The 57,671-nt window shown below is 71.8% G+C and carries 39 protein-coding genes and 1 riboswitch (1 of these 40 running past the window's edge); of the genes, 20 read left to right on the plus strand and 19 right to left on the minus strand.

The genetic code is table 11. The features are described 5' to 3' along the window. The 7 genes from ACGFXC_RS34010 to ACGFXC_RS34040 form a co-directional block, all read right to left on the minus strand. Positions 1-278, minus strand: a 278-nt coding sequence (locus ACGFXC_RS34010) for a phosphoadenosine phosphosulfate reductase family protein (protein WP_393718763.1), incomplete at its 3' end; no start/stop codon positions are given. Continuing rightward, a complete protein-coding gene (locus tag ACGFXC_RS34015) occupies positions 275-454 on the minus strand; it encodes a hypothetical protein (protein WP_007267254.1) in 180 nt (59 codons plus the stop codon). The genes ACGFXC_RS34015 and ACGFXC_RS34010, both read right to left, overlap by 4 nt. Continuing rightward, the gene (locus ACGFXC_RS34020) at positions 451-2,157 is read right to left on the minus strand and encodes a nitrite/sulfite reductase (RefSeq protein WP_393718764.1); all 1,707 of its coding nucleotides are present in this window, start codon (positions 2,155-2,157) and stop codon (positions 451-453) included. The genes ACGFXC_RS34015 and ACGFXC_RS34020 overlap by 4 nt, the downstream gene beginning before the upstream one ends. Before the next feature lie 218 nt (positions 2,158-2,375). Further along, positions 2,376-2,459: a putative leader peptide gene (locus ACGFXC_RS34025; protein ID WP_312847410.1), complete on the minus strand. Its 84-nt coding sequence runs from the start codon at positions 2,457-2,459 to the stop codon at positions 2,376-2,378. 184 nt (positions 2,460-2,643) lie between these two features. Further along, positions 2,644-3,207 carry a GNAT family N-acetyltransferase gene (locus ACGFXC_RS34030; protein WP_393718765.1) on the minus strand — a complete coding sequence of 188 codons (564 nt, stop codon included), beginning with the start codon at positions 3,205-3,207 and terminating at the stop codon, positions 2,644-2,646. 13 nt (positions 3,208-3,220) lie between these two features. Then, the gene (locus ACGFXC_RS34035; RefSeq protein WP_393718822.1) at positions 3,221-4,486 is read right to left on the minus strand and encodes a GAF domain-containing protein; all 1,266 of its coding nucleotides are present in this window, start codon (positions 4,484-4,486) and stop codon (positions 3,221-3,223) included. 381 nt (positions 4,487-4,867) lie between these two features. Then, entirely contained in the window at positions 4,868-6,535 is a 1,668-nt protein-coding gene (locus tag ACGFXC_RS34040; protein WP_393718766.1) for an acyl-CoA dehydrogenase family protein, read from the minus strand. A 17-nt stretch (positions 6,536-6,552) separates the two neighbouring features. Between ACGFXC_RS34040 and ACGFXC_RS34045 the strand changes: the two genes are divergently transcribed. Both ACGFXC_RS34045 and ACGFXC_RS34050 read left to right on the plus strand, forming a co-directional pair. Beyond that, a complete protein-coding gene (locus ACGFXC_RS34045) occupies positions 6,553-7,668 on the plus strand; it encodes a YihY/virulence factor BrkB family protein (RefSeq protein WP_393718767.1) in 1,116 nt (371 codons plus the stop codon). Between the two features lie 31 nt (positions 7,669-7,699). Next, complete coding sequence (locus ACGFXC_RS34050; RefSeq protein WP_393718768.1) at positions 7,700-8,437, plus strand: helix-turn-helix domain-containing protein; 738 nt, start codon at positions 7,700-7,702, stop codon at positions 8,435-8,437. Here ACGFXC_RS34050 and ACGFXC_RS34055 read toward each other — a convergent pair. Beyond that, a complete protein-coding gene (locus ACGFXC_RS34055; protein ID WP_393718769.1) occupies positions 8,368-8,769 on the minus strand; it encodes a VOC family protein in 402 nt (133 codons plus the stop codon). The two genes, ACGFXC_RS34050 and ACGFXC_RS34055, sit on opposite strands and share 70 nt — an antisense overlap. A gap of 291 nt (positions 8,770-9,060) precedes the next feature. Between ACGFXC_RS34055 and rsgA the strand changes: the two genes are divergently transcribed. After that, a complete protein-coding gene (rsgA, locus tag ACGFXC_RS34060; protein ID WP_393718770.1) occupies positions 9,061-10,164 on the plus strand; it encodes a ribosome small subunit-dependent GTPase A in 1,104 nt (367 codons plus the stop codon). A gap of 401 nt (positions 10,165-10,565) precedes the next feature. Here rsgA and ACGFXC_RS34065 read toward each other — a convergent pair whose 3' ends face one another. Together ACGFXC_RS34065 and ACGFXC_RS34070 are read right to left on the minus strand one after the other, a co-directional pair. Then, positions 10,566-11,051 carry a DUF456 domain-containing protein gene (locus tag ACGFXC_RS34065; RefSeq protein WP_393718771.1) on the minus strand — a complete coding sequence of 162 codons (486 nt, stop codon included), beginning with the start codon at positions 11,049-11,051 and terminating at the stop codon, positions 10,566-10,568. A 24-nt stretch (positions 11,052-11,075) separates the two neighbouring features. After that, positions 11,076-12,053: a helix-turn-helix domain-containing protein gene (locus ACGFXC_RS34070; RefSeq protein ID WP_393718772.1), complete on the minus strand. Its 978-nt coding sequence runs from the start codon at positions 12,051-12,053 to the stop codon at positions 11,076-11,078. 199 nt (positions 12,054-12,252) lie between these two features. Here ACGFXC_RS34070 and ACGFXC_RS34075 point away from each other — a divergent pair, with 199 nt between their 5' ends. The 4 genes from ACGFXC_RS34075 (at position 12,253) to ACGFXC_RS34090 (ending at position 20,345) form a co-directional block, all read left to right on the plus strand. Next, positions 12,253-16,011 carry a S8 family serine peptidase gene (locus ACGFXC_RS34075; RefSeq protein WP_393718773.1) on the plus strand — a complete coding sequence of 1,253 codons (3,759 nt, stop codon included), beginning with the start codon at positions 12,253-12,255 and terminating at the stop codon, positions 16,009-16,011. A 1,047-nt stretch (positions 16,012-17,058) separates the two neighbouring features. After that, positions 17,059-17,970, plus strand: coding sequence for a protein phosphatase 2C domain-containing protein (locus tag ACGFXC_RS34080; RefSeq protein ID WP_393718774.1), 912 nt, complete (start codon positions 17,059-17,061; stop codon positions 17,968-17,970). A 63-nt stretch (positions 17,971-18,033) separates the two neighbouring features. After that, on the plus strand, positions 18,034-19,776 hold the full coding sequence (locus ACGFXC_RS34085) for a pyruvate dehydrogenase (RefSeq protein ID WP_393718775.1): 1,743 nt from the start codon (positions 18,034-18,036) through the stop codon (positions 19,774-19,776). A 131-nt stretch (positions 19,777-19,907) separates the two neighbouring features. Beyond that, positions 19,908-20,345, plus strand: coding sequence for an ATP-binding protein (locus ACGFXC_RS34090; protein WP_393718776.1), 438 nt, complete (start codon positions 19,908-19,910; stop codon positions 20,343-20,345). 73 nt (positions 20,346-20,418) lie between these two features. Here ACGFXC_RS34090 and ACGFXC_RS34095 read toward each other — a convergent pair whose 3' ends face one another. Beyond that, positions 20,419-21,483: a DUF2637 domain-containing protein gene (locus tag ACGFXC_RS34095; protein WP_393718777.1), complete on the minus strand. Its 1,065-nt coding sequence runs from the start codon at positions 21,481-21,483 to the stop codon at positions 20,419-20,421. 191 nt (positions 21,484-21,674) lie between these two features. Then, positions 21,675-22,556: a (2Fe-2S)-binding protein gene (locus tag ACGFXC_RS34100; protein WP_393718778.1), complete on the minus strand. Its 882-nt coding sequence runs from the start codon at positions 22,554-22,556 to the stop codon at positions 21,675-21,677. Positions 22,557-22,713: 157 nt separating this feature from the next. Between ACGFXC_RS34100 and ACGFXC_RS34105 the strand changes: the two genes are divergently transcribed. After that, positions 22,714-23,412, plus strand: coding sequence for a GntR family transcriptional regulator (locus tag ACGFXC_RS34105; protein ID WP_393718779.1), 699 nt, complete (start codon positions 22,714-22,716; stop codon positions 23,410-23,412). Positions 23,413-23,418: 6 nt separating this feature from the next. Here ACGFXC_RS34105 and ACGFXC_RS34110 read toward each other — a convergent pair whose 3' ends face one another. Then, the gene (locus ACGFXC_RS34110; protein ID WP_393718780.1) at positions 23,419-24,189 is read right to left on the minus strand and encodes a hypothetical protein; all 771 of its coding nucleotides are present in this window, start codon (positions 24,187-24,189) and stop codon (positions 23,419-23,421) included. Between the two features lie 176 nt (positions 24,190-24,365). Continuing rightward, positions 24,366-26,042, minus strand: coding sequence for a PucR family transcriptional regulator (locus ACGFXC_RS34115; RefSeq protein ID WP_393718781.1), 1,677 nt, complete (start codon positions 26,040-26,042; stop codon positions 24,366-24,368). A 254-nt stretch (positions 26,043-26,296) separates the two neighbouring features. Between ACGFXC_RS34115 and ACGFXC_RS34120 the strand changes: the two genes are divergently transcribed. The 5 genes from ACGFXC_RS34120 to ACGFXC_RS34140 all read left to right on the plus strand — a co-directional run bounded on the left by ACGFXC_RS34120 (position 26,297) and on the right by ACGFXC_RS34140 (position 33,232). Next, positions 26,297-27,193: an FAD binding domain-containing protein gene (locus tag ACGFXC_RS34120; protein ID WP_393718782.1), complete on the plus strand. Its 897-nt coding sequence runs from the start codon at positions 26,297-26,299 to the stop codon at positions 27,191-27,193. A 2-nt stretch (positions 27,194-27,195) separates the two neighbouring features. Next, positions 27,196-27,801 (plus strand): (2Fe-2S)-binding protein, encoded by a 606-nt coding sequence (locus ACGFXC_RS34125; protein WP_393718783.1) that lies wholly within the window; start codon positions 27,196-27,198, stop codon positions 27,799-27,801. Between the two features lie 2 nt (positions 27,802-27,803). Continuing rightward, positions 27,804-30,206, plus strand: a complete 2,403-nt coding sequence (locus ACGFXC_RS34130) for a xanthine dehydrogenase family protein molybdopterin-binding subunit (RefSeq protein ID WP_393718784.1) — start codon at positions 27,804-27,806, stop codon at positions 30,204-30,206. 324 nt (positions 30,207-30,530) lie between these two features. After that, positions 30,531-31,994, plus strand: coding sequence for an NCS2 family permease (locus tag ACGFXC_RS34135; RefSeq protein ID WP_393718785.1), 1,464 nt, complete (start codon positions 30,531-30,533; stop codon positions 31,992-31,994). Positions 31,995-32,068: 74 nt separating this feature from the next. After that, positions 32,069-33,232 (plus strand): XdhC family protein, encoded by a 1,164-nt coding sequence (locus ACGFXC_RS34140; RefSeq protein WP_393718786.1) that lies wholly within the window; start codon positions 32,069-32,071, stop codon positions 33,230-33,232. A gap of 73 nt (positions 33,233-33,305) precedes the next feature. Here the strand turns inward: ACGFXC_RS34140 and ACGFXC_RS34145 are convergent, their stop codons facing one another. The 3 genes from ACGFXC_RS34145 to ACGFXC_RS34155 form a co-directional block, all read right to left on the minus strand. Then, the gene (locus tag ACGFXC_RS34145; protein WP_393718787.1) at positions 33,306-35,522 is read right to left on the minus strand and encodes a germacradienol/geosmin synthase; all 2,217 of its coding nucleotides are present in this window, start codon (positions 35,520-35,522) and stop codon (positions 33,306-33,308) included. Between the two features lie 195 nt (positions 35,523-35,717). After that, positions 35,718-36,422: a hypothetical protein gene (locus ACGFXC_RS34150; RefSeq protein WP_393718788.1), complete on the minus strand. Its 705-nt coding sequence runs from the start codon at positions 36,420-36,422 to the stop codon at positions 35,718-35,720. An 81-nt stretch (positions 36,423-36,503) separates the two neighbouring features. Beyond that, positions 36,504-39,599 (minus strand): DNRLRE domain-containing protein, encoded by a 3,096-nt coding sequence (locus ACGFXC_RS34155; RefSeq protein WP_393718789.1) that lies wholly within the window; start codon positions 39,597-39,599, stop codon positions 36,504-36,506. A 587-nt stretch (positions 39,600-40,186) separates the two neighbouring features. Between ACGFXC_RS34155 and ACGFXC_RS34160 the strand changes: the two genes are divergently transcribed. The 4 genes from ACGFXC_RS34160 to ACGFXC_RS34175 all read left to right on the plus strand — a co-directional run bounded on the left by ACGFXC_RS34160 (position 40,187) and on the right by ACGFXC_RS34175 (position 49,414). Next, positions 40,187-47,656 (plus strand): ricin-type beta-trefoil lectin domain protein, encoded by a 7,470-nt coding sequence (locus ACGFXC_RS34160; RefSeq protein WP_393718790.1) that lies wholly within the window; start codon positions 40,187-40,189, stop codon positions 47,654-47,656. A gap of 17 nt (positions 47,657-47,673) precedes the next feature. Continuing rightward, on the plus strand, positions 47,674-48,207 hold the full coding sequence (locus ACGFXC_RS34165) for a hypothetical protein (protein WP_393718791.1): 534 nt from the start codon (positions 47,674-47,676) through the stop codon (positions 48,205-48,207). A gap of 619 nt (positions 48,208-48,826) precedes the next feature. Next, entirely contained in the window at positions 48,827-49,066 is a 240-nt protein-coding gene (locus ACGFXC_RS34170) for a hypothetical protein (RefSeq protein ID WP_393718792.1), read from the plus strand. Between the two features lie 195 nt (positions 49,067-49,261). Then, positions 49,262-49,414: a hypothetical protein gene (locus tag ACGFXC_RS34175; RefSeq protein ID WP_393718793.1), complete on the plus strand. Its 153-nt coding sequence runs from the start codon at positions 49,262-49,264 to the stop codon at positions 49,412-49,414. Positions 49,415-50,107: 693 nt separating this feature from the next. On the opposite strand, the gene ACGFXC_RS34180 is transcribed toward ACGFXC_RS34175, so the two are convergent. Both ACGFXC_RS34180 and cobN read right to left on the minus strand, forming a co-directional pair. Next, positions 50,108-50,581: a hemerythrin domain-containing protein gene (locus tag ACGFXC_RS34180; protein ID WP_393718794.1), complete on the minus strand. Its 474-nt coding sequence runs from the start codon at positions 50,579-50,581 to the stop codon at positions 50,108-50,110. Positions 50,582-50,600: 19 nt separating this feature from the next. Next, on the minus strand, positions 50,601-54,215 hold the full coding sequence (gene cobN, locus ACGFXC_RS34185) for a cobaltochelatase subunit CobN (protein ID WP_393718795.1): 3,615 nt from the start codon (positions 54,213-54,215) through the stop codon (positions 50,601-50,603). A gap of 32 nt (positions 54,216-54,247) precedes the next feature. Continuing rightward, positions 54,248-54,405, minus strand: a riboswitch (cobalamin riboswitch). 265 nt (positions 54,406-54,670) lie between these two features. Here cobN and cobG point away from each other — a divergent pair. The 3 genes in view from cobG to ACGFXC_RS34200 are tightly spaced (at most 4 nt apart) and all read left to right on the plus strand, a layout consistent with a single transcriptional unit that may run on beyond the window. Beyond that, the gene (gene cobG / locus ACGFXC_RS34190; RefSeq protein WP_393718796.1) at positions 54,671-55,951 is read left to right on the plus strand and encodes a precorrin-3B synthase; all 1,281 of its coding nucleotides are present in this window, start codon (positions 54,671-54,673) and stop codon (positions 55,949-55,951) included. Positions 55,952-55,955: 4 nt separating this feature from the next. Then, positions 55,956-56,603 (plus strand): precorrin-8X methylmutase, encoded by a 648-nt coding sequence (locus ACGFXC_RS34195; RefSeq protein WP_393718797.1) that lies wholly within the window; start codon positions 55,956-55,958, stop codon positions 56,601-56,603. Beyond that, positions 56,600-57,671, plus strand: partial view of a precorrin-2 C(20)-methyltransferase gene (locus ACGFXC_RS34200; RefSeq protein ID WP_393718798.1) — the 5' portion only. Its footprint extends 410 nt past the window's final position; 1,072 of the gene's 1,482 nt are visible here — the first part of the coding sequence; its start codon is at positions 56,600-56,602; the stop codon falls past the right edge of the window. The genes ACGFXC_RS34195 and ACGFXC_RS34200 overlap by 4 nt, the downstream gene beginning before the upstream one ends.

Genomic DNA, 57,671 nt, shown 5'->3' on the forward strand with positions numbered 1-57,671 from the left:
GTGATGAGACGGACGTCCATCACCGCCCCGACCGCGTCGCGGGTGCCGATGGTCTCCTCGAAGTGGTAGCCGGTGTCGAGGAAGACGACGTCCACGCCGGGCCGGGCGCGGGAGGCGAGGTGGGCGACGACCGCGTCCTCCATGGAGGAGGTGACGCAGAACTTCGGGCCGAAGGTGTCGGCCGCCCAGCGCAGGATCTCCAGCGCCGGTGCGTCCTCCAGGTCGCGGCCGGCCTGCTCCGCGACGTCCTTGAGGCGTGTGTCCTGAGTGGTGGTCATATCTCGTCCCCTCCCGCTGTGTCGGACTGAACGCCCCGGGCCAGCAGCCCGAGGTACTTCAGCTGGAAGGCCCGGTTGCAGGCACGGCATTCCCAGGCGCCGTGACCGGTTTCGTTGGGGAACAGGTCCTCGTCGCCGCAGTAGGGGCAGTAGAAGGGTGCGGCGCGCTCGCTCATGACAGGTCCTCGTCCTTCGCCCGGGTGACCCAGGCGGCGAACCGCTCGCCGTCCTCGCGCTGCTCCTCGAAGCGCGTGACGACCCGCTCGACGTAGTCCGGCAGCCCGGCCGAGGTGACCTTGAGGCCGCGGACCTTGCGGCCGAAGCCGGCCTCCAGGCCGAGGGCGCCGCCCAGGTGGACCTGGTAGCCCTCCACCTGGTTGCCGTCGTCGTCGAGGACCAGCTGGCCCTTGAGACCGATGTCCGCGACCTGGATGCGGGCGCAGGCGTTCGGGCAGCCGTTGATGTTGATGGTGAGCGGCTCGGCGAAGTCGGGCAGGCGGCGCTCCAGCTCGTCGATCAGCGCGGCGCCGCGCGCCTTGGTCTCGACGATGGCCAGCTTGCAGAACTCGATGCCGGTGCAGGCCATCGTGCCGCGGCGGAAGGGGGACGGCTGGACGCGCAGGTCCAGCGCCTCCAGGGCCGCGACGACCGAGTCGACCTGGTCGGCCTCGATGTCGAGGACGACCATCTTCTGCTCGGCGGTGGTGCGCAGGCGGCCGGAGCCGTGCTGCTCGGCGACGTCGGCGATCTTGGTCAGGGTGGCGCCGTCGACGCGGCCGACGCGGGGCGCGAAGCCGACGTAGAACTTGCCGTCCCGCTGCCGGTGCACGCCGACGTGGTCGCGCCACTGGCCCGTGGGCTGCGCGGGCGCGGGGCCGTCGGTGAGTCCCCGCTTCAGGTACTCGTCCTCCAGGACCTGGCGGAACTTGGCCGGGCCCCAGTCGGCGACGAGGAACTTCAGGCGGGCACGGTTGCGCAGCCGCCGGTAGCCGTAGTCGCGGAAGATCGAGATGACGCCCTCGTAGACGTCCGGGACCTCGTCCAGGGAGACCCAGGTGCCCAGGCGGACGCCGAGCTTGGGGTTGGTGGAGAGGCCGCCGCCGACCCAGACGTCGAAGCCGGGGCCGTGCTCGGGGTGCTCGACGCCGACGAAGGCGATGTCGTTGATCTCGTGCGCCACGTCGAGCAGCGGCGAGCCGGAGACCGCGGACTTGAACTTGCGGGGCAGGTTCGAGAAGTCCTTGTTGCCGACGATGCGGCGGTAGATCTCCTCGATGGCGGGCGTGCCGTCGATGATCTCGTCCTCGGCGATGCCGGCGACGGGCGAGCCGAGGATGACGCGCGGGCAGTCGCCGCAGGCCTCGGTGGTGGAGAGGCCGACGGCCTCCAGCCGGCGCCAGATCTCGGGGACGTCCTCGATGCGGATCCAGTGGTACTGCACGTTCTGGCGGTCCGTGAGGTCGGCGGTGCCGCGCGCGAACTCCTGGGAGACCTCGCCGATGACGCGGAGCTGCTCGGTGGTCAGCCGGCCGCCGTCGATGCGGACGCGCAGCATGAAGTACTTGTCGTCCAGCTCCTCCGGCTCCAGGATCGCGGTCTTGCCGCCGTCGATCCCGGGCTTGCGCTGGGTGTAGAGGCCCCACCAGCGCATCCGGCCGCGCAGGTCGTTGGGGTCGATCGAGTCGAAGCCCGCCTTGGAGTAGATCGTCTCGATGCGTGTCCGCACGTTGAGACCGTCGTCGTCCTTCTTGAACTGCTCGTTGCCGTTGAGGGGCGTGTGGTGTCCGACGGCCCACTGGCCTTCACCGCGGTGACGGCCGGTCTTGCGGCGCGCGGCGGCTGCGGGTGCGGCTGCGGGCGTTTCGGGGGTGGCGGCCATGACGGGTACGTCCTTCTTCAGCGGCTCAAGGCAAGGGCAGGGGGAGCGGCGGCGTGACCCCTGGCATGCTGGCGACTCTGAGCAGGTGTGGCTGATTGCCGCCCTTTGACCGGGTTTGCCGGTGCCTGGGGGCGGTTTCGGCCTTCAGGGGACTGCGGGGTGACCGCCTCGTCCGCGGCTGCGGGGACGACGGCGGTGTGCGGCGGTGGCTGGTTCCGTCAGCGCGCCGGACAGATGGCGCTGGACATGCGGCCGAGGTCGACGTGCCGCCGACTCACCAAGGCAATTCCAGCTCCATTCATGGCGGAAGCGTGTCATGTGCCGATTGGAGGAGTCCACTACTGTCCACGATGCGGACGAAGTCGTCCCGAATCGTGGGATCACGTGACGCGGGTCACCCGGAACGCCTCGTTCGCGCAGGTGGGAGCCCGCTCCGGAGGCCCGGCCGAAAGCCCTCGGAGGGGCGGATTCCGGCCGGGCGGGCGGTCATGCGCCGGGCCAGGGGCCGGGGGTGGGGGCGTCCTGCTTCTCCTCCGTCTCCGTCCGGAAGACCTCGAAGCCGCGGCGCCGGTAGTTGTCCATGGCCGTCGGCCCGTCCTGGCTGCACGTGTGGACCCAGACCCGGCGGGTCGGCTCGCGGTCGGGCCAGCGGTCCGCGAGGTCCCAGGCGCGCCCGGTGCCCAGCGTCAGCAGGTGCCCGCCGATCCGGCGGCCCCGGAAGTCCGGCAGCAGGCCGAAGTACATGATCTCCACCACCCCGTCCGGCTGCGGGTCGAGCTCGATGTACCCGGCCGGAGTGCCCCGGTCGTACGCCACCCAGGTCTCCACGCCGGGCCGACCCAGCTGCTCCACCCACTGGGCGCGGGTCAGCGACAGCCGGTCCGTCCAGTGGATGTCCCCGCCCACCGACGCGTACAGGAACCGGCTGAACTCCGGTGAGGGGACCTCGGCGCGCTCGACGCGGATCTCCGGGCCGGGCACGGCCGCCGGGACGAGATCCTCCGGGGAGGTCATTTGGAGGGACCAGGTGGTCAGCGTGATGGTGCTCATGCGGTTCAGGGAATCACACGCCCCCCTCGCCCCCGCCGCCCAGGCGGGCCCGGACCACCGCCGGAGCGGTCGAGTGCGGCAGCAGCCGCGCCGGGTCCTCGGGGCGGATCAGCTCCACCTCCACGTCCTCCGCGAACCGGTACGGGCGGTGCGTCAGCACCCCGCCGAGGTGCCGGCGGACCCGGGACAGCTCGGCGCGGACCGTCACGGTGCGGGTCGCGTCCCCGAAGAGGTCCGCGGCCAGCTCGGCGGCGGTGCGCCCGTGCCGGGTCCGCGCCAGCAGGAACAGCAGCTCCGCGTGGCGCGGGCTGAGCTCCTGGGACCAGCTGCCCGCGGCCCCGTAGACGCTCGCCGACCAGGACCGGGGCCGGCTCAGGTCCAGCACGACCCGGCTCACCGCCGGCGGGGCGGAGGCGCGGGCGTCCACCAGCCGCAGCAGCCAGCCGCCGGGCAGCGGCTCCGCCACGCAGTCCCCGAGCTGCGGGACCCACAGCCGCCCGGGACCGAGCCCCTTCGGCAGCGGCATCCGGTCGGCGGGGGCCAGCCCGGTGACGGCCGCCGTCCAGCCGTGCGGGTCCACCGCCACGGCCCGCCCGGGCAGCCGGGCCAGCAGCGGGGCCGCGACCGCCCGCAACCGCTCCAGGGACTCCAGGTGGCGCACCCGCAGCTCGCGCTCGGCGAGGCGGGCCACCGAGCTGACCCAGGTCAGGGTCGCCGGGTGCATCGTGGCCAGCGGCCCGCTCACGTCGACCACCCCCAGCAGCTGGCCGTCCCGCGGATCGCGCACGGGCGCCCCCGCGCAGGTCCAGTCGTGGTGGCTGGAGACGAAGTGCTCGGCCGAGAACACCTGCACCGGCCGCCGGGTCACCAGAGCCGTGCCCACCCCGTTGGTGCCGACCACCGCCTCGTCCCAGTCGGCCCCCACCGCGAAGCCCAGCCGGTCCGCCTTGCGCAGGATCGAGCTGTGCCCCTCCCGCCACAGCAGCCGCCCGTCCGCGTCGGCGACGACCATGATGTGCAGGGCCTCGTCCAGGGCGGGCAGCAGCCCCTCGCGCAGGACGGGCAGCACCTCCCGCAGCGGCGAGACCTGCCGGCGCTCCTCGGTCTCGGCCGCGGACAGCAGCCGGGAGCGGGCGTCCCGGTCGGGGTGCACCCCGCCGGCCAGCATGCGCCGCCAGGACTCGGCGATCTCCGGACGCGGGGCGGCCGGGGGCCGGTCTCCGGCCAGCGCCGCCGCCCGCACCCCCTTGAGCAGACGCGCCGCCTCCCGCGGGTCCATGGCCGAGATGCGCGCCACGTCGACCGCGCTGCCTGCGGTGTTGGCCACCGGAACCTCCCCGTGCTGAACAGGACGTACTGCCCAGGCCCCCCGCTGCGGCGCCCGTGCACCTTCCCCGGGCACGTGCGGCGGGTACCTGCCCCACCGAAGGGTCGCAGGGTTGCAACGGTATGCAACCCTCGCCAACCCCCGGTCGGCCGACCGAAACTATCGGCACGCCGCCGAGCGGCGTGACGCTCCTTCCTCGGGGCTTCTCGGATCGCGGGGTGGTGCCGAGTCGGCGCGGCGCCACCCCCCGGTCCCACTTCACGGGCCCGGATCCCGGCGCCGGGCGGTTCGGGCCGCAGTGGTTTGGGGACCACGGCGGCCCAGGGGGACCGCCTAGCCCGCGATCCGCGCCCGTGCCACCACCGACGCCAGGTCCAGCCCGTGCGGCAGCGTGCCGAAGGCCGCGCCCCAGTCCCCGCCGAGCCGCGACGCGCAGAACGCGTCGGCCACCTCCGGCGGCGCCCACCGCACGAGCAGCGAGCCCTGGAGCACCAGCGCCATCCGCTCCACGACCCGCCGGGCCCGGCCCTGGATCCCGTCGAGGTCGGCCAGGTCGGTCAGCAGGTCCTTGATCGCCGCGTCCAGCCGGTGGTCGGCGCCCCGGGCCAGCCCGACCTCCCGGAGGAACGCGTTCAGGGCCTGCGGCTCCCGCTGGAGGGCGCGCAGCACGTCCAGGGCCTGTACGTTGCCCGACCCCTCCCAGATCGAGTTGACCGGGGACTCGCGCAGCAGGCGGGGCAGCCCGGACTCCTCGACGTAGCCGTTGCCTCCCAGGCACTCCAGGGCCTCGGCGACCATCGGCGTACAGCGCTTGGTCACCCAGTACTTCGCGGTGGGCACCGCGAGGCGCAGGAAGGCCCGCTCGCGTTCCGCGGCGGGCCCGTCGGCGCCGGCGGCGGCGTCCTGGGCGGCCGCGAGGCGCAGGGTCAGGACGGTCGCCGCCTCCGACTCCAGGGCGAGGTCGGCGAGCACGTTGCGCATCAGCGGCTGCTCGATGAGCGGCGCTCCGAAAGCAGAGCGGTGCTCCGCGTGGTGGACGGCCTGCGTGAGCGCCTGGCGCATCAGCGACGCAGAACCGATCACGCAGTCCATCCGCGTCGCCGCGACCATCTCGATGATGGTCCGCACCCCGCGGCCCTCCTCGCCCACCCGCCGGGCCCACGTCCTCCCGTCGAACTCGATCTCGCCCGACGCGTTCGACTTGTTGCCCAGCTTGTCCTTCAGCCGCTGGATCGCGAACGCGTTGCGCGCCCCGTCCTCCAGCACCCGGGGCACCAGGAAGCAGGTCAGCCCGCCGGGCGCCTGCGCCAGCACGAGGAAGGCGTCCGACATGGGCGCCGAGCAGAACCACTTGTGCCCCGTCAGCACGTACTCGCCGTCGGCGGCCAGCGGCGCCGCCACCGTGGTGTTCGCCCGGACGTCGCTGCCGCCCTGCTTCTCCGTCATCCCCATCCCGAAGAGCACCCCGCCCTTGCGGCCCGGCGGCCGCAGCCCCTCCTCGTACACGTGCGAGGTCAGCAGGGGCTCCCAGCGCGCGGCCAGCTCCGGATCGGTCCGCAGTGCCGGTACGGCGGCGTGCGTCATCGAGACCGGGCAGCCGTGCCCCGACTCGGCCTGCGACCACAGGAAGAAACCGGCCGCCCGCCGCAGGTGCCCCGCCGGGCGCCCCCAGGCGTCGGTGAGCCCGGACGTCACCGCGTGCCCGAGCAGACGGTGCCACGCCGGGTGGAACTCGACCTCGTCGATCCGGTTCCCGTAGCGGTCGTGCGTGCGCAGGACCGGCGGGTTCTCGTTCGCCTGCCGGCCCCACTCCTGGGCCTGGGCGGAGCCCGCGGCCCGGCCCAGCGCGGTGAGCTCCTCCCCGATCTCGTCGCGGAGTCCGGGGGACGCGTCGGCGAGGTGACGCCCGACGCCCTCCGCGAGGACCCGGTCGCCGAGGTAGAGCTCGTGACCCACGAGCGGCGGGGCCTGGTTGCTGACTGTGTGGGTGGTGGCTGCCATGCGGATACCGTAAGGACGTGCAGCCAGCAAAAGAAACACCCGAGCGGATCCCAGGACGGCTCCACCGGGCCCGCGCCCTCTACCGCAACGTCTCCAAGCGCAAGATGGCCTGGCTGCTGCTCAAAGACACCGTCAACTCCTGCATCGAGTACCGCATCCTGGGGCTCGCGGCCGAGGCGGCCTTCTTCACCCTGCTCTCCCTGCCGCCGCTCTTCCTCGGCCTGCTCGGCCTCCTCGGCTACGTGGACGGCTGGACGGACACCCAGTCCGTGCAGAGCATCGAGGAGAACATCCTGCGCGCGGTCGGCACGGTCCTGTCCGACCGGGGCGTCAACGACATCGCCAAACCCATGCTCGACGACGTCACCAGCCGGGGCCGCCCCGACCTGATCTCCCTCGGCTTCGCCTTCGCCCTGTGGTCGGGCTCGCGCGCCGTCAACGTCTTCATCGACACCATCACCGTGATGTACGGGCTCGACGGGCAGCGCGGCATCGTCAAGACCCGGCTGCTCGCCTTCCTCCTGTACGTGGTCGCCCTGCTGATCGGCGCGATCGTGCTGCCGCTGATGGTCGTCGGCCCCGACGCGGTGGTCCGGCTCGTGCCCTGGAGCACCGAGGTGATCGCGGTCCTGTACTGGCCCACGGTCACCCTCCTCTCCATCGCCTTCCTGACCACCCTCTACCACGTGTCCGTCCCCGTCCGCTCGCCGTGGATCGAGGACGTGCCGGGCGCGCTGGTGGCCCTCGCGATGTGGGTCCTCGGCTCGTTCCTGCTGCGGATCTACCTCACCAACACCGTGGAGGGGCCGACGATCTACGGATCCCTCGCCGCGCCCGTCGCCATCCTGCTGTGGATCGGCATCTCGGCCTTCGCCGTGCTCGTCGGCGCGGCCGTCAACGCCGCCATCGACCGGGTCTGGCCGTCGGTGGCCACGGCCGCGGCGCGCGAGGCGAACGAACGGGTCCGCGAGGCCGAGGCCGCCCAGCTCGTGGCCCGCGCCGCCGCCTGGCGGGCGCTGGCCGAGGGCGAGTCCGAGGACGACGAGGACGCCGGGATGCCGTCGGAGTTCCCGGAACGCTGGTCGAAGTTCCTGCCCCCGGAGGACTACACGTCCCGGCTTCGCAAGCACTGACGGGCCGCCCCGGACGGCATAGCCTGGGCCCGTGTACGAGGAAGAGCCGTCGGCGGTCGTGCCCGGAGCGGTGCTCTGGCGGGCGCGCGGCCCGCACGGCGTCGTCCTGCCCGACGGGTGCATGGACCTCATGTGGACCGGCGGCCGGCTGCTGGTGGCCGGCCCCGACACCGGACCGCACCCCGCCGGGGAGGTGCCCGGCCGGTCCTTCGCCGGACTGCGCCTGGCCCCCGGCGCCGCGCCCGCGCTGCTCGGCGTACCGGCCTGCGAACTGCGCGACCGGCGGGTCGGGCTGGCCGACCTGTGGCCGGGCCCCGAGGTGCGCCGGCTCGCCGAGCGGATCGCCGCGTACGAGGACCCGTGCGCGGGCCTCGAAGAGCTGGCCCGGACCCGGGCCGAGGCCGTCGGCCCGCCCGACCCGCTGCCCGCCGAGGTGAGCGCCCGCCTCCGCGCCGGGCAGTCCGTGGCAGCCGTCGCCGCCGGAGTCGGCCTGGGCGAACGCCAGCTGCGCCGCCGCTGCCTGGAGGCCTTCGGGTACGGCCCCCGCACCCTGGGCCGGATCCTGCGCCTGCGGCGCGCCCTGGCCCTGGCCCGGAGCGGCCTGCCCCGGGCCGAGGTGGCCCACACCGCCGGGTACGCCGACCAGGCCCACCTCGCGCGCGAGGTCCGGGCGCTGACCGGCGCCACCCTGGCCGCCTGCTACGCGGCGCCGCCGGACGGGGCGAACAGCGAGACCCCGCAGCCGTCGGGGTCGAGGACCACCGCGTAGCGCTGGCCCCAGAAGGCGTCCCAGGGCTTCAGGTGGCCCGGGTGGCCCGCCCGCGTCAGCTCGGCGTACACGGCGTCCACCTCCGCGGGGGACTCGCACAGGAATGCCAGTTCCCGCCGGACGCCCCCGGTGGGCGGCGTCCAGGAGGGGTCGATGGAACGCATGACGTCCTCCGTGTCCCAGGCGATGCGCAGGCCGCCGGGCAGGACGGCCTCCACGTGCGGCCGGGCGTCGGCGTCGGCGGGCACGTCCAGGCCGAGCCGGCGGTAGAAGGCGAGCGAGGCGGCCATGTCGGAGACGACCAGGCCGATCATGTCGAATCGTGGAGTCATGCCGGCAGGCTAGGCACGCACGGCCCGCGCGGTCTTGAACGAAACGGACATCCCGCGGCCGGGCCGCCCGCTCGCGAAGTGGCCGGAAAAAACCGCTGGCGGGGGAGCGGTGCGGCCCGTTACGGTTCCCGAGTCGAGAGCGCAGAGGAATCAGGAGGTGAGGACATTGATGACTGTCACGGAGACGGGCACGGCCCGCATTCAGGAGTTCATCATCGTTGCCACCCCCGTGGCCTCCGGCTGACCACTCGCTACCGCGCACCGCCGGGGCCGCCCTTCGAAGGGTCCCCCTTGTCTCTCTCTTTCCCCTCCGCCTCCACTCCCTGCGCCCTGGCCGCCTACGGCTGGGACGAGGCATGGGCCGCGGAGTTCGCCCCGTACGCCGACCGGGGACTCCTCCCGGGCCGGGTCGTCCGGGTGGACCGCGGACAGTGCGACGTCATGACCGCGGACGGCCTCGTCCGCGCCGACACCGCGTTCGTCACCCCGCACGACCCGCTGCGCGTCATCTGCACCGGCGACTGGGCCGCCGTCGACGCCTCGGGAAACCCCCGCTACGCCAGGACGTACCTGCCGCGCCGGACCGCCTTCGTACGGTCCACCTCCTCCCAGCGTTCGGAGGGGCAGATCCTGGCCGCCAACGTCGACCACGCGATCATCGCGGTCTCGCTCGCCGTCGAGCTCGACCTCGGCCGCATCGAGCGGTTCCTCGCCCTGGCCTGGGAGTCGGGGGCGCAGCCCCTGGTCGTCCTGACCAAGGCCGACCTGGTCCCGGACCCGGCGACGCTGGCCCACCTGGTCCAGGACGTGGAGACCACCGCGCCCGGCGTCCAGGTGCTCACCGTCTCCTCCCACACGGGAGAGGGCACCGACGTGCTCGCCGCGGTCGTCGGCGGCGGGACGAGCGTGCTGCTCGGAATCTCCGGCGCCGGAAAGTCGACGCTGGCGAACGCGCTGCTCGGGTCGGACGTCATGGACGTCCAGGAGACCCGCGACGTCGACGGCAAGGGCCGTCACACCACCACCACCCGCAACCTGCTGGCCCTGCCCGGCGGGGGAGTACTGATCGACACCCCCGGACTGCGCGGAGTCGGCCTCTTCGACGCGGAGGCAGGGGTCGGACAGGTCTTCTCGGAGATCGAGGAGTACGCGGCCCGCTGCCGCTTCCACGACTGCGCGCACGAGGCGGAGCCGGGTTGCGCGGTGCTGGCGGCGGTGGACGCGGGCGCGCTACCGGACCGCCGCCTGGAGAGCTACCGCAAGCTGCTGCGCGAGAACCAGCGGATCGTGGCCAAGACGGACGCCCGGCTGCGCGCGGAGATCCGCCGCGACTGGCGCGTCAAGTCGGCGGAGGGCCGCGCGAACTACGCGGCCAAACGAGGCCCCCGCGGCTGACCTGGCCGGTCGGCACGAAGCAGCCCCCGCCCCGAACCTCGGCCGGCCCCTGCACCCAACCCCGGCCCGAACCCCGAATCCGCACCAGGCCCGGGCCCTGGACCGGGACCTGGACCCGGACCGGGACCCGAATCCGGACCGGGATCCGGACCCGAACCTGGACCCGGACCCGAATCGGGTTCCGAATCCGGATCCGGATCTGGTTCCGGATCTGGCGGGGTGCGGGGTGCGGTGGGGTCGGGGGCGGGGTGGGGTGTCGTCCGGGATGTCAAACGTGATTTGTTGGCGCGCGGTGCCGACCGCCAGGAGCGGCCCGGACAGGGCGCCATAAATCATGCCTATCCCGGACGGCACCCCACCCCGTCACCGGCCCCACCCCCTCACCGACCCCGCCCCGCCCCCTAAGACCCCGACAGGACCACCCCCAGCCACGCCGCCGTCACGGTCAGGCAGGCCAGCAGCTCGACCAGGATGCTCGTGCCCGCCGCCCGCATCACCGTGCGGACCGAGGACCACGCCTCACCGTGCGTACCCAGCCGGCGGCGTTCGCACAGGTAGATGCCGCCCACGAACCCCGCCACCGCCCCGAGCACCGGCACCACCACGAACCCCAGGACCGCACCCCCGCCCGCGTACACCGCCATCCGCCGGCTCGCCCCGATGCCGCGCAGCCGCCGCGGCGGCAACAGCCACTTCACCACCTGCACCACCAGCAGCAGCCCCGTCGCCGAGACCAACAGCACCCACGCCGGCCCCGACCGCTGGTGCAGCGCCCACCACAGCACCCCCGCCCACACCAGCCACGTCCCCGGCACGCCCGGAACCAGCACCCCGAGCACCCCGAGCAGCAGCACCAGCCCCACCAGGAGCAGCTGAGGCAGATCCATCTGCCCAGCGTGACCGACCGGGGACTATCGGGCCACCCAGCCCCGCTCGTAGGCGTGCCAGCCGAGCTGGAGCCGGGTCGTCACCCCGGACAGCTCCATCAGCCCCTTCACCCGCCGCTGCACCGTCCGCAGCCCCAGCTCCAGGTGCTTGGCCACGCTCGCGTCCGTCATCCCCGCCAGCAGCAGGGAGAGGATCTCCAGATCGATGGTGTCCGGGCCGCCGTCCCCCTCCTCCGCGTACCCCGTCGCGCCCAGCCGCAGCGGCACGGACTCCCGCCACACCGCCTCGAACAGGCCGCGCAGCGACTCCAGCAGGCCCGACGCGTGCACGACGAGCGCCGCCGGTTCCGCCCCGCGGGCCGTGAGGGGGACCATCGCGAGGGCGCGGTCGGCGATCACCAGCTTGGTGGGGACCTCGGGCGTCACCCGGACGCCTTCCCCCCGGGCCAGCGCCGTCGAGGCCTCCCGGATCCCGCTCGGCCGGGTGAGGACCTCCCGCTCGATCACCACCCGGTAGGCGACCCCGCGCACCGCCGCCCGTTCCTCGGCCTCGTTCTCCATCCCCGTGACCACCTGCGGCCGGCCGGTGACCAGTGCGCAGACCTCCTCCGTGGCGCCGAGCTGGAGCTGGTGGAAGCGGTGCGCGACCGCGCTCGCCCCCGTCACGACCTCCACCAGGTCGTGGACGGCCGGCTCGGCGGCCTCCGCCCGGTACTCCTGCGCCAGCAGCGCCGCCGCCAGTTCCGCCTGCTCCAGTTCGTGCCGCTGCTGGGTCAGCAGGGCCCCCAGCGCGACCCCGGGCGGGGCGGCGACCCAGCGCCCGGGCCGGGCCGAGGACTGCGCCGCGAGCCCGTGCCGTTCCAGGTGCCGCAGGGCCCGTTCCGTCTGCGGCACCGGCAGCGTGAGCCGGTGCGCGAGGTCCGGTACTTCCGCCGCCCCCAGCGCCACCAGCGCGCGGTACGCCGATTCCTGACCCTCGTCCAGGCCTATCGCACCCAGCAACCCGTCCACCCCACTCTCGGCGCCGTTCCTGGCGGGAAGCGGCCACGGCGCAAACCCGCCTCGGACATCATCTCCGCACCTCCCGCCTCTCTGCCAAGGTGACGCCACCGCAGCACCAACATCCGCCGGTCATCGACCAGTTGCGGGGCCGTCATGCCCTGTAAATGAGCCATTGGCCGGAATTCACCTGGGGAGAGCGATGCGCCCGATATCGCGCACGGCACTCGGGGCGGCCACGGCGGCCGCCCTCGCCGTCACGGCCGTCGGCCCGTCCGCGGCACAGCCGGCCGACGGAGCACCGGGCAAGAGACCACTCGTCGGCAGCGCGGAGGCCGGCCGGCAGCCGGCCGCGCCCGTCACCGTCACCCTCGTCACCGGCGACCGGATCCTGGTGTCCACCGACGCCTCCGGCCGCACCGCCGCGACCGCGATGCCCCGTGACAACGGCGCGCAGCCCGTCGTGCAGACCCGCCAGAGCGGCCAGGACCTCTACGTCTACCCCGAGGGCGCGGCCGGGGCGCTCGCCGCCGGCACCGTGGACCCGCAGCTCTTCAACGTCACCGGCCTCATCCGCCAGGGCTACGACGACGCCCACACCGACCGGCTCCCCCTCATCGCGGTCTACGACGCCGCGGTGGACGTCGCCCGCAGCGCCCCGCCCGCCCCGCGCGGCGCCGAGCGCTCCCTCGTCCTCGGCTCCATCGGCGCCGTCGCCCTGGCCGCCGACAAGGGGAAGGCCGCCGACTTCTGGGCGGACGTCTCCGCGGGCAGCCGCTCGCGCGCCGCGGGCGGCCTGAAGAAGCTGTGGCTCGACGGCAAGGTCCGGGCGAACCTGGAACGCTCCACCAAACAGGTCAACGCCCCCGCCGCCTGGGCCGCCGGCTTCGACGGCGCCGGCACCAGGGTCGCCGTCCTCGACACCGGCACCGACCTCGACCACCCCGACCTGGCGGGCCGCGTCGACGCCTCGAAGAACTTCACCGACTCCGACACCGACGCCGACCGCCAGGGCCACGGCACCCACACCATTTCCACCGTCGGCGGCTCGGGCGCCGCGAGCGGCGGCGCCAAGAAGGGCGTCGCCCCCGGCGCCCGGCTGCTCAGCGGCAAGGTCCTCAACGACCAGGGCTACGGCCTCGATTCGTGGATCATCGCCGGTATGGAATGGGCCGTCGAGGCCAAGGCCGACGTGGTGTCCATGAGCCTCGGGGACCCCTCCCAGACCGCCTGTGACGACCCGTTGGCCGCCGCCGCCGAACGCCTCTCCCAGCAGGGACCGCTGTTCGTCATCGCCGCCGGGAACAGCGGGCCCGGCAACAACACCGTCTCCTCGCCCGGCTGCGCGCCCAGCGTGCTGACCGTCGGCGCCGTCGACCGCGACGACACCACCGCCGGCTTCTCCAGCCGCGGCCCCGCCGGACTCCGGCACACCCTCAAGCCCGAGATCGCCGCCCCCGGCGTCGGGATCTCCGCCGCAGCCATGGGCGGCCGCGGGGTGTACGCGTACCAGTCCATGTCCGGCACCTCGATGGCCACCCCGCACGTCGCCGGGGCCGCCGCCGTCGTCAAGCAGCGCCACCCCGACTGGACCGGACAGCAGGTCAAGGCCGCCCTCGTCGGCTCGGCGAACAGCGCCGTCCCCGGGGACGTACGGGAGACCGGTGCGGGCCGCCTCGACGTCAAGGCCGCCGTCGACGCCACCGTCACCGGCGCCCCCGCCGTCCAGGGCGGCTCCTACCACTGGCCGCAGGACCGCAGCGACCGCACCCGCGTCGAGGTCCCGTACACCAACACCGGGACCGGGCCCGTCACGCTGAAGCTGTCCCTCGGCAAGGTCACCGGCAACGACGGCTCCGCCGTGCGCGGCCCGGTCGCCCGCCTGGAGCGGGACACGGTCACCGTCCCCGCCGGGGCCACCGTCAAGGTGCCCCTCGCCCTCGATCCGGCCGCGAAGCTGGAGCGGGCGCAGTACGGGGACGTCACCGGCCGGATCCTCGCCACGGCCGGCGGCGTGCACGTCTCCACGCCGTTCTCGCTGTACGTCGAGCCCGAGACCGTCACCCTGCGCGTCAAGCTGATCGACCGCGCGGGCCAGCCCGCCGCCGGGCCCTCCTCCCTCGACGTCATCGGCACCGACGACGCCTCCGGGGAACGCCGCTTCAACGACGGCTCCGCCGACCAGGTCTACCGGCTCCGCCCCGGCGCGTACTTCCTCTCCGCCTTCGTCGCCACCCCGGACGCCGGTGCGGGCGCGACCATGACGGACTCCCTGACCTACCTCGGCCGCCCGCAGACCGAGGTGAAGAAGGACACCACCGTCACCCTCGACGCCCGCGGCGCCGGACGCCTGACCATCGCCGCCGACCGGCCGGTCGAGGCCCGCAGCACCACCCTCGCCTTCGCCCGCAGCTGGGGCGGCGTCTGGCTGCACGCCGGCACGGCCATGGGCGGCCGCACCATCCGCGGCTACTACGCCGACGTACAGGGCCGGGCCGAGGACGGCTCGTTCGAGTTCGGCAGCTACTGGCGGGCGGGCGCGCCCGTGCTCTCCGGGCTGAAGACGAAGGGCGGCCCCGCACTGCACCCCGTCACCGCCTCCACCGGCAGCGACAACCTCGACGGCCACGGCAGTGCCCCGCTCGTCGACGCGGGCACCGGCACTCCGCAGGAACTGGCCGCGGCCGGGGCCAAGGGGGCGGTCGTCCTGGTCAGGACCGAAGACGGCGCCCTGAACGCCGTCGCCGAGGACGCCAGGGCGGCCGGCGCCACCGCCGTGCTCGGCTACCGCGAGGCCCCCGGCCGCTGGGTGCCCTCCACCGGCTTCGCGGGCGGCGCGCTGCCCGTCCTCGGCGTGGAGTCCGCCGAGGGCAAGGCCCTGCTGGGCCGCCTCGCCGCCGGGAAGGTCACCTTGGAGTGGCAGGGCACCGCGAAGAGCCCGTACGCGTACTCCCTCGCCTTCCCCGAACAGGGGCAGGTCCGGGGCGGCCACGCCTACCGGGTGCGCGACCGCGACCTCGGGCAGGTCGAGGCCTCGTACCACTCCATGGGCGTGGCCGCGGACTTCGTCGACCTGGCCGGTGCCTACCGGCCGATCGGCAGCGCCGTGCAGTTCGGGTCGATCGAGACGGTCGCCGTGCCGGGCAAGCGGACCGAGTACTACACGGCCGGGGACACCGCCTGGGACCAGACGCTCTCCAGCAGCTTCCCCTGGGGCGAGTTCATGACGGGCGCGCAGCGCACCTACCCGAAGGGCTCCCGGACCACGGCTGCCTGGTACGACGGGGTGACCGCCCCGGTGGCCCCGCGCGACGCCGCGGGCAAGGAGACGCTGGCCGCCGAACGCCAGGGCAGCCTGATGGGCTTCGCCCCCGCGATGTGGGGGGACGGCGTGCACTCCGCGCAGCCGGGGTCCTTCGGTGACATCGGCGGGCTCCAGCTCAAGCGGAACGGCGAGGTCATCGGCGAGAGCGGGTACCCGTCCGGGGTGTTCGAGGTCCCGGCGGGGGAGGGCCGCTACGAGCTGGTCCAGAGCATCGCGAAGATCGGGGCCCCGGCGCGCACCTGGCAGCGGTCCACGGCGGTGCGGACGCAGTGGGGCTTCACCTCGAAGCTGGACGCCTCGGCGTACTCGCAGGGCCTGCCCCTCCTCTTCCCCCGGTACGAGGCCCCGCTGGACGGTCTGAAGACGGTGGCGGCGGCGGACGGCCTGCGGATCGGGCTGAGCGCCACCGGGCACGCGGGGTACGCGCCGGGCGCGCTCACGGCCGCGAAGCTGTCGTACTCCTACGACGGGGAGCATTGGACGCAGGCCGCGGTGAGCCGCGCCGGCGGCCGGTGGACCGCCGTCGTCAACCACGCCGGAGCCTCCGGCAAGCCGGTTTCGCTGCGGGTCGAACTGACCGACGCGAACGGCGCCACGGTCACCCAGACGGTCGAGCGGGCGTACCAAGTCCGCTAGTCCGTACGGGTTGTGCGGGAGGGGTCCACCGGGCGGCGGCCCGGTGGGCCCTTTTCGCGCGTTCCGGGTTTTCCGGAGCCCGGTGGGGCCGACAATGTGGGCATGAGTCAGCAGGGCGCGGAGGACTGGTGGCAGAAGCTCTACGAGGACCCGGACGCGGTCCCCGACCCCGAACCGGGAGACACCCTGGACCAACGCTTCCGCTCCGCCTCCCTGCTGACCACCGGTCCCGCCCTCGCTCCGCCGCCCGTTGCCTCCGGCTCGGCGGCGGTCGAGGACCGGTACCCGGAGCCGCCGGCCGATCCGCGGTCGGGGGTCCGGTCTTCCGTCCCCGGGCCGCTCGGCGCGGAGGAGGCCGGGGCGGCGGCCGACGGCGGGCCGCTTGCGGGGGCGTCCGGACTCGTCCCGCCCGCCCGCCGCGCGCCGGACGGACCCCCGCCCGCGCCGGACGCCACGGTCCGGCCCCCCGCCCCCGCGGCACCCCCGCGCCACCCCCCAGCCCCGAGCGCCGCTCCGCTCCCTGCGGCCCCTGCGGCTCCTGGCGCCGCTCCGCTCCCTGCCGCTCCTGCGGCCCCGGGCGTCCTTCCGGCCCCGGGCGCCCCGCCGACCCCGGCCGTTCCTGCGGCCCCGGGTGCCCTTCCGACCCCGGGCGTCCCGCCGGCCCCGGGCGTCCCGCCGACCCCGGGCGTTCCTCCGGCCCCGGGCGTCCCGCCGGCCCCGGGCGTTCCTCCGGCTGTGCCGGCCCCGGGCGTCCCGCCGGTCCCGCCGGGGGCGCAGAGCTCTGCCACCCTCGGCACCTTTGCGGCCCCTCCGGCCGCCCCGGGCGCTTATCCGGTTGCGCCGGTCCCGGGTGGTGGGGGACGGCCCTCGGCCCCTCCGGCCCCGGGCATCCCGTCGGTTCCTCCCTCCCCGCCCGCTCAGGCGGCCCCGGCGGCCCCGGCGGCGGGTTCCGGCCCGGGCGGGGCGGTGCCCCCGGTTCCGCCCGTTGCTCCGGCCGGGGCCGGGGATCCGCGGCTGGCCGGGGCGACCGCGTACGCGCGGGGTGACGTGGCCGTGCCGCCGGTCGAGGACGCCGGGTGGGGGACCCCGCCGCCGGACGGCCCCCCGCGGGACCCGCGGCCGGCGGTCCGGCACCTCGGGGACCGGGCCCCCACCTACGCCGCCGAGCCCACCGCCCTGCCCGCCGCCGATCCGGCCGCGCTGGACTTCCTGACCCCCGACACCGTCCTGGAGGGCGCCCGCTACGGCGGCTACACCCTGCGCGCCGCCTCGCTGCGCGGGGACTCCGCCCGGTTCCGGGGCGAGGCCCGCCGGGACTTCCTGCTCACCGCCCGCTTCGGCGGCGCCGACGACGGCCTGCTCCTCGTGGTGCTGGCCGGCGGCGACCGGTCCGCCCCCGGCGCCCGGGAGGCCGCCGCCGAACTGGGCCACTGCGTTGCGGCGGCCGTCGGCCGCAGCCGGGAGCGGCTGGCCGACGACATCCGGGCGGGCCGCCGCGAGGCCCTGCTCTCCGGGCTCCAGCGCCTCACCGACCGGGGCTACGGCCGGCTGCGGGCCCGCGCCACCGAGCTCGGGCTCGCCGAGGAGGCGTACACCGCCGGGCTGCGCGGGCTGCTGCTGCCCCTGGACCCCGCCTGCGCCAACCGGGTGTGCTTCGGGGCGGGCGCGGGCGGCCTCTTCCGGCTGCGCGCGGGCCGCTGGCAGGACCTGGAGCCCGGCGAGGCCGGCATCGGCGGGTTCCGCTTCCGCGCCTCCGTGGCCCGGCCGGGGGACACCCTGCTGCTCTGCTCCGGCGGCCTCGCCGACCCGATGCGCGAGGAGGACCTGCTCCCCGACGAGCTGGCCGCCCGCTGGTCGCAGGGCGGCCCGCCGGGGCTCGCGGCCTTCCTCGCGGACACCCAGCTCCGCCTCAAGGGCTACGCCGACGACCGAACTGCGGCCGCGGTCTGGGAGGCGTAACCGCGCGGGACGTGCGTGGATGGTGTCCGGGGGCGGAGCACCGAGCAGCGGAAGGGCGCCCCCATGGCCAAGCAGAACGTCGCGGAGCAGTTCGTCGACATCCTCGTGCGCGCCGGAGTGCGGCGCATGTACGGGGTCGTCGGCGACAGCCTGAATCCGGTCGTCGACGCGATCCGCCGGACCGACGGGATCGACTGGATCCAGGTCCGCCACGAGGAGACGGCCGCCTTCGCGGCGGGCGCGGAGGCGCAGATCACAGGGCGCCTCGCCGCCTGCGCGGGTTCCTGCGGCCCCGGCAACCTGCACCTGATCAACGGCCTGTACGACGCCCAGCGCTCGATGGCCCCCGTCCTCGCGCTGGCCTCCCACATCCCCTCCAGCGAGATCGGCCTCGCCTACTTCCAGGAGACGCACCCCGACCGGCTGTTCCGCGACTGCAGCCACTACAGCGAGCTCATCTCCAACCCGAAGCAGATGCCCCGGCTGCTGCAGACCGCCGTCCAGCACGCCATCGGCCGCAGCGGGGTCAGCGTCGTGGCCCTGCCGGGGGACGTCGCCTCGCTGCCCGCCCCCGAGAAGGCGGTGGAGCACGCCCTGGTCACGGCGCGGCCCTCCGTACGGCCCGGCGACGCGGAGATCGACAAGCTGGTGCGGCTCGTCGACGAGGCCGAGCGGGTCACCCTGTTCTGCGGCAGCGGCACCGCCGGTGCGCACGCCGAGGTGATGGAGTTCGCGGGCCGCGTCAAGGCGCCCGTCGGGCACGCCCTGCGCGGCAAGGAATGGATTCAGTACGACAATCCGTACGACGTCGGGATGAGCGGGCTGCTCGGCTACGGAGCGGCCTACGAGGCCACCCACGAGTGCGACCTGCTGATCCTGCTCGGCACCGACTTCCCCTACAACGCCTTCCTGCCCGACGACGTGAAGATCGTCCAGGTGGACATCCGTCCCGAACACCTCGGCCGCCGCTCCCAGTTGGACCTCGGGGTCTGGGGCGACGTGCGCGAGACCCTGCGCGCCCTGAACGCGCGGGTGCGGGCGAAGACGGATCGCCGCTTCCTGGACCGGATGCTGAAGAAGCACGCCGACTCCCTGGAGGGGGTGGTGAAGGCGTACACGCGCAAGGTGGAGAAGCACACGCCGGTCCACCCCGAATACGTGGCCTCCGTGCTGGACGAACTCGCGGACGACGACGCAATCTTCACTGTCGATACAGGCATGTGCAACGTCTGGGCCGCGCGCTATCTTTCCCCGAACGGCAAGCGGCGCATCATCGGATCCTTCAGCCACGGTTCGATGGCCAACGCCCTCCCGCAGGCCATCGGGGCGCAGTTCACCGACCGGAGCCGTCAAGTGGTGTCGATGTCGGGCGACGGGGGCTTCTCCATGCTGATGGGAGATTTCCTCACCCTGGTGCAGTACGACCTGCCCGTCAAAGTGGTCCTCTTCAACAACTCATCGCTGGGAATGGTCGAGTTGGAAATGCTGGTTTCCGGCCTCCCGTCGTACGGAACGACGAACCGGAACCCGGACTTCGCCGCCATCGCCCGCGCGGCGGGCGCCTACGGGGTCCGGGTCGAGAAGCCCAAGCAGCTCACAGGGGCTCTGAAGGACGCGTTCCGGCACAAGGGGCCCGCTCTGGTGGACGTGGTGACCGACCCCAACGCCCTGTCCATTCCGCCGAAGATCAGTGCCGACATGGTGACCGGTTTCGCACTATCCGCCAGCAAGATCGTGCTCGACGGCGGGGTGGGCCGGATGATCCAGATGGCTCGATCCAACCTCCGCAACGTGCCCCGCCCCTGAGCGCGCAGGAGTGCGGACTTTCCCGGGGGGCATGCATCCCGTAGGCCTGTTCGAGCACGAGGGAACGCGGGAGGGGCATCGCCGTGCGGGTGGGGGCGAATACCGGGAAGCCGTGGAGAAGAGGGAGTCCGGTGCAGCGCGAGCCGTCCGCCGGGGACGGGACCGCGAGGGCGGGTACGACGGAGATCAGGCGGAGCGTGCGCCGGGCCGACCTGAAGGCGGTGGGCGAGGTCCGCCGGGCGCTGCGCGAGCTGATGCGCCACCGCTGCCGGGCCGACAGCGCCGACGTGGCCGAGCTGCTGGTCACCGAACTGGTCACCAACGCCCTGGTCCATACCGAACAAGGCGCGGAAGTGTCCGTGCGCCTGGCCGCCACCCGCTTACGGGTGGAAGTCCGCGACTACAACGCCCGCCGCCCCACCCCGTACGTAACGTCCGCCGACGACGGTACGCACGGCCGGGGACTGGTCCTGGTGCAGGCTCTGGCCGACGCCTGGGGCGTGGATCCGCTGGCGCTGGGCCGGGGCAAGGTGGTCTGGTTCGAACTGGAGGCGGCGGGACCGGCCTGAACCCGCCTGGTCCCGGACGCGCGGCAGCGGGGCGCCCGGCGCCCCGCTGCGGCAGGTGTGCGGTCCGGCGGAATCAGCCGAACTGCTGTTCCAGGTCCTTCAGTTTGCGCTCCAGTGAGTCGAGGCGGGGGATGGTCTGGGTGTCGTCCTCGGCGGTGAGGTCCACCGTCCGGGCACCGATCGGATCAGGTGATTCGCTTCCGTTCGCGTTCACGGCTTGCAGGGAGGGCCTTCGGCGCAAGGGCAGCTGTTCCGCTTCCGGTATGGCCGGCTCCGCGCCGACCGGCGCGGAGCCCGACCCGGGAGCGAGCCCCGGTACGTCGACCTGGCGCGCCCGGGACCGCCCGAACGCCCTGTTCTGCCGGCCCAGCGCCTTGATGTGGGCGCGGTCCAGGCGGTGTTGCTCCCGCCTGCGGTGCCGGTCGTTCTCCTTCTCCTTCTTGTCCTCGCGCACCTCGTCCACGGCCTCGTCGAGCGTGCGCACGCCCTCCAGCAGCATCAGCGACCAGGCGCCGAAGGTCTCCCGGGGGGCCCGCAGCCAGCGGACCATCCGGATCTGCGGCAACGGCCGAGGGATCAGGCCCTGTTCGCGCAGCGCCGCCCGGCGGGTCTGCTTGAGGGCGCGGTCGAACAGCACGGCCGCCGAGAGCGACATCCCGGAGAAGAACTGCGGGGCCCCGTCGTGCCCGATGCCACGGGGTGCGTGCACCCAGTTGAACCAGGCCGCCGCGCCCGCGAACAGCCAGACGAGCATGCGCGAGCCGAGCGCCGCGTCGCCGTGACTGGCCTCGCGGACGGCGAGGACCGAGCAGAACATGGCCGCGCCGTCGAGGCCGAAGGGGACCAGGTACTCCCAGCCTCCGGAGAGGTTCAGGTTCTGCCGGCCGAAGCCGACCAGCCCGTGGAAGGAGAGCGCGGCGGCCACCGCCGCGCAGCAGAAGAGCAGGACGTACGAAGCGGTTCCGTAGACGGCTTCCTTGCGCCGCCTGCGTTCCTCGCTGCGTTCCCAGCTGTCGTCGGCCGCGGCCTTCTCGCTCTCCCGCTTGCCACGGGCCAGCACCGCCACTGCCGCAAGTACGCCCAGGATCAGCAGGCTGCCGGGCAGCAGCCAGTCCAGCGATATGTCGGTCAGTCTCATGCGGTGTCCCTTGCCTCGCGTATGCGGCTTTCCGGGCGCCATAGTGGCGCAGCCGGTCAGGGGTGCACGCGGGTTTCGGGGCAAGTGGACGCCATCGGGGGGCGCGGCCCGTCGGATAGGGTGTTGTCGCTCGAACTGGAGCCCGTATCAAAGGGGTTGAGTTCGAATCGACTTCATTCCTCCGAGTGGGTTCAGGCTGCGACGGCCGCCGCCGTGAGCCGGGCGACCCGGTCCGTGTCGCAGGTGCGTGGGCAGGTCGTGCAGGTGTCCTCCGGGCGGATCGTGTAGAAGAGGCAGCAGCCGACCCGGTCGCGGGTCAGCTCCCCGCCGGCGGAGCCGTCGAGGGCCCGGAAGCCCGCGCCGCCCGTGTACGGGGCGTTCGAGCCCGGCAGCAGCAGGTCCAGCTCGCGCACGGCCCGCCGCTCCTCGCCGAGCAGGTTCCCGAGGTACCACAGGCCCTCGACGACGTCGTCGGTGGCCAGCGCCCACCGGGCCCTCGGGCCGCGCCGCAGCCGCGGACCGAAACCGTCCAGCAGCGGTCCGAGGTGCTGGGCCACCGCAGCCCGCACCTCCTCGCGCAGCGCCTCCTCGCCGGGGACGACCCGCGCCCCGGGGAGGGTGGCCGCCGGGTCGTCCGGCAGGCAGGCGAACTCCGTGACGCGCACCGCCATCCGGCCCGAGGTCCGGTGGAAGGACACCGCGTCCACCGGCAGCAGGGGGACCCGGCGCGCCAGGAACCAGGGGACGGTGATCAGCAGGCAGGCGGGCCAGGCGTACCGGCGCAGGCCGAAGCCGGCCACCACGTCGGGCCGCCCCGCGCGGCCGTAGTCGCGCAGCACCTGGGCCTCGTCCCAGGCGAGGTGGGCGTCCAGGGCCGCGCCGCCCGCCGCGAGCTCGTCCGCGCCGACCCAGCCCACACCGCGAGGGCGGGGGTCGTGCGCGCCGAGCTCTTCGATCCGCAGTCCGGAGTAGACGGCCGACACGCGCCCGTACGCCTCCGCCACCGGAGAGCCGGTCGGGGCGGGTGCGTGCAGGGGCAGGACGCCGGGGGCGTCGAGAGCCGGGCCTGGCATGGCGGACCACCGCATCAGTAGATCAATGAAAGGCAAGGCTTACCTTACCTCGATCATCGTCGTTCCGTAACCCTCACCCCCTCACCTCCTCGTCTCCACGGAGCCGTGCGGAGCGTCACCTATCCTCGGTAGCGGTCGAGACCTGGAGGAGGACCGAGTGCACGAAGCGGCCCACACCCCGGTGTCCGAGCAGCCGAGGGCCGAAACGACCCGGGCGGAGCCGCTGATACCGGCACAGAAGGTGCTGCGCCATTCGGTGCGCGGACAGGTGCTGGACGCGCTGCGCGCCGCCCTCGTCGACGGGGAGCTGGTCCCCGGGGAGATCTACTCCGGCCCGGCCCTGGGCGAACGGTTCGGGGTCTCCGCGACCCCGGTGCGCGAGGCCATGCAGCAGCTGGCGATGGAGGGCGCGGTGGAGTGCCTGCCCAACCGGGGCTTCAGGGTGCTCTCCCGCACCCCCCGGGCGCTGGCCGAGCTGGCCGAGGTACGGGCGCTGATCGAGGTGCCGGTGGTGCTCCGGCTCGCCCGTACCGTCCCCACCGCCACCTGGGAGACCCTGCGGCCGGCGGCCCGGGCCACCGCCGAAGCGGCCGCCGCGGGCGACCTGCCCCGCTACGCGGACGCCGACCGGGCCTTCCACCGCGCGGTGCTCCGCCTCGCGGACAACGGCCAGCTCGTACGGACCGCGGAGGAGCTCCACCGGCGTGCCCAGTGGCCCCTGCCGGGCGCCCCGCGCGTGCGCCGCGCCGGCCTCGTCGCCGACGCGGCCGAGCACGCGGCCCTTCTGGAAGCCCTGATCGCCCGGGACCTCCCGGTGGTGGAAACCCTCGTACGCGCACACTTCGCGGGCGCCTGACCCCGGTTACGCCGCCGGGGCGAGCTGGTCGGCCAGCCAGGTCGGGATGCCGCCCAGCAGGTGGAACAGCCGCCGGGCCTCCGCCCGCAGCCGGGCGGCCTCCGGTTCGGGCTCGGCCTCGGCCAGGGCCGCCAGGGCGGGCGCCGTGCCCACCAGGAAGCCCAGGTCCTCCCGGATGCGCAGCGACTCCGCGAAGCCCTTGCGGGCCTCCGCCACCTCGCCGTCGCGCAGTGCCAGGGCGGCGAGGTGCCGCCAGGTGAACGACATCAGCAGGACGTCTCCGTGCGCCTCCGCCCCGGCGTGGGCCCGGTGGTACGCCGGGCGGGCCGCCTGCGGGGCGTCCGCCAGGTGCTCGGCGACCAGGCCCCGGCGGAAGTCCAGCAGCGGCCGGGCCCGCGATCCGGGCGCCAGCAGGGCCGCGGCCCGGCCGAGCGCCGAGCGGGCCTCGTCGGCCCGGTCCCGCACGCCGAGCACGGTGGAGGCGTAGGCCAGCTGGCCCCGCTCGCAGGCCGCGGCGCCCCGTTCGTCGTCGTCGCGGGCCACGGCTTCGGCCACCCGCAGGGCGTCCTCCGCCTCGGCCCAGCCCTGGCCGGTGAACAGGCACCGTTCGACCAGCAGCGCGGTGCGCTGCACCGCCGCGGCGGCGGTGTGCGCGTGGGGTGTCAGCAGGGCCGCCGCGTCGGTCCAACAGCCGCGCGAGCGCAGCCGCCATATCGCCCGCTGGAGGGGGTCGTCGCCCCCTGTTGATCCCGCACCGGACATGGCGGTATCCGCCACATTGCCCTCCCCGAAGCAACCAAGCAGCACGTCGTTGAGCCCTGGGGCGAAATGAGAGCACGGATCGGGCGCATCGGCCAAGGGGTCGGGTGAACTCTTTCACAAAGTCCGGACGGCTCGTCAGCCCTCCCCGGCAGGCCCCTCGCGGGAGCCGTGCCTGATGGGAGGGCCGGGGGTCAGCTCATGCGCAGGGCCAGGAAGAAGTCGAGCTTGTCCTCCAGCCGGGAAAGGTCGCGCGCCGTCAACTGCTCGATTCGCCCGACCCGGTAACGCAGGGTGTTGACGTGGAGGTGGAGCCGGGTCGCGCAGCGGGTCCAGGAGCCGTCGCAGTCGAGGAACGCCTCCAGGGTCGGGATGAGCTCCGCGCGGTGGCGGCGGTCGTAGTCCCGCAGCGGGTCCAGCAGCCGGGCCGTGAAGGCGCGGCGCACGTCGTCCGGCACGAACGGCAGCAGCAGCACGTGCGAGGCGAGCTCGTGGTGACCCGCGGCGCAGACCCGGCCCGGCCGGGCCGCGGCGACCCGGCGGGCGTGCCGGGCCTCCTCCAGCGCCCCGCGCAGCCCCTCCGCCGAGTGCACGGCGGCGCTGACGCCGAGGGTGAGCCGGCCGTCGTCGGCCAGGCCGGCCGCCAGGGGCTCCCGTACGGCCGCCAGGAGGGCGTCGGCGTGCAGGGCGGTGCCGGGGCCCTTCTCCTCCCCGGGGTCGCCCGGGAGGGCGGGCAGCGGCACGAGGGCGATGGCCTCGTCCCCGGCGTGCGCGACCGCGATCCGGTCGGACGGCTCGGGCCCGCTCATCGACGGGTCGACGAGGATCTCCTCCAGCAGCGACTGGGCCACCGGGCCACCGGGGATGTCCCCGCCGTCCCAGTCCACCCGGGCCACCACGACCTGCCAGTGCGGGGCCGTGCCCAGCCCGGGCAGCAGCACCGGCGCGGCCACCCGCAGACGGGCGGCGATCTCGGCCGGCGGGGCACCCGTCTGGACCAGTTCGAGGACCTCCTGGGCGAGCCGGCGGCGCACCGTGCGGGCGGCGTCGCGGCGCTCCCGTTCGACGGCGATCAGCTGGGTGACGCCCTGGAGCAGGTCCAGGCGCTCCGCGGGCCAGTCGCCCGCGTCCGCCTCGACGGCCAGCAGCCAGTCCGACAGCACGCTCTCGCGCACGTCGCGCACGGCGGGACCCGGCCCGCGGCCGTGTCCTCTGATCGGGAACAGGGAGTAGGTAATACCCTGGATGGACATCCGGTGCGGGCCCCTGCGCCCGGTCCGGACCGCCGCGAGGTGTTCGCTCGCCAGCGCCGCGCAGACGCCCGGAGCCAGCGGTTCCCCCGCTCCGGCGATCTGCCGTCCGGTGGGGGAGAGCACCCAGGCCCGAAGGTCGAGGTCCGTGGTGAGCAGATCGAGCACCACATCGGGTCCGCCCCCCGCGGGACCGGATGTCATCAGGCGCCGGTGCCGGTCGACGACGGCCGCGAGATCGCCCGCGCGCTCCCCGGAAACCTGCCGCACCACGTACTCCGTGATGGTGGCGAATGCAACGTCCTCGTTCACCGCGAACAGCGGGAGGCGGTTGCGCACGCAGGCCGAGACGAGATCGTCGGGGATGTCCCCCAGCTCGGCCTCGCCCGCCGCGAGGCCCGCGACGCCCGCGCTCGCGAGGATTCGTACGAACGGCTCGGAGTCGGCTGAATTTCTACGCCAGGCCAGGCCGGTGAGGACGAGCTCGCCCCCGGAGAGGTATCGGCTGGGATCGCGCAGGTCGGTCGTCATGACCCCGCGGACCGTCCGGTCGAGTTCGTCCTCGCCGCCCAGCAGCCGCAGCCCCAGCGCCTCGGTTTCCAGCAGTGCGCGCAGCCGCATGATGTCGCCGCCGATCTGTCTCGAATGTTGCCGTTGGAAATCGGGCAGGTCGTCGCATCCTGCCTTTCATACGAATCTACAAGACGAGGGAGGCCCTCAGCCAACTCCTTCATGGTTTCGGTGACTGCACCCGGGGGACGCGTGGCTTGTGTACTGGCTCCACACCGCGTTAACAGCACGTGAACGACCAGTCGAGGGCCATTGGGCCTCCTGGCTTGAAGTGAACGACCCGATTAAGAAGAAGAGAGCCGCACATGGACTTCCTTCGCCCCGCCAGCTGGGAGGAGGCGCTCGCCGCTAAGGCCGAGTTCCCCACAGCTGTGCCGATTGCGGGTGGCACCGATGTGATGGTCGAGATCAACTTCGACCACCGTCGGCCGGAGTACCTCCTGGACCTGAACCGCATCGGTCTGCTGCGGGAGTGGGAGGTCGGCGAGGACGTCGTCCGCCTGGGCGCCTCCGTCCCGTACACGCAGATCATGGAGAACCTCCGCTCGGAGCTTCCGGGTCTCGCGCTCGCCTCGCACACGGTCGCGTCCCCGCAGATCCGCAACCGCGGCGGTGTCGGCGGCAACCTCGGTTGCGCCTCGCCGGCCGGTGACGCCCACCCCGCCCTGCTTTCGGCGGGCGCCGAGGTCGAGGTGGAGTCCGTACGCGGATCCCGCCTGATCCCGATCGACGAGTTCTACACCGGCGTCAAGCGCAACGCGCTGGCCGCCGACGAGCTCATCAAGACCGTCCACGTCAAGAAGGCGGACGGTCCCCAGCAGTACTCCAAGGTCGGCTCCCGCAACGCGATGGTCATCGCGGTGTGCGCCTTCGGCCTGGCACTGCACCCGCAGACCCGCACGGTCCGCACCGGCATCGGCTCGGCCGCGCCGACCCCGATCCGTGCCAAGGCCGCCGAGGAGTTCCTGAACGCCGCGCTCGAAGAGGGCGGCTTCTGGGAGTCCGGCAAGGTCATCACCCCGTCGATCGCCAAGCAGTTCGGTGACCTCGCCTCCGGCGCGGCCAACCCGATCGACGACGTCCGCGGCACGGCGAAGTACCGCCGTCACGCGGTCGGCATCATGGCTCGCCGCCAGCTCGTCTGGACCTGGGAGCAGTACCGCGGTACCGGCAACGGCCGCTCGCTTGAAGGGGCTGCGTAATCATGCGCGTCAATTTCACTGTCAACGGCCGTCAGCAGGAAGCGGACGACGTCTGGGAGGGCGAGTCCCTCCTGTACGTCCTGCGCGAGCGCCTGGGCCTGCCGGGTTCGAAGAACGCGTGTGAGCAGGGCGAGTGCGGTTCCTGCACCGTCCGTCTCGACGGCGTGCCGGTCTGTTCCTGCCTGGTCGCGGCCGGTCAGGTCGAGGGCCGCGACGTCGTGACCGTCGAGGGTCTCGCCGAGTTCTCCAAGCAGCGCGACGAGCACGGCCACGGCGGTGCCTGCGGCACCGGCGGCGGCTGCGGGAGCAAGGGCGTGTCCCTGGACGCGGCCAAGCAGTGGCAGGCCAAGCCCGCCGACTCCCAGACCGGTGAGGGCACCCCGCTCTCCACCATCCAGCAGGCGTTCATCGACGCCGGCGCCGTGCAGTGCGGTTTCTGCACCCCGGGTCTGCTCATCCAGGCGGACGCCCTCCTCGAGGAGAAGTCCGACCCGTCCGACCAGGACATCCGTGAGGCCCTGTCCGGCAACCTCTGCCGCTGCACGGGCTACGAGAAGATCCTCGACGCGGTCCGCCTCGCGGCCGCCCGTCAGTCAGAGGCGGTCTGACCATGGCTCAGAACACCCGCACCGTGCCCGCCGGTACGCCGACGAACGTCACCCAGAAGCACAACAAGGGCGGCATCGGCGAGTCCATCCTGCGCCCGGACGGCACCCTCAAGGTCACCGGTGAGTTCGCCTACTCCTCGGACATGTGGCACGAGGACATGCTCTGGGGCCAGACGCTGCGCAGCACCGTCGCCCACGCCGAGATCGTCTCCATCGACATCTCCGAGGCGCTCGCCATGCCCGGCGTGTACTCGGTGCTGACGTACGACGACCTGCCGGCCGAGATGAAGAACTACGGTCTGGAGATCCAGGACACCCCCGTCCTGGCGAACGGCCGGGTACGTCACCACGGTGAGCCGGTCGCCCTCGTGGCCGCCGACCACCCGGAGACCGCCCGCCGCGCGGCCGCCAAGATCAAGATCGACTACCGCGAGCTGCCGCTCGTCACGGACGAGGCCTCCGCGCTCGCCGAGGACGCGCCGCTGATCCACGTGGGCCGCGACGACCACCACATCGGTCACGTCCCGCACCCGAACATCGTGCACCGCCAGCCGATCATCCGCGGCAACGTGGAGGAGGCCCGCAAGCGGGCCGACGTGATCGTCGAGGGCGAGTACACCTTCGGCATGCAGGACCAGGCCTTCCTCGGCCCGGAGTCCGGACTGGCCGTGCCCTCCGAGGACGGCGGCGTCGAGCTGTACGTCGCCACCCAGTGGCTGCACTCGGACCTCCAGCAGATCGCCCCGGTCCTCGGCCTGCCGCCGGAGAAGGTCCGCATGACGCTCTCGGGCGTCGGCGGTGCCTTCGGCGGCCGCGAGGACATCTCGATGCAGATCCACGCCTGCCTCCTGGCCCTGGCCACGAACAAGCCGGTCAAGATCGTCTACAACCGCTTCGAGTCGTTCTTCGGCCACGTGCACCGCCACCCGGCGAAGCTCTACTACGAGCACGGCGCCACCAAGGACGGCAAGCTCACGCACATGAAGTGCAAGATCGTCCTGGACGGCGGCGCCTACGCGTCGGCCTCCCCGGCGGTCGTGGGCAACGCCTCCTCCCTCTCGGTGGGTCCCTACGTCCTGGAGGACGTGGACATCGAGGCGATCGCGCTCTACACGAACAACCCGCCCTGTGGCGCGATGCGCGGCTTCGGCGCCGTCCAGGCCTGCTTCGCCTACGAGGCCCAGATGGACAAGCTCGCGGCGAAGCTGGGCATGGACCCGGTGGAGTTCCGCCAGCTGAACGCCATGGAGATGGGCACGGTCATGCCGACCGGCCAGGTCGTGGACGCCCCGGCGCCGGTCGCCGAGCTGCTGCGCCGGGTCAAGGCCCGTCCGCTGCCGCCCGAGCGCCAGTGGGAGTCGGCCGGCGAGGGCGCGGACGTCCGCGCGCTGCCCGGCGGCCTCTCCAACACCACCCACGGCGAGGGCGTCGTGCGCGGCGTCGGCTACGCGGTCGGCATCAAGAACGTCGGCTTCTCCGAGGGCTTCGACGACTACTCGACCGCCCGCGTGCGGCTCGAGGTCATCAACGGCGAGCCCGTCGCGATGGTCCACACGGCCATGGCGGAGGTCGGCCAGGGCGGCATCACCGTCCACACGCAGATCGCCCGTACCGAGCTGGGCGTCACGCAGGTGACGATCCACCCGGCCGACACGCAGGTCGGCTCCGCCGGTTCCACGTCCGCCTCCCGGCAGACGTACATGACCGGTGGCGCGGTGAAGAACACCTGTGAGGCCGTCCGCGAGGCGCTCCTGGAGATCGGCCGCCGCAAGAACGGCTCGTACCACCCGGCGTGGGCCACGGCCGAGCTGCTCCTGGAGAGCGGCAAGGTCGTCACCGACGGCGGCGAGGTCCTCGCGGACATCGCCGACATCCTGGAGGACGAGGCCATCGACCTCGAACTCGAGTTCCGGCACGCGGCGACCGAGCCCTTCGACCTGGTCACCGGCCAGGGCAACGGCCACGTCCAGTACACCTTCGCCGCGCACCGCGCGGTGGTGGAGGTGGACACCGAGCTGGGCCTGGTCAAGGTCGTCGAGCTGGCGACCGCCCAGGACGTCGGCAAGGCGCTGAACATGCTCTCCGTGGTCGGCCAGATCCAGGGTGGCACCACCCAGGGCCTGGGCGTCGCGATCATGGAAGAGATCATCGTGGACCCGAAGACCGCGAAGGTGCGCAACCCCTCCTTCACGGACTACCTGATCCCGACCATCCTCGACACCCCGACCATCCCGGTCGACGTCCTGGAGCTCGCCGACCCGAAGGCCCCCTACGGCCTGCGCGGCATGGGCGAGGCCCCGACCCTCTCGTCCACCCCGGCCGTCATCGCGGCCATCCGGGCGGCGACCGGTCTGGAGATCAACAAGACGCCGATCCGTCCGGAAGCCCTCACCGGCACCCTCTAGGACGGCGTGGTCCGGGGGCCGAGAGGCCCCCGGACACCCCCCGGATTTCCGGGCGGTGTGACACGGGAACGTCACACTTCCAGTCACACCGCCCGGAGCACGCAGTACCGCACCGCTCGCGGTCCTCGTCACACCTGGCAGTACCCCTGCTGAAACCCCCACGTAGTACCAGCGGTCACCGCCGCACTACCCGCAGTACACGCAGTGCACATCTTGCGTCGCCTCGGGCCGTCACCCCGGGTCGTGCAGCCAAACGGAATTTCCCAAATCCCGCGTCTCCAATCTTCATGCGGGTGCCCCTTTGAACCTTGGGAGTTAGGCACCATGACCCAGTCCTCAGTAGAGCCCAAGACCAGTGCGGAGGAAGCCGGCGACGGCTCCCTGAACCCCGCCGGGCGATCTTGGCTCGACAGGTACTTCCACATAACGCACAGAGGCTCCAACATCGGCAACGAGGTCCGTGGCGGTATCACGACCTTCATGGCGATGGCGTACATCCTCCTGCTCAACCCGCTCCTCCTCTCCGGCAAGGACGTCGCCGGAGACACCATGAGCCAGAAGGCGCTGATCACCGCCACGGCCTTCGCCGCGGCGCTGACCACCCTGCTCATGGGCTTCGTCGGCAAGGTCCCGCTGGCCCTGGCCGCCGGTCTCTCCGTCTCCGGCGTCCTGTCCTCTCAGGTGGCCCCGCAGATGACCTGGCCGCAGGCCATGGGCATGTGCGTGATGTACGGCATCGTGATCTGTCTCCTGGTCGTCACCGGCCTCCGAGAGATGATCATGAACGCGATCCCCCTCGCGCTCAAGCACGCCATCACCATGGGCATCGGCCTCTTCGTCGCCCTGATCGGCCTGTTCAAGGCCGGCTTCGTCGGCAAGGGTCCCGAGTTCGGTCCCCCGGTCCAGCTCGGTTCCGTCGGTGAGCTCGCCGGCTGGCCCGTCCTGCTCTTCTGCGTCACCCTGCTGGCGATCTTCATGCTCCAGGCCCGCAAGGTCCCGGGCGCGATCCTGATCGGCATCGTCGGCGGCACCGTCCTCGCGGCCATCCTGAACGCCGTCGCGGACATCGACCCGAAGGCCTGGAACAGCGGTCCGCCGGAGCTCTCCGGCTCGGCCATCTCGATGCCCGACTTCTCGCTCTTCGGCAAGGTCGAGTTCGGCGGCTGGGGCGACGTCGGCGTCATGACGATCGGCATGATCGTCTTCACCCTGGTGCTCGCCGGCTTCTTCGACGCGATGGCCACCATCATCGGCGTCGGCACCGAGGCCAAGCTCGCCGACGACAAGGGCCGCATGCCGGGCCTGTCCAAGGCGCTCTTCATCGACGGCGCCGGTGGCGCCATCGGTGGCATCGCGGGCGGCTCCGGCCAGACCGTGTTCGTCGAGTCCGCGACCGGCGTCGGTGAGGGTGCCCGTACGGGTCTCGCCTCCGTCGTCACCGGCCTCTTCTTCGCCGCCTGCCTGTTCTTCACCCCGATCACGCAGATCGTGCCCAGCGAGGTCGCCTCCGCGGCCCTGGTGGTCATCGGCGCGATGATGATGCAGAACGCCCGCCACGTGGACTGGGCGGACAGCGCCACCTCCATCCCGGTCTTCCTGACCGTGGTGATCATGCCCTTCACCTACTCGATCACGGCGGGCGTCGCCGCCGGTGTGATCTCGTACGTCGGCATCAAGGTCGCGCAGGGCAAGGCCCGCGAGGTCGGAGCCTTCATGTGGGTCCTGACCGTCATCTTCCTGGTCTTCTTCGCCCTTCACCCGATCGAGGCGTGGATGGGCGTGAAGTAGGCCGGGCGGTGATCCGTACCTGACCCTCCACGCATCCGATACTGGAATCGAAACCTCTCCGAGGAGGCCCGCACATGCTGGACATCGCCGAAGAACTCAACCGGTGGGTCGAGCAGGGACGTGACTTCGCCGTCGCCACGGTCGTGGCGGTCGGCGGGAGCGCGCCCCGCCAGCCGGGGGCGGCGCTCGCCGTCGACGGCGAGGGCACGGCCATCGGGTCGGTCTCCGGAGGATGCGTGGAGGGTGCGGTGTACGAGCTGTGCCGGCAGGCGCTCGAAGACGGCGAGACCGTCCGGGAGCGCTTCGGCTACAGCGACGACGATGCCTTCGCCGTGGGTCTGACCTGTGGCGGGATCATCGACATCCTGGTCACCCCGGTGCCGGTGGGCTCCCCGCAGCGGGAGCTGCTGGCCGGCGCCCTGGCCGCCGCCGCGCACGGGGAGACGGCCGCGGTGGCGAGGATCGCCTCCGGCCCCGACGAGCTGATGGGCCGCGCGGTGGTCGTCCGCGGCGACGGCTCCTTCGAGGGGGGCTTCGGCGGTCACCCCGAGCTGGACCGCACCATCGCCGAGGAGGCCCGGGCCATGCTGGACGCCGGGCGGACCGGCGTACTGGAGATGGGCGCCGACGGCAGGCTCTGCGGAGAGCCGCTCAAGGTGCTCGTCGAGTCCAGCGTCCCGCCTCCGCGGATGATCGTCTTCGGTGCCATCGACTTCGCCTCCGCCCTCGTACGGATCGGCAAGTTCCTCGGCTACCAGGTCACGCTGTGTGACGCCCGGCCCGTGTTCGCCACGAAGAACCGTTTCCCCGAGGCGGACGAGATCGTGGTCGACTGGCCCCACCGCTACCTGGAGACCGAGGCCGGATCCGGCCGGGTCGACGCGCGGACCGTCCTGTGCGTGCTGACCCACGACGCCAAGTTCGACGTACCGCTCCTCGAACTCGCACTCAAGCTTCCCGTCGCCTACGTCGGCGCCATGGGCTCCCGCCGCACCCACGAGGACCGCAACAAGCGGCTCCGCGAGGTGGGCGTGACCGAGCTCGAACTGACCCGCCTGCGCTCCCCGATCGGCCTGGACCTCGGCGCCCGCTCCCCGGAGGAGACCGCGCTGTCCATCGCCGCGGAGATCGTCGCGAACCGCCGGGGCGGCACCGGCGCCGCCCTCACCGGCGCGCACATACCGATCCACCACGACCCCTCCCACACGGTGGTCACCCGGATCGGCTCCGTCGCCTGAAGCGAGGGCGCGCCCCTGGGGGGCGCGCCCTCGCTCCGTCGTGCGGGCCGGGTCCGGACCGGGGCGGACCGGGTCAGGCGGGCAGGCCGATGCGGGCCGCCGCCATGCCGAACCCGGGCCCCAGGACGCCGGTGGACAGGCCGTCGCCCAGCCGGTGCAGGTCCTCCTCGCGGTAGCGGCGGCACTTGCGGTGCCAGTTGAGGATCCCCGCCAGCCAGTCCTCCAGCTCCCCGACGTACGCGTCGAGCCCGGCGCGGGCCCCGGCGTCCAGCTCCCAGTCGTCGTACAGCAGCGGCAGCTGGTTCGCGACGATGTGCTCGAACTCCTCGGTCCGCCGCGTCATCAGGTCGTGGACGACGTGCAGGGCCTGCGGGTAGCCGATGTCGAAGAAGGTGCGGGTGACGAGCACGTAGTTGTGCACCTCGCCCTCGACCTCCACCTCCTTCTGGTACGAGAACACGTCGTTGATCATGCAGGCCGTGTCGGCCGCCGCGTTCTCCAGCGACCGCAGGGTCCCCGAGCGGTAGATCGCCTCGGGGATCCCGCGTCCCGCCAGGCCGAGCCGGCACAGGTACATCGTCAGCTGCGAGCCGAAGGTGTGGCGGCGCATTTCGGCGTAGTCCACCGGGTCGGGGACGCGGTTGCGGATCTGGTTGTCCACCTCCCACACCCAGCTCTCCAGCATGCTCACCAGCGTGGCCCGGAACTCGGCGCGGACCGAGGCGGACATGGACTCGGTGGTGCGCAGCCACAGGTCGGCGAGTGAACGTTCCATCGCCGTGAGCGGCGCGGGCTGTTCCGCGTGCTCGACCGGGATCATCGACAGGAGCCGGGCGGTGGTCGCCTTCGCGGCCGTGAGGTCCTTGGACCGGCCGAACACCACGGGGTAGTAGTCGTCCCCGTACGTTCCCCAGGTCAGCCAGCAGGCGTTCAGCAGTAGCGCCCCGGGCGTGGCGTCCGGGTCGATGCCGGCGGAGCAGAGCGCGAAGTCGTAGCCGCGCAGCTTCTGTTCGTTCCAGATGGCCGAACCGGGGTCGCCGGGCTGCGGGTCGAGCAGCCCCATGCGGCGCGCCCAGTCGACCGAACCCTCGCGGGAGTGGGCGAGGTGGGGGCTCAGCGAGAGCGGGAAGGGCATGCGGATGTCGGGGATGACGGACGGGCCGGTGCGTTCGAACGGCACGTGCGCGAAGGAGCGGTGGCGCAGTTCCACGGAACGCCGGTTGAACAGGGACCCGAGGTCGAGCGCGGCGGTGCCGGGGCCCTGCGGGAGGAAGGGCAGGGCGAGCGGGGCGGCAGGCCGGGCCCCCTCGTTCATGTAGCGGCTGGAGACCATGTGCCAGGCGTGGCCGCCGGACTGCCAGTCCTGCAGGCCCTTGGCGTAGGCGAGGACGGCCGCGATCTCGGCGGGGTTCATGGCGTAGTCGGCGAAGAGCTGGGGGAGCTCGGCGAGCGCGGTCTGCTCGAACTGCTGGAGGCGGGAGGTGAGCAGGTCGTTGGAGGCCTCCGCGGCCTCCTGGGTGGAGCAGCCGAGGAAGGTCTCCAGCACCAGGACGGCGTTGGAGAGTTCGCCCTCGTCGGCGACCTCGCGCTGGTAGGAGAAGATGTCGTTCCTGATGTGCACGGCGTCGGAGAAGGCGTCGCGCAGCACGCCGAGCGGCCGCGCGTGCGCGACGCGCGCCGGGACCTCGGCGGACACGTACTCGATCAGCCCGGCCGACCAGGGGGCGCCGCCGACCTTGCGGCGCATCTCGATGTACTCCAGCGGGTTCGCCACGCGCCCGATGTTGATGTTGGCGAGCTCCCACATCGACTCGTTGAGGAGGTTCTCCGTGGAGAGGGAGAACCGTTCCCGCCAGTCCATCGACATGGCCGGCACGGTCCGTGCCCACAGGTCGGCGAGCCCCGCCTCCACGGGGTTGGTGGGCTCGGGGAACCCGTCGGCGAGGTCCATCGGCATGAAGGCGGCGAGCCGGTCGAGGTAGGCCTTGGCCCCGGCGCGGTCCTGGGAGCGCTTGTACATCTCCAGGAAGTGGTCGTCGAAGAAGAACACCCACACGTACCAGTCGGTGACCAGGTTCAGCGCGTCGCGGTCGCAGTCGGGGTGGGTGTGGGCGCAGAGCAGGGCGTAGTCGTGCGAGTCGAGGTCCTTCTCCTCCCAGACGCCGGAACCCTCCAGCATCCCGAAGTCGCGCGCCCACCGCTTGGTGTGCACCCGCGCTGCCTCCAGGTGGGGGTTCAGTCGCGCCGGATGGGGCACGTAGAAATCCGGCAGTTGGAACGGCTGCGTCACGGCGGGGTCGGCCTTTCGTCAAGGATGCGGGGACCGGATGCTCCCGGCCCCGGCACGAGATCAGCACTGCCCTACCCGCGACGCCGGTGGGATAAGGCGGAGTTCACTTCATCAGGTGAAACGCCCCGGTTCCCCGGGCGCGCACCCCGGACTCGGGCTAGACGCCCGGGGCACGTCCGCTTACGGGTCGGTGCGTCAGCGGAGCTTCCCGAGCTGCGCCGCCACGACCGCGGAGGGCGGCTCCGCCGCTCCGGAGGTGCTGTTGGCGGTGAAGGTCGCGGTGACGGTGCCCTGGCGCACGAGGACCACCTCGACCGACGACTTCTCACCGCCCCGTTCCTGTTCGGCCCGGTACGCCAGGCTCTCGTCGCCGCCGGCGGCTGAAGTGGCCACGACGTTCGAGAACTTCACCCTGTCGGTGCCGCTGACGGCGTTGAAGCCGCCGCCACACGCCTGGCCGCCCGACCGTACGCCGGCGAGGACGCCGGACGCCGTCTTCGTACCGGCCCAGGAGTGGAGGGAGACCTTCGTCGTGGTGGCGTCCTTGGTCGCTCTGGTGTGCACCTGGCCGAGCGTGCCGGTCATCGCGCCGCCGAGGAGCACGGTGGCGATCTCCCGGCATTCGGGCTTGTCGGCGGACACGAGCGCTCCCTGGAACGCTTCCTCGACCCGGTGGCCGGGCAGGTCCTGGGGAGTGAGCGACCGGGCCGTGAGCTCCTCCTCGGTGAAGGGCGCGCGCACCGCGGGGGCTGGGGAGGAGACCGCCGACGAGGGCCCGGTGCCGGCGCCCGCTTCGGTTCCGGTCTTGGTGCCGGCTTCCGTGCCGCACGAGGCCACTAGAGTGATCAGCGTGATCGCGGCTGCTGCGGGGACGATACGGCGGGCGTACGGGAAACGCATGGGTGCCTTTCGGGTGGAGGAAGACGGGTGCCCGGCCGGGGAGTCCTTCCCCGGCCGGGCACCCGTCGGCTTGCCGGCTCGTTATCCGAGGGTGCGGGCGGTGTTCCAGTCGTCTTCTTCGACGCGTCGGCCGCTGCCGATGGTGGTGTGGCCGCCGAGGTAGAGGTGGAGGGTGCCGTCGTTGCGGGTGAGGTAGACGTCGGGGATGCCGTCTCCGTTGACGTCGGGGGTGCCGCGCAGGAGGGGCCAGGTGGTGCTGTCCCAGCCGGTGGTGCCGTAGGTGAGGTCCTTGCCGTCGGCGGAGTTGACGGCGAGGGCGAGGGAGTTGATGTCGGCTCCGCCGCCCGTGCCGGGCTTTCCGCGGCGCAGGGCGAGACCGCGGCCCGGGTCGGCGTCGTCGCGGAAGAGGAGGTCGGGGACGCCGTCGCCGGTGACGTCGCGGACGTCGATGATGTCGCGTTTGGTCCAGCTGGTTGCGGAGAGCTGGCGGGCTTCGGTGATGGAGGCGCCGCTGTATCCGGTGAGGATCCAGAAGGTGTCACCGGAGGTGGCGAAGATGTCTTCGGCGTGGTCGCCGTTCATGTCGGGGACGACGACGATCTGGGTGAGGGTGGCCGGGTCGGGAGCGCCGGCGGGGAGCAGGATTTCGGTGCGGCGGCTGATGTCGAAGCGGCCGTTGCCGTCGCCCTGGTAGACGTACAGCTTGCCGTCGGGCATGCGGGCGATGAGGTCGGTGATGCCGTCGCCGGGGTACCAGTCGGTGGAGTGCGCGACGAGGGCGGTCTTGCCGGTGGCGTCCTTCCAGTAGCCGGTGGGGGCGGGTTTGCCGTTGTCGGTGGCGGCGGGCATCCAGGCGTCGACGTCGCCGGTGGCGTCGGCGGGGTAGACGCGCAGGTCGCCCGCGGCGTCGATGGCGAGGAGGTCGGCCTTGCCGTCGCCGGTGACGTCGCCAGGGCCGTCGAGGCCGGGGCGGGGGCGGACGTAGAAGGTGTAGATGAACGGGTCGGAGAGGTTGCCCGCCTTGTTGACGATGCGGACGTAGAAGAGGTTCGGTCCGGCATTGTCGGGGTTCACGTCGACGGTGACGGTGTCCTGCCCGGCGGCGGGAACGGCCTTCTGGTCGTAGACGGGGTGGTTCAGCGACCACTGGAACTCGCGGATGTCGGCCGGGTTCGTGCCGCCCGCGATGACGGTGATCTTGCCGGGGCCCAGGGTGTTCTTGCTCCACTCGGCGCCGTCCGGGCCGGGTGCGGGGAAGTCGTCCGAGCGGATGGTCGGCTTGGTGGGCTGGGTGTGGTCGACGCTGAAGGTGCACGGCTTGTCGGTGCCGGCCGGTCCCTCGGGTGAGCGCGCGCCGTCGTGGTCGATGGTCACCGCCGCCCAGGAGTAGGCGTCGCCCGGGGTGAACAGCTCCCACTTCAGGGTGGTGCGGGCGACTCCGTAGCTGTCGGGGTTGACCTCCTGGTCGAAGAGGACCTTGCCGTCGCGCACGCGCCAGATCCGCATCTGGATCGCGCGCAGGTTGCCGTCGCCGTCGCGGCCCTGGACCTCGAACATGACGTCGGACTTGCCGACCTTGTTGAAGGGGGCGTCGGTGACGCACAGTCCGCCGGGCACGGTGTCCATACCGGTGAGGGTGGGCTCGTCGGGGGCCTTGTTGTACTCGACCTCGATGTACGGGGCGCTCTCGCCGTTGGCCTGGAACTTCTTCCAGAAGTTCGGGTCGCTCTCGTTGGGAGAGCGCAGGCCGAGGGTGAGGTTCTGCCAGGCGCCGCGGGCGCCTTCCTCGATGGTGGGCTTGATGTCGAGGCCGACCCAGGCGTCGGGGCAGGAGCTGTCCCTGCCGTGGCCGGTGGTGGCGCCCGCGATCCGCTTGCCCCAGAACGTTCCGTTGTCGGTGTTGTTCCAGGTGCTGGAGCTGTTGATGAGTGGGGTGTGGTAGACGTCGAACGCCTTCGCTGTACAGCCCCAGGAGTAGGTCTGCAGGAGGCGCAGGTTCGCGGAGCGGATCTGGGAGCCGTAGAGCTGGCTGCCGAAGTCGAAGATGAACGCCGCGCGCGAGGTGCCCCCGGTCGTCGACTCATATCCGACGCGGGCTTCGGGCGTACCGGAGCCGCTGTTGTAGTTCTGGCCGTTCCAGAAGCTGGAGGTGGACTCCGTCTTGTAGAACGTCGTCCAGTTCTGCTTGTGGCCCTTGAAGGAGGGGTCGATGAAGACGGGGTAGACGGTGTCGGCGTCGTTCAGCAACTGCGCGTTCGGCGTCACCGTCAGGACGTTCTCCGCCGACAGCGCGGCCCCCGCCGCCTTCGCGTGGTTGCCCTCGGCCCCGTTCAGACCGGGGAGGGCGAGGGTCGGGTGGTTCCTGGCCTCGGGCGCGGGCTCCGCCTGCGGTTCGCCTTCGGTGACGGCGGCCTTGCCGGCGGAATCCCACATGAACGGGGTGGGTGAGGCGGCGATCTCCGTGCCCTGGGCGTCCTGGGCGCTGACCGCGCGGGACTCGTCGTCCAGGTGGAACGTCAGGTCCGGGGAGGAGAGACGGTAGTTCAACTCGCCGAGCAGCGGGTCGGCGGCAGCCTGCTTGTCCTTCACGACCAGGACGTGGGTGTACCCGCCGTCCTGGGCGGTCATCACCAGATCGATGCCGGGACGGACGTTCTCGTACAGGGCCCGGGAGCCGGAAACCACCGGCTGGGGCAGCGGCCCCGGCCAGGACACGACCAGATCGTGCCCGTCGGTATTGAGCCGTACGAGCTCGCTCCACTCGGGTGCCGGCCCGTCCGCCTTCGCGACGGCCGGCCTGGCCAGCGCCACCCGGGACACACCGCGCGACGCACGGTCACCGCTGCCGGAGCTGAACACGACGCGCGCATTCACGGCCTTCGGCGCGAACCCGCCCTCCACCCGCTCCAGTGTCGTGTCGACGGGCTTCCACACACCGCCGACCTTCGCCCGGGTCGACAGACTCGAAACCCGCAGCTTGAACGTCCCGCCCGGCTGCGCCCACGTACTGGTGTGCGCGCCGGCCTCGGCGGTGACCTCGACCTCCTTGCCGGTCCTGGCGGCTTCCCGGCGGGCCTCGGCAGCGGCGACGGGCCGGGTGGCGTCCCGTTCCGGTTCGGCCTTCGCGTGCGGCTCGCCGTCCTCGCCCGGCAGGCTCAGACCGACGGGCACCGCCACGGCGAGGGCGACCAGCGCGGCGAGGCCGCCGAGATTCCGGCGGCGCCGAAACCAACGGCGCGAAACGGTGGCGGAATCGCTTCGCTTTCTTTCCGGAATCACTGGCGAATTCTCGCCCGAGGACTCATTTTCAGACATGACAAATTCTCCCCCCTCGGGCGCGCAGAATTTCGCTGCCCCCTGGGTACTCGCGGGTAATGAGCCCGATAGCCGGGCGGCGCGCAGGGCCGGCTCCCCAACCGGCCTTCGCGCATGAAATGTGCGGACTGAGCATGCCGTACCCAGTGGCGGCCGTCACCTGCGAAGACCCTGTGTGAGTGGTCGATTTGGGTAGTTTGTTAGCACCTATGCGCTTCGTAAGTGACATATTCCACACCCGATAGTCCGCTATGGCTTTCGCCTCTCGGGCGGTGCAGAATCAGCGCACTATTTGTCAGTTTCCTGCTACACGTGTGTCTTCGCCGTGGGCAGATCGTGGGGGGGTCCACATGCCGCCGTTCTCGGCGCATAATTTCCGCCTGCCCGGAAACCAGAGAGCCCGCGCAAGACGCGGACGCCTCGCCGGGCGCACCGGCATCACCGTCTCGGTGGCGCTGATCGCAACACTCCTGCCCATCCAGGCCTGGGCAGCCCCGCCGGGCGGCCGCGAGGGCGTCCAACTGCCGGGTCTGCAGCAGGACATGCAGGCCAAGCTCGACAAGGTGGAGGCCGCGAAGCTCGAGGGGTGGGCGGGCTCTCCCGTCCAGTCGCCGCCCGAATACGAGCCGTCCAAGACGACGCCGCCGGCGGCCGGCAGCGTCACCGTTCCGCTGTCGGGTGACCAGCTCGTGCAGGCGGGCTCACTTCCCGTCAGCATCGGCAAGGCGTCGCCGACACCGGAGAACCCGACGCCGCCCGCACCCTCGGGAACCTGGACGGTCGGCGTCGAGAACCGTGCCGCGACGGAAGCCGCGAACGTCGACGGCGCCCTCATCAAGATCACGCCCCCGGTCGAGGGCTCCACCCCGGTCGACGTCCAGCTGGACTACAAGAAGTTCAAGGACCTCTACGGCACCGAGTGGGCCACCCGCCTGCAGCTCAAGCAGCTCCCGGCCTGCTTCCTCACCACGCCCGAGCTTCCCGAGTGCTCCGCAGCCCAGGACGTTCCGAGCATCAACGACCCCGCCACCGGCACGGTCCGCGCGACCATCGACCCGGCCACCGCTCCCGCCCAGGGCTTGCGCACCATGACCGGCGGCGGTGGCGGACCGACCGTCCTCGCAGCCTCCGACGGCGCGTCCGGCGCGGGCGGTACGTACAAGGCCACCTCACTCTCACCCACCGGATCCTGGAGCGCGGGCGGCAGCGGTGGAGGCTTCTCCTGGTCCTATCCGCTGGAGGTACCCGCGCCGCCCGCAGGTCCCGCCCCGAAGATCGGGTTCGGGTACTCCTCGCAGGCCGTGGACGGCAAGACATCCGTGGCCAACGGTCAGGCCTCCTGGGTCGGCGACGGCTGGGACTATGAACCCGGCTACATCGAGCGCCGGTACCGTTCCTGTGCGGACGACCTGAAGGCCAGCCCGGCCAAGCCGAACAACGACAACGCGACGGACAAGAAGAAGAGCGACCTGTGCTGGGCGGGCGACAACGTCGTCATGTCCCTGGGCGGCAGCTCGACCGAACTCGTCCACGACGCCGCCACCGGCCAGTGGATCCCGGCCGGTGACGACGGCTCCAAGATCGAGCGCAAGACCGACGCCACCGTCCCGAACGGGGCCAAGGACGGCGAGTACTGGGTCGTCACCACGCGCGAAGGCATCCGCTACTTCTTCGGCCGCCACGACGTGGACGGCGCGGGAAGCCGCCCGGTCACCAACTCGGTCCTCACCGTCCCCGTCTTCGGCAACCACCCCGGTGAACCCTGCTACCAGACCTCGTACGCGGCCTCGTCCTGTGACCAGGGCTGGCGCTGGAACCTCGACTACGTCGAGGACCTCAACGGCAACGCCATGATCATCGACTGGGCGAAGGAGACCAACCGCTACGCCAAGAACGAGAAGTTCAAGGAGGCGGTCACCTACGCCCGGGCCGGCTACCCCACCCAGATCACCTACGGCCTGCGCAGCGACAACCTCTCCGGCCCCCCGGCCGCCAAGGTCGAGTTCAAGGTCGACGAACGCTGTGTCAAGGAGGGCACCACGCAGTGCTCCGACGCCGAGTTCGAAGGCAACAACTACGGCGACAAGCAGCCCTGGTGGGACACCCCCTCCACCCTCAACTGCAAGGCGGGCGCCAAGGACTGCTACACCGGCTCGCCGACCTTCTGGACGCGTAAGCGCCTGACCTCGGTCGTCACCTACGGCCAGCGCACCGAAGGCTCCACCGCGCTGTCCCTCGTGGACCGCTGGAACCTCACCCAGTCCTTCCCGCGTCAGCGCACCGACACCCACCCGCCCCTGTGGCTGGAGTCGATCACCCGCACGGGATACGGCACCACCAAGGACGGTGCCGGGAACCAGGAAAGCACCACGCTTCCGCCGGTTTCCTTCCTGGCCAACGTCCAGGACATGCCCAACCGTGTCGCCACCGGACCCAACGACGCCACCCCCGACTTCGACCGCCTGCGGGTGGAGACCATCCGCAGCGAAACCGGCGGCGAGACGAAGGTCGACTACTCGGTGCCGTGCCCGGTCGGCGGCACCCATCCCAAGCCCGAGGAGAACACCACCCGCTGCTACCCGGTCCACTGGTCCCCCGACGGCGAGGTGGAGAAGCCTCCGCTGGAGTGGTTCAACAAGTACGTCGTCGACAAGGTCACCGAGAAGGACCGCGTTTCGCGCCAGCCGGACGTCGTCACGGGCTACACCTACGAGGGCGACGCCGCCTGGGCGAAGGACAGCGACGAGTTCTCCAAGCCCGAGCTGCGCACCTACAGCCAGTGGCGTGGATACGGCAGTGTCGTCGTCAGCAAGGGTGTGACCGCCAACGCGGGCAAACCCGATGCGACAGAGCAGTCCCAGACCCGGACGCGGTTCTTCCGGGGCATGTCCGGTGACGCCGGGCGGGCCAAGATCACGATCAAGGATTCGACCGGGGCCGAGGAGCTCGCCGAGGACCTGCCCCAATACCAGGGGCTCTCGGCCGAGAGCATCACGTACACGAAGACCGGCGGAAGCATCGCCTCCCGCGTCCTCACCTGGCCCTGGAGCCAGCAGACCGCCACTCGGCCCCGGGACGGCACCACCCCTCTGAACGCCTACCGTTCAGGATCCTCGCGCACCGACTCGATCGAGACGATCAGCGGCGGTGCCACCCGGACCATGCGGACGCGGACCACGTACGAGCCCACCTACGGCCTGACCGCCTCGATCCAGTCCGAGGCGATCAGCCCCAATGGAACCGGCGGCTGGCAGACCACCCACCAGACGTGCGCGACAACGAGCTACGTGCACAACACCGCCAAGCACCTAATCGGTCTCCCCTCCCGCCTGCGCACCACGGCCGGCGACTGCACGCAGGCGGCGACCGGGGCGCTCCTCTCGGACAGCCGCACCGCCTACGACGCACTCGGCGCCTTCGGTACGACTCCGACCAAGGGCCTGATCTACCAGGTCGACACCAACGACGCCGCCGGTACCGGATGGATCACCACCGCCCGCACCGAGTACGACGCGCTCGGCAGGTCAATCAAGGTCTATGACGCGGCCGGCAACACCGTCACCACCTCCTACACGCCCGCCACCGGCCCGGCGTTCTCCGTGTCCGGCACCAACGCGGTCGGCCACACCATCACCACCAAGACCGACCCCGGCCGCAGCGCGCCGCTCGAGAACACCGACGCGAACGGCCGCAAGATCACGACCACCTACGACAACCTCGGCCGCTCCACGGCCGTATGGACCACCTCGCAGAACCCGGCCACCGACAAGGCCGCGTTCACCTTCAATTACCAGATTTCCGAGCACGAGCCGCCGGTCGTCACCAGCGGCACCCTGCAGGACGACGGGACCTACACCAAGGTCCTCACCATCTACGACGGCCTGCTCCGCCCGCGCCAGAGCCAGGGCGAGGCGCTGGGCGGCGGGCGTCTGATCACGGACACCCTCTACAGCGCCAACGGTACGGTTCGGCAGGTCAACAACGGCTACTACGCCGAGGGCACACCAGAGAAGAACATCTTCGTTCCCGAAAGCGTCTACCGGGTCCCCAACTCCACCGAGACGGCTTATGACGGCCTCGGCAGGGCCGTGCGCACCACGACCCTCTTCTCGGACGTCCCGCAGTACTCCTCCGTCGTGCAGTACGGCGGGGACTACACCCTGGCCCGCGGGCCCATGTCCGCCGACGGTACGACCCCCCTCAAGGGGAGCAGCGCTTCCAGGACCTGGACCGACCCGATGGGCCGCACCTCCGCCGTCGAGCAGGCCACAGCTGCCGACCTCACCACCTGGAACAGGACCTCGTACCTCTACGACGTCCGCAACAAGCTGACGTCGGTCACCGACGCCGCCGGCAACAAGTGGACCTACGAGTACGACGTGCGCGGCCGTATGACGGCATCGGAGGACCCGGACACCGGCCGCTCCGAGTTCGGCTTCGACAACCTCGACCAGCAGGTCTGGGCGAAGGACTCGCGGGGCCGCCTGCAGTACACGGCCTACGACCCCCTCGGACGCACGACCGAACAGCACGACGACGCGGCGAACGGACCACTGGTCGCCTCGTGGACGTTCGACTCACTGCCCGGAGCCAAGGGGCAGGCCGTTTCCTCCACCCGCTACGAGGGCGGAGCCGCTTACCGGAGCGAGGTCACCAGCTACGACTCCGAATACCGGCCGACCGGATCGAAAATCACGATCCCGGATGTGCCCGGGACCAAGGGCCTGGCGGGCACCTATGCCTCCAACACCACCTACACGCCGACCGGCAAGGTCCAGTCGACCACTTCGCCGCCGACTCCCGGTGGCCTCGCCGCCGAAAAGCTGATCACCCGGTACAACTCCGATGGCATGCCGCAGAGCATGTCCGGCCTGGCCTGGTACACCGCCGACGTCAAGTACAGCCCGTTCGGCGAAGTCCTTCGTACCGCGTCGGGCAACGCGCCGAACCGGGTATGGACCACCAACCAGTACAACCCGAACACCGGCCAGATCACCAACCAGGTCTACGACCGCGAAACCGGACCCGGCAACCGGATCAGCGACGTCTCGTACGCCTACGACCCGGCCGGCAACATCACCGCGATCACGGACAGCCAGCCGGGAGGCCGCGAAGACCGGCAGTGCTTCGCCTACGACCCGATGGGCTCGCTGACGAAGGCCTGGACCGGCAAAACGGCGGCCTGCAACGGGCCGAGCCTGACGGACGTGACCGCAGGGCCGGACGGTGACGGCTACTGGCAGGAGTACCAGTTCGACGCCATCGGCAACCGCACCAAGCTCGTCAACAAGGACCTGACGAACAGCGCGCTTGACGACGAAACCAGCTACACGTACGGAGTCACCGTCGCCGGCGGCGCACAGCCGCCGATCACCACTCAGCCGCACACGCTGGCGAAGGCCGAGAAGACCACCCGGAACCCGGGCTCCACGGTCACCTCGCTCTCCAGTTACGCCTACGACCCCTCCGGCAACACCACAAGTCGCCGCATCGGCGGGGACACCCAGACCCTGACCTGGGACCGGCGCAACAAGATCACTTCGGCCAGCAGTCCCGGCATCGGGGCGGTCTCCGTCATCGGCGGCTCCGGCAAGTGCATCGACGTCGAATCGGGCAGCACCACCGACGGCACTCCCGTCCAGATCTATCCGTGCAACGAGTCCAAGGCGCAGCAGTGGCGCCTGACCGACAACACCGTCCGAGCCCTGGACAAGTGCCTCACCACCAGCGGCACCAAGCTCGTCCTCGCCACCTGTGACGGCAGCGACAAGCAGAAGTTCGTCTACCGCGCCGGAGACAAGTCCCTCAACAACCCGGCCACCAACCAGTGCGTCGACGTCCCCAACAACGCCGCCGATGGCGGCGACCTCCAGCTGTGGTCCTGCAACGCCACCGGCCCGCAGCAGTTCACCTTCGACAACACGACGACCTACATCTACGACGCATCGGGCAACCGGCTCATAGAGGAAACGGGCAGCAGCCGCACCCTCTACCTCGGTGACACGGAGGTCACCGTCAACAAGGCCGGTCAGGCCATCGACGCCGTCCGCTACTACAGCGGCCCCGAAGCCACCACCGTTCGCCGTACCGGTGGAAAGGCCGGCAACCACCAGCTCAGCATCCAGCTCGCCGACCACCACGGCACGGCCACCACCTCGATCGATCTCGCCGGCGGCCAGAACGTGACCCGCCGGAAGTCCGACCCGTACGGCAACGCCCGCGGTGCCCAGCCAGGGAGCTGGCCGGGCAATCGAGGCTTCCTCGGCAGCGGCATCGACGACAGCAACACCGACCTGACCCACCTCGGTGCCCGCGAGTACGAGTCCACCACCGGCCGCTTCATCTCCGTCGACCCGGTCATCGACATCACCAGCCCGACGCAGATGAACGGGTACACCTACGCCAGCGGCGACCCCGTCAACGGCAGCGACCCCTCCGGACTCATCGAGACCGACTGCTTGCACGGCAATTGCGGTGGTCACTACAACCCCCGTGACGACAACCTGTCGGTGGACGACCCGCGACGTCCGAAGCCCATCCAGGGCGACTACAACACGCCGTACAAGCCGTCGGACCGGACCAAGTACACCGCGCCGAGGGGCAACTCCGGCGGCGGCAGCAACAAGGGGAGCTCGGCCGCGAAGCCGAAGAGCTGCGGTCTCATCTCCATGTGCTCGGTGCGCAAGGCGTACGACGCCACCAAGCAGTTCGTGAAGGACAACAAGGTAGCCATCGTTTCGATCGCCACCGAAGTCGTGGTCGGAGCCGGCTGCGTGGCAGCCGCCGGCGCGCTGGGCGTGGCCACGGGCGGAGTCGGGTTCGGGCTGGCCGCGGGCTGTGGAGCCGTCGCAGGCGCAGCGGGAGCCGCAGCCGCGAACTTCATGGATCCGAATGCCGACCACAGTCTGATGGGCGTCCTCAAGGACGTCGGTGTCGGAGCCGCAGCCGGAGCGATCGGAGGAGTCCTGGGCGCGGCCGGCGGCGTAGCGGTAGCCGCCATAGGCAAGGCGGTGGGCAAGGGAGCCAGCAAGATTGCTTCCAAGATTGCCGCCAGGACGGGCGGCAAGGGAGGGTGTGCTCCCAACAGCTTCGCGGCGGGAACGCTCGTCCTGCTGGCCAACGGTTCGACTCTGCCGATCGACGATCTCCAGCCCGGCGACAAGGTCCTGGCCACGGACCCGAAGACCGGCGAAACGGTCGCCGAGGACGTCACCGCGACGATCCTGGGCCAGGGCGAGAAGAACCTCGTCGAGATCACCGTGGACACCGACGGCGACGCGGGTTCCGCCACCGAAGTCATCACGGCGACGGACAAGCACCCGTTCTGGTCGGTCGACCTGTCGCAGTGGATCGACGCAACCGCCCTCCAGCCGGGCGAGCTCCTCCGCGCGAGTTCCGGCACATACGTCCAGGTTGCCGAGGTAAAGCGCTGGACTTCACCGGCCACCGTCTACAACCTCACGGTCGCCTACTTCCACACGTACTATGTACTCGCCGGTACCACGCCGATCTTGGTCCATAACGCCGACAAATGTGTCTTTGCCGTAGATTCCTCCGGTGAAGCCACGCGCCTGCCGGTCCACGAAATTGATTCATCGCAGCACCCCGGAGTTGCGGACAATTTCACCAATGCCCTCGGGAATGGGCACAGCCCAATTGTTACCCGGCAAACGGGTCGGTCCGCGATCAGGGCGAATCGAAATGCCGCTCAAGCGGGTCAGCCGCGCCCCGGAACTTTGGCTCCGGGTATGTCCTGGGAGGAGTTCCCGTTCGCGTCCACCCAAGAGGGCGGTGCGGGCGCTACACTGCGGCTTATACCCCGCAACGAGAACGTATCGCACGGGCGTGATTCGCTATGGCCGTTCCTTCGTGATAACGGGATCGACGGCGGCGATCAGTACTATGTGCAAGTCCAGTGACGAGTAGGAGCGTTTGGATGCTGTCGGTTGAGCTCGAAGGTCTTGTAGCGCAACTTGCTGCACTGGATCGCCCCGTTGTCCCGTGGCTCATCCAAGGCGTCGACGCCCACCAGGTCCAGGAACAGTTTGGTAGTCCCGTGCCTGAGGAGGTCGCCGCATGGTTCGAATGGTGCAATGGGGTGGCGCTCCATGAAGGACAGACTCAGGATGACGTAAATCTGATTCCCGGGTACAGTCCGCTCTCTCTCCGCGAGGCCGTTGAGATGAAAGGGGGGCATGATGGCGACCCCATCCTCGGTCCGAAGTGGATTCCCATTCTCGGCGGCCCAAGTGGTGATATCTATGCCGCCGTATGGGTCTCCAACGAAAACCCAAGGGTCGCCGGCATCCTAGTTGGAGAGCCGACAGAAATCGAATTTGAAAGCATCGAGCAGATGATTTCTGTATTCCGCGCTTGCTACGATCGGGGGGCCTTCTCGGTTGACAGTCAGGGGCGACTCTCAATGGACCCTGAGTCCTACGATGTGGTCTATGCGGAGATTGTCGGATAGGACTCGCCTACTCCGCTCCTTCCTGTTCGACTAAGAGTCATCCCTGAATTGAGTTTGCAGCTTTGAAGCCCCGCCGAGCGTGTGCTCGGCGGGGCTTCTGGGCGTCTTGACGGCAGTAGCTGACGGCAACGTCAGCGAACGACGGCTGCGGCGGGCGGATCTTCGGGGTCGTCGTCGGTGGGGCCGAGGGCGTGGCCCAAAGCATCGATGGCTTGGCGTTGCAGGCGGAGTCGGACGTGGGCGTAGACGCTGGCAGCGACGCCGATGTGGGGGGTGAGGCGTTCGTGGTCGATATGGGGCCAGGCACCTTGCGGCGGTCTTTTTATCTTCCCAATTCGGAAGCCGCCTACGATGCGGCGCAGGGATCGATCGGCACCAACCTCGGACCTTACGGTTCTCGCAGTAACTGCGTCACATACTGTGTGGGTATTCTGCAGGCGGGAGGGACTGGCCGGCGCGGATGCGGTCGGAGTCTTCCGGGAAATGCGGACTGTGATCAGGAACGGTAGGAGGTCCTATCTGCGTGTATACCCCAGATCTGGGCCTGCGGACTCTATCCGAAATAATGCTCAGCGCAAACGTTGGCGCAATTCATCTTAGGCGTGTTGGAGAGGTATTGGTGGCCAGGGCCGACATGGACGATCGGATCCTTGACCCGAGTGTGAAAGGTGGGATACCGGACGAGCTTCTGGATGGATTGATGTTCGATGTTGCCGATGTCGAGGATGCTTATATTCGGGCATGGCAGGAATGCGAGACGGGCTCCGTGGAATGGCGCAAGAGTGAGGGGATGGCGGCATTGGAAGTTTCGCTACGGCGCGCCGCCGCGTATTTTCTTGAGGTTGCGACCCGAGAATAGTCGTCCTCTAGATTGAAATCGCCATCCCTTCAGTCATGCGGGGAGTATCAGAGGTCCCACTGGTTCGTTTCCGGTGGGGCCTCTGACGTGTACTGGGGTGTCTGACGGCACTAGATGACGGCAACGCCAGTGGATGGGTGCCGCACAGGGTGGAAGTGCCACGCGGCCGTTGGCGTGCTTGTTGGTCTCGTCGGTGTGCTGGAGGGCGAGACGAAGAAGGCCGATGGCGTTGCGCTGGAGGCGGGATTGGACGTGGGCGTAGACGGTGGCGGTGACGCCGATGTGGGCGTGGCCGAGGAGTTCCTTGCTTACGATGAGTTCGACGCCCTGCTCCAGGGAGTGACATAGGTTGGTGAAATTGGATGCGGCGGAGCCCTGTCCGGTCGAGGAGGGCGCGGAAGCTGCGATTGAGGTTCTCCGGATCGATCGGCCCTCCTGTCTGCGTGCCGAAGTCGAGGCCCCTGTTCCTCGCGTCCTCCGCTGTGGTCTCTCGTGCTCCTTCCTGTACCTCCCGGTGTTCCTTTACGAGCGGATGCAATCGCTCGGAAGGGCGATGCGTCGTTCGGAGGCTCGGGTTTTGGTGGGTAGGGCGGTGAGTCCGCCGGCCCGGGTGCGCTGGAGCGTGCGGCGGATACTGGCGGCGCCCGCGCCGAGGAGTTCGCCTTTGCGTAGGCCGGTGCGGAGGGTGAATTCGTACAGCGCCGACAGGCGGCCATCGCCGGCGGCAGCGAGGAATCGGCGGGTTTCACCTGCCGTGAGCGGTTCGAATCGACGCGGTTGCCGGTGTGGACTTTGCCGGCGATCTCGTTGTCGCGGACGGCGTGTTTCAAGGGGGACTTGAGGCCGGAGTCGGTGTACGCCAGCGTCAGCGGGGTGAGCCGCCCTCCGCAGCACGTTCCGGCGGCACAACACCGGGCCTGATCTCGGTGAGTATCGATGCCGAGGGCGCAATACAGGCGCCATCGAGGGTGCTGGAGGCTTGGGCGGACTCAATGGCGCACCTGGCCGCGGGAGTGGGGTGGTCCGGGTGTCGGGGGAGGGTCAGCCCGGGGGGTGGAGGGGGGTGTGGGGGTGGGCGGTGCGCCAGGCGGCGATGGCGGCGTCCCAGTCGTCGGCCGTCAGGGCCGTGAGGGAGGCGGGGAAGAGGCCGTCCTCCTCCTTGGCGATGTGGTGGTGCAGCTCCGCCACCGCCTCGCGGAATTCCGCGACGTCGTTAGGCGAGGTCAGGTCCGCCGTCGCCAGGAAGGCGGCCAGGGTGCGGTGTTCCCGGACGAGGGCTTCGATGTGGGGCGCGTACTCGGGGTCCTGGCCCATGACGGCGAAGAGGCCGTCCTCCTCGCCCTTCCAGTGGGCGAGGAGGACGGCCTCCATCGTGTCGAGCAGGGCCGCGGCCTGCCGGAGGTCACCCGCGTCCAGGGCGCGCAGGGCGTCGCCGGCCGCGTTCGTCACCGCCTCGTGCTCGGCGATGAACTCCTTGAGCAGCGGGATCTGGCGGCAGCCGCAGTAGTGGCACATGCCGTCCAGTGTGGCGCCGTCAGGCGGAGTCGCCCTCCAGGTTGCCCTCCGTGTCCAGGTAGACCTGGCGCAGGGCTTCGAGGATCTGGGGGTCCGGCTTCTCCCACATGCCGCGGGACTCGGCCTCCAGGAGGCGCTCCGCGATGCCGTGCAGGGCCCAGGGGTTGGCCTGCTCCAGGAAGGCGCGGTTGACCGGGTCCAGGACGTACGTTTCCGTCAGCTTGTCGTACATCCAGTCCGCGACCACGCCCGTCGTGGCGTCGTAGCCGAAGAGGTAGTCGACCGTCGCCGCCAGTTCGAAGGCGCCCTTGTAGCCGTGGCGGCGCATCGCCTCGATCCACTTCGGGTTGACCACGCGGGCCCGGAAGACCCGGGACGTCTCCTCGACCAGGGTGCGGGTCTTGACCGTCTCGGGCCGGGTGGAGTCGCCGATGTAGGCCTCGGGGGCCGTGCCGCGCAGGGCGCGGACCGTGGCGACCATGCCGCCGTGGTACTGGAAGTAGTCGTCGGAGTCCGCGATGTCGTGCTCGCGGGTGTCGGTGTTCTTCGCCGCCACCGTGATCCGCTTGTACGCCGTCTCCATCTCGGTGCGGGCCGGACGGCCCTCCAGGCCGCGGCCGTAGGCGTAGCCGCCCCACACCGTGTAGACCTCCGCCAGGTCGGCGTCGGTGCGCCAGTCGCGGGAGTCGATCAGCTGGAGGATGCCCGCGCCGTAGGTGCCCGGGCGGGAGCCGAAGATGCGGGTGGTGGCCTTGCGTTCGTCGCCGTGCTCGGCCAGGTCCGCCTGGGCGTGGGCGCGTACGTGGTTCTGCGCGGCGGGCTCGTCCAGCGAGGCCGCCAGCCGGACCGCGTCGTCCAGGAGGCCGATGACGTGCGGGAAGGCGTCGCGGAAGAAGCCCGAGATGCGCAGGGTGACGTCGATGCGGGGGCGGGCGAGCTCGGTGAGGGGGATCGCCTCGATGCCCGTGACGCGGCGCGAGGCCTCGTCCCAGACCGGGCGGACGCCGAGCAGGGCCAGGGCCTCGGCGACGTCGTCGCCGGAGGTGCGCATCGCGCTGGTGCCCCACAGGGACAGGCCGACCGAGGCGGGCCATTCGCCGCCGTTGTCGGTGCGGTAGCGGGTCAGGAGCGAGTCCGCCAGGGCCTGGCCCGTCTCCCACGCCAGGCGGGAGGGGACGGCCTTGGGGTCGACCGAGTAGAAGTTGCGGCCGGTCGGCAGGACGTTGACCAGGCCGCGCAGCGGGGAGCCGGACGGCCCGGCCGGGACGAAGCCGCCGTCCAGGGCGGTGACCACGTGGGCGATCTCGTCCGTGGTGCCGGCCAGGCGGGGCACGACCTCGTGGGCGGCGAAGGCGAGGACGTCCGCGACGGCCCGGGGGTGGCCGGCGGCGACCGCGGGGACCGCCTCCGGGGACCAGTTCGCCTCCTCCATCGCCTGGACCAGGGCGCGGGCCGTCGCCTCGACCTCGTCGGCCGCGGTGCGGGTGGCGGCGGACTCGTCCAGCCCGAGGGCCTCGCGCAGGCCGGGCAGGGCCGTCGTGCCGCCCCAGATCTGGCGGGCGCGCAGGATCGCGAGGACCAGGTTGACGCGGGCCTCACCGGTCGGGGCGCCGCCGAGGACGTGCAGGCCGTCGCGGATCTGCGCGTCCTTGACCTCGCACAGCCAGCCGTCGACGTGCAGGAGGAAGTCGTCGAAGCCGTCGTCGTCCGGGCGCTCTTCGAGGCCGAGGTCGTGGTCGAGCTTCGCCGCCTGGATCAGGGTCCAGATCTGCGCGCGGATCGCCGGGAGCTTCGACGGGTCCATCGCGCTGATCTGCGCGTACTCGTCCAGGTGCTGTTCCAGGCGGGCGATGTCCCCGTACGACTCCGCGCGCGCCATCGGCGGCACGAGGTGGTCGACCAGGGTGGCGTGCACGCGGCGCTTGGCCTGGGTGCCCTCGCCGGGGTCGTTGACGAGGAAGGGGTAGATCAGCGGGAGGTCGCCGAGGGCGGCGTCCGGGGCGCAGGAGGCGGAGAGGCCGGCGTTCTTGCCCGGCAGCCATTCGAGGTTGCCGTGCTTGCCCAGGTGGATCATCGCGTCGGCGCCGAAGCCGCCGTCCTGCGCGCGCGCCTGGATCCACCGGTAGGCGGCCAGGTAGTGGTGCGAGGGCGGCAGGTCCGGGTCGTGGTAGATCGCGATCGGGTTCTCGCCGAAGCCGCGCGGGGGCTGGATGAGGATCAGGAGGTTCCCGCGGCGCAGGGCCGCGAGCACGATGTCGCCCTCGGGGTTCGAGGAGCGGTCCACGAACATGTTGCCGGGGGCCTCGCCCCAGTGCTCCTCGACGCTCGCGCGCAGCTCGGCGGGCAGCTCGGCGAACCAGCGGCGGTAGTCGGCCGCCGGGATGCGGACCGGGTTGCGGGCCAGCTGCTCTTCCGTCAGCCAGTCCTGGTCGTGGCCGCCCGCCTCGATCAGGGCGCGGATCAGCTCGTCCCCGTCGCCCGAGACCAGGCCCGGGATGCCGTCCGCCGGGCCGAAGTCGTAGCCGCCCGCGATGAGGGTGCGCAGCAGTTCCACGGCGCTCGCGGGGGTGTCGAGGCCGACCGCGTTGCCGATGCGGGAGTGCTTGGTGGGGTATGCCGACAGGACGAGGGCGATCTTCTTGTCGCGGCGGTCGATGTGGCGCAGCCGGGCGTGGCGCACCGCGATGCCTGCGACGCGGGCGGCCCGCTCGGGGTCGGCGACGTAGGCGGGCAGGCCGTCCTCGTCGATCTCCTTGAAGGAGAACGGCACCGTGATCAGGCGGCCGTCGAACTCCGGGACCGCGACCTGGGTGGCGGCGTCGAGGGGGGACAGGCCCTCGTCGTTCTCCTCCCAGTTCGCGCGGGAGCCGGTCAGGCACAGGGCCTGGAGGATCGGTACGCCGAGCGAGGCGAGGGCGCCCGCGTCCCAGGACTCGTCGTCGCCGCCCGCGGAGGCGGTGGCCGGGCGGGTGCCGCCCGCGGCCAGGACGGTGGTGACGACCGCGTCGACCCCCGCCAGCTCGGCCAGCAGCTCCGGCTCCGGGGTGCGCAGGGAGGAGACGTAGAGGGGGAGGGGGTGGCCGCCCTTGGCCTCGACGGCGTCGCACAGGGCGTGCACGAAGGCGGTGTTGCCGCTCATCTGGTGCGCGCGGTAGTAGAGCAGCGCGACGCGCGGGCCGTCCGCCGCGGAGGCCGGGCGGTCCAGGTGGCCCCAGGTGGGGGAGGCGGCCGGGGGTTCGAAGCCGTGGCCGGTGAGCAGCACCGTGTCCGAGAGGAAGCGGGCCAGCTGGCCGAGGTTGGCGGGGCCGCCGTGCGCGAGGTAGCCGTGCGCTTCCGCCGCGATGCCGATGGGGACGGTGGAGGCCTCCATCAGCTGGGCGTCCGGGGCCTGTTCGCCGGTCAGGACGACGACCGGGCGGTGCTGGCCGGCGGCCAGCAGCAGATCGAGGCCCTCCTGCCAGGCGCGCAGGCCGCCGAGGAGGCGTACGACGACCAGGTCGACGCCGTCGAGGAGACCGGGGAGGTCGTCGAGGGGGAGGCGGGAGGGGTTCGCGAACCGGTACGGGACGGGGCCGTCCGCGGCGGCGCGAGCGCTCAGCAGATCGGTGTCGGACGTCGACAGCAGCAGGATCATGCGGCGGCAGGCCTTCCTCGGGGTTTCCGCGCCCCGGGCAGTGAGGACGACGGGAGTTCCTGACTCACCCCGCCGATCGCTCCGCGGGGTTCACAGTGGCGGGACCGCGCCGGAATCTCACCGGGCTTCCTCCCATGTCGCCGTCCTCGGCGATGACGGGCCGAACGGCCCGTCGGAAGGTCATCTTAGGCGGCGTCGTCCCTGGCCGGGAGTGGGGGTGGTCCGGCGCCGTGGTGGTCTCGTCCGGGGGTGGTCCGGGCATCGTGGCGGCCGCCGGCCGGGCATCGCCGGGCGGGGGCGCCCCCGGGACCCTGCCCCGGGCCCGGTGCGCCAAACGCCGGCGGGGCGGGCCGCGGGAGAGGCCCGCCGGGGCGGCCGCCGCCCCGGCGGCGGGGGCCGGGAGGGTGGCGTCGGACACAGGCCGGGGGCGGGGAATCGTGGGTATGCTCGCGGCCATGCCCCAGCCCCCCTCCGCCGTGTCGCGGGACGAACCCGTCATACGGGAACGCGGTGACGCCTGCCCGGGCGCCCTGCGCCTGCACGCGGCGGACGACGGCCACCTGGCGCGCGTGCGGATCCCCGGCGGGCTCCTCGACGGCGCGGCCGCCCTGCTGCTGGCCGACGCCGCGGACCGGCTCGGGGACGGGCACATCGACCTCACCTCCCGTGGCAACGCGCAGCTGCGCGGACTCGGCGCGGGCTGCGGCGGCGAGCTGGCCGGGGTGCTGGAGCGGGCCGGGCTGCTGCCCGCGCCCTCGCACGAGCGGGTCCGCAACATCGTCGTCTCGCCGCTGACCGGCCTGGACGGATCCGGTCTGCCGGACGTGTCGGGCTGGGTCGCCGAGCTGGACGGGCTGCTGTGCGCGGATCCGGCCGCGGCCGGGCTCTCGGGCCGCTTCCTGTTCGCCCTCGACGACGGCCGCGGGGACGTGGCCGCCCTCGCCGGTGACGTCGTCGTGGTCGCCCGCCCCGACGGCGGGGCCCTGGTGTCGACGGCCGGAGCGCGGCAGGGGGTCCGGGTCGGGGCGCGGGACGCCCCCCGGGCCGCCCTCGTCGCCGCCCGGTACTTCCTCGACGCCGCCCGGGCCGCCGGTACGCGGGCCTGGCGGGTGAGCGAACTGCCCCCCGAACACGCCCTGGAACCGGAGTGGTTGCTGGGCCGGCTGGAGTCCTGCGGGATCGCGGGCCGGATCGAGGGCGCGCCCGTGCCCCCGCCCGGCGACGGCCCCGAGCCGGGCCTGGTGGCCGGCGCGGACGGGCGCGCCGCGCTGTCCGTGCTCGCGCCGCTCGGCCGCCTCACCAGCGCGCAGTGGCGGACGCTGGCCGGGATCGGCGGCCGGCTGCGGCTGACCCCCTGGCGCGGAGTCGTCGTCCCCGGACTGACCGGACCAACGGCCGCCCGGGCCCTGGCAGTTCTCGCCGACGCCGGTCTCGTCACCGACGCCGCGGATCCCTGGCGGTCCGTCACCGCCTGCACTGGACGGCCCGGTTGCGCCAAGTCCCGGGCCGACGTGCGCGCCGACGCACGGGCCCTGGTGCGCAGCACGCCCGGACCGCTGCCCGTGCACTGGTCCGGATGCGAGCGCCGCTGCGGGCACCCGCGCGCCGCCGCCTGGGTGGACCTCGTCGCCACCCCGCAGGGGTACGAGGTCTCCGCGCCCGGGCGCGCCGCCGAAACGGCCCGGCACCCAGATCTGGCGGCGGTCCTCACGGCCGCCCGCAGCACCATCCAGTGAAGAAATGAGCGAGTACACCGTGTTCGAGTACGAGAAGGACGGCGCCGCGATCTACCGGCAGTCCTTTGCCACGATCCGCGCCGAGGCGGACCTCTCCGGGCTGCCCGCCTCCGTCGCCCAGGTCGCGGTGCGCATGATTCACGCCTGTGGGATGACCGACCTGCCCGGGGACCTCGGCTACACCCCGGAGGTCGTGCTGCGGGCGCGTGCCGCGCTCGCCGCGGGGGCGCCCGTCCTGTGCGACGTACAGATGGTCGCCAGCGGCGTCACCCGCAAGCGGCTGCCCGCGGCCAACGAGGTGATCTGCACGCTCTCCGACCCGGCCGTGCCGGAACTCGCCGCGAAGATGGGCACCACGCGCAGCGCCGCCGCCCTCGAAGTCTGGCGCGACCGCGGCCTGCTGGAGGGGTCCGTAATCGCCGTCGGCAACGCGCCCACCGCGCTGTTCAGGCTCCTGGAGATGATCGAGGAGGGCGCCGCGCGCCCCGCCGCCGTGATCGGCGTGCCCGTCGGATTCATCGGCGCCGCCGAGTCCAAGGACGCGCTCGCCGCCCACCCCTCGGGCCTGGACCACCTGATCGTGCGCGGCCGGCGCGGTGGCAGCGCCATCGCGGCCGCCGCCGTCAACGCGATCGCGAGCGAGGAAGAATGAGCAAGCTGTACGGCGTCGGGCTCGGGCCCGGCGATCCCTCCCTGATGACCCTGCGGGCCGTCGAGGCCATCGCCGGAGCCGACGTGGTCGCCTACCACAGCGCCCGGCACGGGCGTTCCATCGCCCGCTCGATCGCGGCCGGGCACCTGCGTCCCGACCACATCGAGGAACCGCTGGTCTACCCGGTCACCACCGAGACCACCGACCACCCCGGCGGCTACCAGGGCGCGATGGAGGAGTTCTACGAGGCCGCCTCCGCCCGCCTCGCCGCCCACCTGGACGCCGGGCGCACCGTGGCCGTCCTCGCGGAGGGCGATCCGCTCTTCTACAGCTCGTACATGCACATGCACAAGCGGCTCGCGGACCGGTACCCGACCGAGGTCATCCCCGGCGTCACCTCGGTCAGCGCCGCCGCCGCCCGGCTCGGCACCCCGCTCGTCGAGGGCGAGGAGGTGCTGACGATCCTGCCCGGCACCCTCTCCGAGGAGGAGCTCACGGCCCGGCTCGCCGCCACCGACTCGGCCGTCGTCATGAAGCTCGGACGCACCTTCCCCGCCGTGCGGCGGGCGATGGAGGCCAGCGGCCGGCTGCCCGAGGCCCGCTACGTGGAGCGCGCCACGATGGAGGGCGAGCGCACCGGCGTCCTGGCCGACACCGACCCGGACAGCGTGCCGTACTTCGCCGTCGCGGTGGTGCCCAGCCGGATCGGCAACCCGGGCAGCGTGCCCCCCGGCCCCGGGGAGGTCGCGGTCGTCGGCACCGGCCCCGCCGGGCCGCTGTGGCTGACCGCCGAGACCCGGCGGGTACTGGCCGACGCGGAGGTGCTGGTCGGCTACACGACCTACCTGGACCGGGTGCCCGTGCGGCCCGGACAGGTGCGGCACGGCTCCGACAACAAGGTGGAGTCCGAACGGGCCGAGTTCGCCCTCGACCTGGCCCGGCGCGGCAAGCGGGTGGCCGTGGTCTCCGGCGGTGACCCCGGGGTCTTCGCCATGGCCACCGCCGTCCTGGAGGTCGCCGGGCAGCCGGAGTACGCGGACGTGCCCGTACGGGTCCTGCCGGGGGTGA

The sequence above is a fragment of the Streptomyces sp. NPDC048507 genome (assembly GCF_043199995.1).
Lineage (GTDB): Bacteria > Actinomycetota > Actinomycetes > Streptomycetales > Streptomycetaceae > Streptomyces.

Bases quoted from the DNA above. Each gene is read 5' to 3' on its own strand.
- ACGFXC_RS34085 (WP_393718775.1), top strand. From the start codon at position 18,034: ATGGCCAAGCAGAACGTCGCGGAGCAGTTCGTCGACATCCTCGTGCGC.
- cobN (WP_393718795.1), bottom strand. From the start codon at position 54,215: ATGATCCTGCTGCTGTCGACGTCCGACACCGATCTGCTGAGCGCTCGC.
- ACGFXC_RS34100 (WP_393718778.1), bottom strand. From the start codon at position 22,556: ATGCCAGGCCCGGCTCTCGACGCCCCCGGCGTCCTGCCCCTGCACGCA.
- ACGFXC_RS34135 (WP_393718785.1), top strand. From the start codon at position 30,531: ATGACCCAGTCCTCAGTAGAGCCCAAGACCAGTGCGGAGGAAGCCGGC.
- ACGFXC_RS34150 (WP_393718788.1), bottom strand. From the start codon at position 36,422: ATGCGTTTCCCGTACGCCCGCCGTATCGTCCCCGCAGCAGCCGCGATC.
- ACGFXC_RS34195 (WP_393718797.1), top strand. From the start codon at position 55,956: ATGAGCGAGTACACCGTGTTCGAGTACGAGAAGGACGGCGCCGCGATC.
- cobG (WP_393718796.1), top strand. From the start codon at position 54,671: ATGCCCCAGCCCCCCTCCGCCGTGTCGCGGGACGAACCCGTCATACGG.
- ACGFXC_RS34180 (WP_393718794.1), bottom strand. From the start codon at position 50,581: ATGTGCCACTACTGCGGCTGCCGCCAGATCCCGCTGCTCAAGGAGTTC.
- ACGFXC_RS34025 (WP_312847410.1), bottom strand. From the start codon at position 2,459: ATGAATGGAGCTGGAATTGCCTTGGTGAGTCGGCGGCACGTCGACCTC.
- ACGFXC_RS34030 (WP_393718765.1), bottom strand. From the start codon at position 3,207: ATGAGCACCATCACGCTGACCACCTGGTCCCTCCAAATGACCTCCCCG.
- ACGFXC_RS34065 (WP_393718771.1), bottom strand. From the start codon at position 11,051: ATGGATCTGCCTCAGCTGCTCCTGGTGGGGCTGGTGCTGCTGCTCGGG.
- ACGFXC_RS34035 (WP_393718822.1), bottom strand. From the start codon at position 4,486: ATGGACCCGCGGGAGGCGGCGCGTCTGCTCAAGGGGGTGCGGGCGGCG.
- ACGFXC_RS34130 (WP_393718784.1), top strand. From the start codon at position 27,804: ATGGCTCAGAACACCCGCACCGTGCCCGCCGGTACGCCGACGAACGTC.
- ACGFXC_RS34120 (WP_393718782.1), top strand. From the start codon at position 26,297: ATGGACTTCCTTCGCCCCGCCAGCTGGGAGGAGGCGCTCGCCGCTAAG.
- ACGFXC_RS34020 (WP_393718764.1), bottom strand. From the start codon at position 2,157: ATGGCCGCCACCCCCGAAACGCCCGCAGCCGCACCCGCAGCCGCCGCG.
- ACGFXC_RS34115 (WP_393718781.1), bottom strand. From the start codon at position 26,042: ATGCGGCTGCGCGCACTGCTGGAAACCGAGGCGCTGGGGCTGCGGCTG.
- ACGFXC_RS34125 (WP_393718783.1), top strand. From the start codon at position 27,196: ATGCGCGTCAATTTCACTGTCAACGGCCGTCAGCAGGAAGCGGACGAC.
- ACGFXC_RS34040 (WP_393718766.1), bottom strand. From the start codon at position 6,535: ATGGCAGCCACCACCCACACAGTCAGCAACCAGGCCCCGCCGCTCGTG.
- ACGFXC_RS34165 (WP_393718791.1), top strand. From the start codon at position 47,674: ATGCTGTCGGTTGAGCTCGAAGGTCTTGTAGCGCAACTTGCTGCACTG.
- ACGFXC_RS34095 (WP_393718777.1), bottom strand. From the start codon at position 21,483: ATGAGACTGACCGACATATCGCTGGACTGGCTGCTGCCCGGCAGCCTG.
- ACGFXC_RS34015 (WP_007267254.1), bottom strand. From the start codon at position 454: ATGAGCGAGCGCGCCGCACCCTTCTACTGCCCCTACTGCGGCGACGAG.
- ACGFXC_RS34075 (WP_393718773.1), top strand. From the start codon at position 12,253: ATGCGCCCGATATCGCGCACGGCACTCGGGGCGGCCACGGCGGCCGCC.
- ACGFXC_RS34140 (WP_393718786.1), top strand. From the start codon at position 32,069: ATGCTGGACATCGCCGAAGAACTCAACCGGTGGGTCGAGCAGGGACGT.
- ACGFXC_RS34055 (WP_393718769.1), bottom strand. From the start codon at position 8,769: ATGACTCCACGATTCGACATGATCGGCCTGGTCGTCTCCGACATGGCC.